The sequence below is a fragment of the Streptomyces sp. NPDC048111 genome (assembly GCF_043202815.1).
In the GTDB taxonomy this organism is placed as follows: Bacteria; Actinomycetota; Actinomycetes; order Streptomycetales; family Streptomycetaceae; genus Streptomyces.
In genome coordinates this window covers 56,775-112,719 of record NZ_JBIDBD010000005.1, presented here as the reverse complement: position 1 = coordinate 112,719, position 55,945 = coordinate 56,775, and the positions used below count along the sequence as shown (strand labels likewise).

At 70.7% G+C, this 55,945-nt stretch carries 52 protein-coding genes and 2 tRNA genes (2 of these 54 only partly in view); 37 read left to right on the top strand and 17 right to left on the bottom strand.

The window, feature by feature from the left end; genetic code table 11:
* From ACGF3I_RS12135 to ACGF3I_RS12125, 3 genes are all read left to right on the top strand, one after another.
* Positions 1-980, top strand: partial view of a hypothetical protein gene (locus ACGF3I_RS12135; protein WP_393130822.1) — the 3' portion only. The gene continues 148 nt to the left of window position 1, outside the view; only the last 980 of its 1,128 coding nucleotides appear in the window; the start codon falls outside the window, past its left edge; the stop codon is at positions 978-980.
* An 18-nt stretch (positions 981-998) separates the two neighbouring features.
* Positions 999-2,639 (top strand): ATP-binding protein, encoded by a 1,641-nt coding sequence (locus tag ACGF3I_RS12130; RefSeq protein ID WP_393130820.1) that lies wholly within the window; start codon positions 999-1,001, stop codon positions 2,637-2,639.
* A gap of 104 nt (positions 2,640-2,743) precedes the next feature.
* Positions 2,744-4,147 carry a GTP pyrophosphokinase family protein gene (locus tag ACGF3I_RS12125; protein WP_393130818.1) on the top strand — a complete coding sequence of 468 codons (1,404 nt, stop codon included), beginning with the start codon at positions 2,744-2,746 and terminating at the stop codon, positions 4,145-4,147.
* Between the two features lie 368 nt (positions 4,148-4,515).
* Here the strand turns inward: ACGF3I_RS12125 and ACGF3I_RS12120 are convergent, their stop codons facing one another.
* Entirely contained in the window at positions 4,516-4,980 is a 465-nt protein-coding gene (locus tag ACGF3I_RS12120) for an NUDIX hydrolase (protein WP_393130816.1), read from the bottom strand.
* An 18-nt stretch (positions 4,981-4,998) separates the two neighbouring features.
* On the opposite strand from ACGF3I_RS12120, the gene ACGF3I_RS12115 reads away from it, so the two are divergent.
* From ACGF3I_RS12115 to ACGF3I_RS12060, 12 genes are all read left to right on the top strand, one after another.
* The gene (locus ACGF3I_RS12115) at positions 4,999-5,778 is read left to right on the top strand and encodes a GntR family transcriptional regulator (RefSeq protein ID WP_393130813.1); all 780 of its coding nucleotides are present in this window, start codon (positions 4,999-5,001) and stop codon (positions 5,776-5,778) included.
* Between the two features lie 139 nt (positions 5,779-5,917).
* Positions 5,918-6,277, top strand: coding sequence for a hypothetical protein (locus ACGF3I_RS12110; RefSeq protein ID WP_032781844.1), 360 nt, complete (start codon positions 5,918-5,920; stop codon positions 6,275-6,277).
* 2 nt (positions 6,278-6,279) lie between these two features.
* The gene (locus tag ACGF3I_RS12105) at positions 6,280-7,632 is read left to right on the top strand and encodes an FtsK/SpoIIIE domain-containing protein (protein ID WP_393130811.1); all 1,353 of its coding nucleotides are present in this window, start codon (positions 6,280-6,282) and stop codon (positions 7,630-7,632) included.
* 79 nt (positions 7,633-7,711) lie between these two features.
* Complete coding sequence (locus tag ACGF3I_RS12100; protein WP_098898778.1) at positions 7,712-7,897, top strand: hypothetical protein; 186 nt, start codon at positions 7,712-7,714, stop codon at positions 7,895-7,897.
* A complete protein-coding gene (locus ACGF3I_RS12095; RefSeq protein ID WP_393130807.1) occupies positions 7,897-8,562 on the top strand; it encodes a DUF2637 domain-containing protein in 666 nt (221 codons plus the stop codon). Before ACGF3I_RS12100 ends, ACGF3I_RS12095 begins: the two co-directional genes overlap by 1 nt.
* Before the next feature lie 18 nt (positions 8,563-8,580).
* The gene (locus ACGF3I_RS12090; protein WP_358872180.1) at positions 8,581-8,766 is read left to right on the top strand and encodes a hypothetical protein; all 186 of its coding nucleotides are present in this window, start codon (positions 8,581-8,583) and stop codon (positions 8,764-8,766) included.
* Between the two features lie 5 nt (positions 8,767-8,771).
* Positions 8,772-8,963, top strand: coding sequence for a mobile element transfer protein (locus tag ACGF3I_RS12085; RefSeq protein WP_003967784.1), 192 nt, complete (start codon positions 8,772-8,774; stop codon positions 8,961-8,963).
* A 12-nt stretch (positions 8,964-8,975) separates the two neighbouring features.
* The gene (locus tag ACGF3I_RS12080; protein WP_329308785.1) at positions 8,976-9,131 is read left to right on the top strand and encodes a hypothetical protein; all 156 of its coding nucleotides are present in this window, start codon (positions 8,976-8,978) and stop codon (positions 9,129-9,131) included.
* Between the two features lie 27 nt (positions 9,132-9,158).
* Positions 9,159-9,473 (top strand): SpdD-like protein, encoded by a 315-nt coding sequence (locus tag ACGF3I_RS12075; RefSeq protein ID WP_358872179.1) that lies wholly within the window; start codon positions 9,159-9,161, stop codon positions 9,471-9,473.
* Between the two features lie 91 nt (positions 9,474-9,564).
* On the top strand, positions 9,565-10,980 hold the full coding sequence (gene repSA / locus ACGF3I_RS12070; RefSeq protein WP_393130802.1) for a replication initiator protein RepSA: 1,416 nt from the start codon (positions 9,565-9,567) through the stop codon (positions 10,978-10,980).
* 2 nt (positions 10,981-10,982) lie between these two features.
* On the top strand, positions 10,983-11,204 hold the full coding sequence (locus tag ACGF3I_RS12065; RefSeq protein ID WP_014155129.1) for a helix-turn-helix domain-containing protein: 222 nt from the start codon (positions 10,983-10,985) through the stop codon (positions 11,202-11,204).
* A complete protein-coding gene (locus tag ACGF3I_RS12060) occupies positions 11,204-12,382 on the top strand; it encodes a tyrosine-type recombinase/integrase (RefSeq protein WP_393130799.1) in 1,179 nt (392 codons plus the stop codon). Before ACGF3I_RS12065 ends, ACGF3I_RS12060 begins: the two co-directional genes overlap by 1 nt.
* 170 nt (positions 12,383-12,552) lie before the next feature.
* On the opposite strand, the gene ACGF3I_RS12055 is transcribed toward ACGF3I_RS12060, so the two are convergent.
* Positions 12,553-13,221: a DnaB-like helicase N-terminal domain-containing protein gene (locus ACGF3I_RS12055; protein ID WP_393130797.1), complete on the bottom strand. Its 669-nt coding sequence runs from the start codon at positions 13,219-13,221 to the stop codon at positions 12,553-12,555.
* A 570-nt stretch (positions 13,222-13,791) separates the two neighbouring features.
* Positions 13,792-14,655, bottom strand: a complete 864-nt coding sequence (locus tag ACGF3I_RS12050) for a bifunctional DNA primase/polymerase (RefSeq protein WP_393130795.1) — start codon at positions 14,653-14,655, stop codon at positions 13,792-13,794.
* 500 nt (positions 14,656-15,155) lie between these two features.
* On the opposite strand from ACGF3I_RS12050, the gene ACGF3I_RS12045 reads away from it, so the two are divergent.
* From ACGF3I_RS12045 to ACGF3I_RS12005, 9 genes are all read left to right on the top strand, one after another.
* Positions 15,156-15,467: a hypothetical protein gene (locus ACGF3I_RS12045; protein WP_393130792.1), complete on the top strand. Its 312-nt coding sequence runs from the start codon at positions 15,156-15,158 to the stop codon at positions 15,465-15,467.
* Between the two features lie 262 nt (positions 15,468-15,729).
* Positions 15,730-16,893, top strand: a complete 1,164-nt coding sequence (locus ACGF3I_RS12040; protein WP_393131237.1) for an acyl-CoA dehydrogenase family protein — start codon at positions 15,730-15,732, stop codon at positions 16,891-16,893.
* Between the two features lie 32 nt (positions 16,894-16,925).
* Positions 16,926-17,963, top strand: a complete 1,038-nt coding sequence (locus ACGF3I_RS12035) for a bifunctional MaoC family dehydratase N-terminal/OB-fold nucleic acid binding domain-containing protein (protein ID WP_393131235.1) — start codon at positions 16,926-16,928, stop codon at positions 17,961-17,963.
* Entirely contained in the window at positions 17,963-19,045 is a 1,083-nt protein-coding gene (locus ACGF3I_RS12030) for an acyl-CoA dehydrogenase family protein (protein ID WP_393130790.1), read from the top strand. Before ACGF3I_RS12035 ends, ACGF3I_RS12030 begins: the two co-directional genes overlap by 1 nt.
* Positions 19,042-19,452 (top strand): MaoC family dehydratase, encoded by a 411-nt coding sequence (locus ACGF3I_RS12025; RefSeq protein WP_393130788.1) that lies wholly within the window; start codon positions 19,042-19,044, stop codon positions 19,450-19,452. The genes ACGF3I_RS12030 and ACGF3I_RS12025 overlap by 4 nt, the downstream gene beginning before the upstream one ends.
* Positions 19,453-19,486: 34 nt before the next feature.
* Positions 19,487-20,653 carry a lipid-transfer protein gene (locus tag ACGF3I_RS12020; RefSeq protein WP_393130785.1) on the top strand — a complete coding sequence of 389 codons (1,167 nt, stop codon included), beginning with the start codon at positions 19,487-19,489 and terminating at the stop codon, positions 20,651-20,653.
* 166 nt (positions 20,654-20,819) lie between these two features.
* Positions 20,820-21,713, top strand: a complete 894-nt coding sequence (locus ACGF3I_RS12015; RefSeq protein ID WP_393130783.1) for a DUF1906 domain-containing protein — start codon at positions 20,820-20,822, stop codon at positions 21,711-21,713.
* Positions 21,714-21,889: 176 nt separating this feature from the next.
* Positions 21,890-22,435, top strand: coding sequence for a SigE family RNA polymerase sigma factor (locus ACGF3I_RS12010; protein ID WP_393130781.1), 546 nt, complete (start codon positions 21,890-21,892; stop codon positions 22,433-22,435).
* Between the two features lie 173 nt (positions 22,436-22,608).
* On the top strand, positions 22,609-24,264 hold the full coding sequence (locus ACGF3I_RS12005; RefSeq protein WP_393130779.1) for a long-chain fatty acid--CoA ligase: 1,656 nt from the start codon (positions 22,609-22,611) through the stop codon (positions 24,262-24,264).
* 67 nt (positions 24,265-24,331) lie between these two features.
* Here ACGF3I_RS12005 and ACGF3I_RS12000 read toward each other — a convergent pair whose 3' ends face one another.
* Together ACGF3I_RS12000 and ACGF3I_RS11995 are read right to left on the bottom strand one after the other, a co-directional pair.
* Positions 24,332-28,651, bottom strand: a complete 4,320-nt coding sequence (locus ACGF3I_RS12000; protein WP_393130777.1) for a PAS domain-containing protein — start codon at positions 28,649-28,651, stop codon at positions 24,332-24,334.
* Between the two features lie 151 nt (positions 28,652-28,802).
* Positions 28,803-29,240 carry an SSI family serine proteinase inhibitor gene (locus ACGF3I_RS11995; protein ID WP_393130775.1) on the bottom strand — a complete coding sequence of 146 codons (438 nt, stop codon included), beginning with the start codon at positions 29,238-29,240 and terminating at the stop codon, positions 28,803-28,805.
* A 453-nt stretch (positions 29,241-29,693) separates the two neighbouring features.
* Here ACGF3I_RS11995 and ACGF3I_RS11990 point away from each other — a divergent pair.
* Positions 29,694-29,784: transfer RNA gene (locus ACGF3I_RS11990), tRNA-Ser, on the top strand.
* A gap of 365 nt (positions 29,785-30,149) precedes the next feature.
* Positions 30,150-30,222: transfer RNA gene (locus ACGF3I_RS11985), tRNA-Arg, on the top strand.
* A gap of 203 nt (positions 30,223-30,425) precedes the next feature.
* On the opposite strand, the gene ACGF3I_RS11980 is transcribed toward ACGF3I_RS11985, so the two are convergent.
* The 5 genes from ACGF3I_RS11980 to ACGF3I_RS11960 form a co-directional block, all read right to left on the bottom strand.
* Positions 30,426-31,286 (bottom strand): GNAT family N-acetyltransferase, encoded by an 861-nt coding sequence (locus ACGF3I_RS11980; RefSeq protein ID WP_393130773.1) that lies wholly within the window; start codon positions 31,284-31,286, stop codon positions 30,426-30,428.
* Positions 31,287-31,374: 88 nt separating this feature from the next.
* A complete protein-coding gene (locus tag ACGF3I_RS11975; RefSeq protein WP_393130770.1) occupies positions 31,375-31,539 on the bottom strand; it encodes a hypothetical protein in 165 nt (54 codons plus the stop codon).
* The gene (locus tag ACGF3I_RS11970) at positions 31,536-32,660 is read right to left on the bottom strand and encodes a radical SAM protein (RefSeq protein ID WP_393130767.1); all 1,125 of its coding nucleotides are present in this window, start codon (positions 32,658-32,660) and stop codon (positions 31,536-31,538) included. The genes ACGF3I_RS11975 and ACGF3I_RS11970 overlap by 4 nt, the downstream gene beginning before the upstream one ends.
* Before the next feature lie 193 nt (positions 32,661-32,853).
* Complete coding sequence (locus ACGF3I_RS11965; RefSeq protein ID WP_393130765.1) at positions 32,854-33,183, bottom strand: hypothetical protein; 330 nt, start codon at positions 33,181-33,183, stop codon at positions 32,854-32,856.
* Positions 33,183-33,383 (bottom strand): hypothetical protein, encoded by a 201-nt coding sequence (locus ACGF3I_RS11960; protein WP_393130763.1) that lies wholly within the window; start codon positions 33,381-33,383, stop codon positions 33,183-33,185. Before ACGF3I_RS11960 ends, ACGF3I_RS11965 begins: the two co-directional genes overlap by 1 nt.
* A 123-nt stretch (positions 33,384-33,506) precedes the next feature.
* On the opposite strand from ACGF3I_RS11960, the gene ACGF3I_RS11955 reads away from it, so the two are divergent.
* Positions 33,507-34,856, top strand: coding sequence for a hypothetical protein (locus tag ACGF3I_RS11955; RefSeq protein ID WP_393130761.1), 1,350 nt, complete (start codon positions 33,507-33,509; stop codon positions 34,854-34,856).
* Here the strand turns inward: ACGF3I_RS11955 and ACGF3I_RS11950 are convergent.
* Positions 34,834-35,367, bottom strand: coding sequence for an NUDIX hydrolase (locus tag ACGF3I_RS11950; protein ID WP_393130759.1), 534 nt, complete (start codon positions 35,365-35,367; stop codon positions 34,834-34,836). The two genes, ACGF3I_RS11955 and ACGF3I_RS11950, sit on opposite strands and share 23 nt — an antisense overlap.
* Before the next feature lie 643 nt (positions 35,368-36,010).
* Between ACGF3I_RS11950 and ACGF3I_RS11945 the strand changes: the two genes are divergently transcribed.
* The 7 genes from ACGF3I_RS11945 (at position 36,011) to ACGF3I_RS11915 (ending at position 45,551) form a co-directional block, all read left to right on the top strand.
* Positions 36,011-37,012 (top strand): hypothetical protein, encoded by a 1,002-nt coding sequence (locus ACGF3I_RS11945; RefSeq protein ID WP_393130757.1) that lies wholly within the window; start codon positions 36,011-36,013, stop codon positions 37,010-37,012.
* Between the two features lie 56 nt (positions 37,013-37,068).
* Positions 37,069-38,058, top strand: coding sequence for a DUF2797 domain-containing protein (locus ACGF3I_RS11940; protein ID WP_393130755.1), 990 nt, complete (start codon positions 37,069-37,071; stop codon positions 38,056-38,058).
* A gap of 150 nt (positions 38,059-38,208) precedes the next feature.
* The gene (locus ACGF3I_RS11935; RefSeq protein WP_393130752.1) at positions 38,209-39,165 is read left to right on the top strand and encodes an amidohydrolase family protein; all 957 of its coding nucleotides are present in this window, start codon (positions 38,209-38,211) and stop codon (positions 39,163-39,165) included.
* Positions 39,166-39,336: 171 nt separating this feature from the next.
* Positions 39,337-40,077 (top strand): response regulator transcription factor, encoded by a 741-nt coding sequence (locus tag ACGF3I_RS11930; protein ID WP_393130750.1) that lies wholly within the window; start codon positions 39,337-39,339, stop codon positions 40,075-40,077.
* A gap of 150 nt (positions 40,078-40,227) precedes the next feature.
* Entirely contained in the window at positions 40,228-41,841 is a 1,614-nt protein-coding gene (locus tag ACGF3I_RS11925) for a sensor histidine kinase (RefSeq protein ID WP_393130747.1), read from the top strand.
* A 96-nt stretch (positions 41,842-41,937) separates the two neighbouring features.
* On the top strand, positions 41,938-43,365 hold the full coding sequence (locus ACGF3I_RS11920; protein ID WP_393130745.1) for a glycosyltransferase: 1,428 nt from the start codon (positions 41,938-41,940) through the stop codon (positions 43,363-43,365).
* On the top strand, positions 43,362-45,551 hold the full coding sequence (locus tag ACGF3I_RS11915; RefSeq protein ID WP_393130742.1) for an ArnT family glycosyltransferase: 2,190 nt from the start codon (positions 43,362-43,364) through the stop codon (positions 45,549-45,551). The genes ACGF3I_RS11920 and ACGF3I_RS11915 overlap by 4 nt, the downstream gene beginning before the upstream one ends.
* Before the next feature lie 141 nt (positions 45,552-45,692).
* On the opposite strand, the gene ACGF3I_RS11910 is transcribed toward ACGF3I_RS11915, so the two are convergent.
* Complete coding sequence (locus ACGF3I_RS11910) at positions 45,693-46,550, bottom strand: endonuclease/exonuclease/phosphatase family protein (RefSeq protein WP_393130740.1); 858 nt, start codon at positions 46,548-46,550, stop codon at positions 45,693-45,695.
* A gap of 114 nt (positions 46,551-46,664) precedes the next feature.
* Here ACGF3I_RS11910 and ACGF3I_RS11905 point away from each other — a divergent pair, with 114 nt between their 5' ends.
* Both ACGF3I_RS11905 and ACGF3I_RS11900 read left to right on the top strand, forming a co-directional pair.
* The gene (locus tag ACGF3I_RS11905) at positions 46,665-48,194 is read left to right on the top strand and encodes an MFS transporter (RefSeq protein ID WP_393130737.1); all 1,530 of its coding nucleotides are present in this window, start codon (positions 46,665-46,667) and stop codon (positions 48,192-48,194) included.
* A gap of 72 nt (positions 48,195-48,266) precedes the next feature.
* Entirely contained in the window at positions 48,267-49,049 is a 783-nt protein-coding gene (locus ACGF3I_RS11900) for a TetR/AcrR family transcriptional regulator (RefSeq protein ID WP_393130735.1), read from the top strand.
* Between the two features lie 918 nt (positions 49,050-49,967).
* Here ACGF3I_RS11900 and ACGF3I_RS11895 read toward each other — a convergent pair.
* The 3 genes from ACGF3I_RS11895 to ACGF3I_RS11885 form a co-directional block, all read right to left on the bottom strand.
* Positions 49,968-50,786: a YceI family protein gene (locus ACGF3I_RS11895; protein WP_393130733.1), complete on the bottom strand. Its 819-nt coding sequence runs from the start codon at positions 50,784-50,786 to the stop codon at positions 49,968-49,970.
* Positions 50,787-50,944: 158 nt separating this feature from the next.
* Positions 50,945-53,419: an MFS transporter gene (locus tag ACGF3I_RS11890; RefSeq protein WP_393130731.1), complete on the bottom strand. Its 2,475-nt coding sequence runs from the start codon at positions 53,417-53,419 to the stop codon at positions 50,945-50,947.
* 136 nt (positions 53,420-53,555) lie between these two features.
* Positions 53,556-54,071 (bottom strand): MarR family winged helix-turn-helix transcriptional regulator, encoded by a 516-nt coding sequence (locus ACGF3I_RS11885; protein ID WP_393130728.1) that lies wholly within the window; start codon positions 54,069-54,071, stop codon positions 53,556-53,558.
* Positions 54,072-54,468: 397 nt separating this feature from the next.
* On the opposite strand from ACGF3I_RS11885, the gene ACGF3I_RS11880 reads away from it, so the two are divergent.
* Positions 54,469-54,687: a hypothetical protein gene (locus ACGF3I_RS11880; RefSeq protein ID WP_393130725.1), complete on the top strand. Its 219-nt coding sequence runs from the start codon at positions 54,469-54,471 to the stop codon at positions 54,685-54,687.
* Positions 54,688-54,733: 46 nt separating this feature from the next.
* Here ACGF3I_RS11880 and ACGF3I_RS11875 read toward each other — a convergent pair whose 3' ends face one another.
* Positions 54,734-55,033, bottom strand: coding sequence for a hypothetical protein (locus ACGF3I_RS11875; RefSeq protein WP_393130723.1), 300 nt, complete (start codon positions 55,031-55,033; stop codon positions 54,734-54,736).
* Positions 55,034-55,658: 625 nt separating this feature from the next.
* On the bottom strand, positions 55,659-55,945 hold the 3' end of the coding sequence (locus ACGF3I_RS11870) for an RNA polymerase sigma factor SigF (RefSeq protein WP_100575756.1). It continues 565 nt past the right edge of the window; the window shows 287 of its 852 coding nt (coding positions 566-852); its start codon lies off the right edge, out of view — the gene reads right to left on this strand; it ends in the stop codon at positions 55,659-55,661.

Sequence of the window (55,945 nt, the reverse complement as noted above, 5' to 3'; positions counted from 1 at the left end):
AGAATTACCACATCCAAGTCAAGCATCGATCCGAGAAGTTCTCTGCGTCGGCCGTCGCATCAGCTGTACAGCTAATGTTCCGTCAGTTTCAGCGCGATACCTCCGCGCAATTCATCCTGCACTGCCACTTCGTAGATCAACAACCGGGACTTGAGAGGGAGCTTACACAAGAAGAACTCGATAGGATCTTGGTGGACTTTCCAGATGGCTCGGATAAGTCGATGCGCAGCAAGTTTCTGAGTGCTTTTAAGATCAGTTTCCACGAGGATTACCAGGGCCAATTCAGGCAGGTACTTCAGCTGATCAGAGAGCGGCTAAACGCACGAGATGAAGCCGAGGCTACCTATTATCATGCGATTCTTCACGGGTATCTTAAGGATGTAATCCTCTCGAATCCAATCGGGAGTCGCAGGGTAGCATTCCACTCGCTACGTCAGGCGATTTCATCTGCGCGAACAGCGATTTTTCAATCTGCTTACGTGGAGCAGTGCGGATATGAAAAATACCTGAAGGCGGTACGGAGACGCTATACCCTGCGAAGAGTCAACGTCGCGGCCGAACGTGTCTTCTCTTTCGAGTGTGCCACTGACACGGATGTAGACACCCTGGCGGAAGTTGCCCTCCTCTTGATGGACAAGTACTGCGCCAGGCCGGGAGATCCGCCGCCTTACGTAACTTTCAGAGGCGACTTCGACGCTCTAGTGATCAAAAAGGCTTTGTGGGAAGCTGGCGCGCGTTTCAACGACGGAACCGGATACCACGGTGGCATATTCCGAATGGATGAATTGGTGAATCCGCCGGTGAACGATCTAAGGCTCAAAATTGTGGATCGGGAGAATATTTCTGCTCTGATGGACAGCGTACGCATCAAGGAATTTCATGACTTCTACCTATTTGAGAGTGTGACGACACCGCATCAGGCTTCTACCGCCTCTCACGTTTTTGTCCGATCTTTCGAAGACCTGTTGCAAGTTCTCTGAAGAAGGGTAAGTCGCGGAATGTCCAGTGCTGAGGTGGTAGCTGTCTACCCGAACCGTGTCAGGATCGCAGTCAACGACATCTCTAGGTTGGCTAATGGAGAACCAGTTGAGGTCGGCTCGTACTTGAAGGTGTATGACAACACTGAAAGCGCCATCATCGCCATCATCGAGAATTACTCAATCGAGTTGCGCCCCGCAAAGGAAGGTGACCTCGAACGGGTCTACATGATCGAGGCCGTTCCGTTGGGAATTATCGACAGAGATGGCCATTTTGAGCGAGGGGGTGGCGGTATCGCCATTCCCCCGAAGACGGTTTCGGTGGCCTTCAAGGACGAGGTGCAGAGAATTTACAATACCGTTGATCTGCAAAACAGATTTCATTTTGCGCAACTGGCCCAAGACGAAGAGGTTGATGTCCCCGTCGACGGCAACAAATTTTTCAGCCGTCATATTGCTGTGGTGGGATCCACTGGCTCAGGGAAGTCGCACGCCATGGCTCGGATCATCCAAAAGGCGACAGAAGTCCGCGATGGTCGAGAGAAAAGTGAGTACGCCCTCAACAATACCCACGTTATCGTTTTCGATCTGCACTCAGAGTATCGAACCGCATTCCCCAAGGCTAATCACCTAGGTGTCGATTCCCTCGTACTTCCCTACTGGCTGCTCAATTCTGAGGAGCTTCAGGATTTGTTTATCGAGAGCAATGAGGAGCAGTCGCACAATCAAATTGCAATCCTGAAGAAGAGCATCACGGATGAGAAGCGATCCAATTTTGACGGCTCTGAAGATCAGCGCGACCTGATCCACTACGACTCTCCTCTTTACTTCGATATTGATGATGTTCTTTTCGCGATTAAGGCCAAGAATGAAGAAAGAATCGACACGTCGACGGCTAGCAAAAAATCCGACAAGGCCGGACCACTGTTCGGAAAGCTGGACAACTTCATCACTCGTCTAGAGAATCGCCGAAATGATCGGCGCCTTGACTTTCTTTTGGGAGATAGGGCGAAGTCGGTTCAGTTGGAGGACGTGCTCCGGCAGTTCACTGGTTACGTCAGGGGCGCCCAAGCAAATGTGACGGTTATTGATCTCAGTGGTGTCCCCTTTGAGGTTCTAAGCCTGACAGTCTCCTTGGTTTCGCGACTTCTATTCGATTACGCCTACTATTTCAAAAAGGCGAGTCTGGGAGGCCGTAGCGAAACCCCACTGCTAGTCGTCTATGAAGAAGCTCATAAGTACGTCCCTAAGAGTGGCTTAGCGAAATATAGCTCTTCGCGCAACGCGATCGAGCGTATCGCTAAGGAGGGGCGTAAATACGGGATCACAGCCGCTATCGTCAGTCAGCGGCCAGCGGAAATTTCTGAGACTATCTTCTCGCAATGCAACAACTTCTTGGCCATGCGTCTTACGAATCCAGAGGATCAAAATTACGTTAAGCGACTCATTCCTGATTCCCTCGGGCCGCTCACTGAGTCCCTTCCTATGCTTTCGGCGGGGGAAGCCTTGCTCATCGGCGATGCGGCGGTTATGCCCTCGCGCGTAAGATTGGAGAGCGCGTATCCGGCCCCGTCATCTAGTGACGTCATGTACCTGCAGGAGTGGGCGCGACCGTGGCATGACGTGCTCTTCGAACCCATCGTGAACGATTGGGAAAAGTGACTGAGAAGGGTGTGTCGGCCGGCTATCCCAGTGACTGATCCTAGTGGTGAACCTGCACGGATCATATTACTCCGCAGCGTTATTGATTAGCAGAGAGGAAACCAATGGTAAGCCTTCCTTTTGCCTACGATGAATTTAGTGAGTGGTTTGAGGACTACTGTAGAAAGTATCTTGAACCGGCGCGAGAATCCGCAGCACGAGCGCTTACTGAGCATCTTGATGTAGAACTTCCAGAGATCGAAAGAGTCCGAGTTAAGGTCTCGCCCGGTAGAGTAAAGGGGAAAGAGAGAACCTGGAGGAAGCTAGAGTTGCCGAAATATGAGGGACGAATCAAATCCCTCGAAGACATCCCAACGGTCATTGATGACCTAGTTGGCTTGCGTGTGACGTGCAATAACAAGTCAGACGTTCAGCGGGTTGTCGACATCGTTGCGTCCCTTAAATCTTTCAAGACGGGGTCCGAGCCCGTATTGGAACAGGAGCAAGACTCCTTCCGGGACTACTTGAGTAATCCAAAGGAAAGTGGCTACCGTGCGATCCACTTCAACCTCTGCACCTCAGTTCCCGCTGGATTGAGGAGAAAAGTAGTCACATGTGAGTTGCAGGTTAGGACGCTTCTTCAGGACGGATGGGGTGAGCTTACTCACGAAGACACCTACAAGCCGGGAAGTGCTCCACCCGCTCTGGTGGAGACGCTGAGTCGCAGGATCGCGGACCTGCTTGCTGCGGTGGATGACATTGCGCAGGATCTGAGGCAGGAGTTGGACAGGCTAGCGACAGTTAATATCGAGGCCTCATCGGAGGGTGCTCTCTCGGCCACACTCCCCATGCCTCAGATGCAGGCCCAAGGAGCAGTTGCATCTGAATTGGGACTTCGCGCTGCAGCAACATATTATTTGCAAAACCGGGTAGCGAATCTCGGAAAACCTACTGACCTGGCCAGCCTCGCATGGGAGGTACGTAAGGAATTTGGGCAAGAGGTAAGTCAGGGATGGTTTGGTTACGGTAGCTTCAAAACGCTTCTTCGGGATGCCGTCCCTGAAGCTCGTGTGACGGACGAGCCGCCTTCGTATGTGCTCCCTGGAGATTATGACAACAGCGCTGCGAAAAAGGCATCTCCATACCCGGGAATTCCAGCCGCAGCGTTGGCTCTTAGAGAGGTTGATCGATCCTTCCCTCTGCTCACTTCAGATCGCCTGAATGCGGCCTATGAGCGGCTCGCGGAGGCATCCCAAAGAGTCGACTGGAGTGATGCGACCTCGAACGATATGAGTCGACTCAACGAAATGACTCGTAAAGCCCGCGAGTTGAACACTGAGGATCTCGCGATCTCCAGGACGAATCTCGACTATATTGCTAAGTCTCTCTTGCTTTCTGGTAACCTAAGTCATGCGTTGACTCCCGAGGAAATCAAGGCGATTTACCTTACCTGGACAGTCAATCGGATCCGTGGGGTTACGACTCTCAGTCGACGGCAACTTGATGCGGTAAAGAAGTGGCTTTCCTGAACAACGAGAGACCTGTACCACACTCGCCGTAGGTCGGTGGAGCGGCTTTGGGCTGGAGCTGCTTTGGCGCGAGTGATCATGGCCCCGTAAGCTTCCGGCGCGTCGGGCAGTCTGTGGACCTGCCCGGTAAAGCACGACGTTGGGGCCATGATCTTCGAGGCTCGCGCCAAAGTGGCTGCGTAAAGCCGCGGAGCCGACCGCCCCAGCCACGACGTACCCCTTCTCTGGCATCAGGCGGCTGATTGCTCTGAGCGCGGCACGGGCGCCGGCCGGGCTGGAGCGGGACGGAGACAGGAGCGCAGGCCCGGCCGGGGGCCGGGCCGCGCGCGGCGAGCGGAGCGAGCCGCCTTGATGAAGTAGGGAAAGTCCTATCCCGCTGTGATGAGCTGCTTGCCGTCGTGGCTCCGCACGTGGGGGCCGTTGCTGTCCAGGGCGTCCAGGAGGCGGACCGCGTAGACCTCGGCCATGCGTTCGCTGACCTCGTCGGGCGTGAGCCAGGAGACGGCTGTCGACTCGCTTGATGTGCGCTCGGTGCCGCCGGAGGGCTTGCAGCGGAAGACCAGCGCGACGATGCCGCGGGTGGTGTTCTTGTAGACGCCGGTGAGCTGGTCCACCTCGACGTGGATGCCTGTCTCTTCCCAGACCTCGCGGGCAACGCCGGCTTCCGGCGTCTCCTTGAGTTCGAGGATGCCGCCGGGGAGCTCCCAGGTGCCGTTGTCGGCTCGGCGGATTGCCAGGAGGCGGCCGTCCTCGCGTACCACTACTCCGGCTACGGACACGGAGTGCATGGGAGCGGGTGTCGCTTCCTGTGATTGACTCATGTAGAGGAGCATAGGAGGCAGGGAAGGACTATGGGAACTGCGGCGGGAGGGGCCGGTTCCGGTCCTCGGTATGTGCAGATCGCTGATGACCTCGTGCAGCAGATCCGGGCGGGGGTTCTCAAAGCCGGCGACATGGTGCCGAGCGAATCCGAGCTGGTGGACCGCTACGGCGTCTCCGGTGGAACAATCCGTAAGGCCATGGTCGAGGTTCGGGCGAGTGGGCTCGTCGAGACCAGGCACGGCAAGGGCTCAATTGTGAAGAACCGGCCCCCCGTACGGCACCGCTCCTCCGATCGGTTCCGGCGCTCGCTCCGGCAAGGTGGCCAGGCCGCCTACCTCGCGGAGTCCACGCAGTCCGGCGCCACCGCGAAAGTCAGCGTCCTCTACATCGGCCCCATGGACGTGCCCGAGGATGCGGCCGAGCGCCTGGGCGTGCCCGCCGGTACGCAGGTGTTGGGCCGTCGGCGCCTCTACTTCCGTAACGGCACCCCGGTGGAGACCGCCTCGTCGTACCTGCCCTGGGACGTGGTGAAGGAGATCCCCGAGCTGTTCGCAGAGAACCCCGGGGGCGGTGGCATCTACGCCCGACTCGAAGACCACGGCCATGAGTTCGCGGAGTTCGTCGAGACGCTGCAAGCGCGGCCGGCCTCGAAGTCGGAGGCGTCGGAACTGGCGCTCAGCCCTGGCGCGCCCGTGGTTCACCTGGTCCGGGAGGCCCGTACGACCGCGGGTCGGGTGGTCGAGGTGTGCGACACGCTCATGGCCGCTGACCAGTTCGTTTTCGAGTATCGGATCCCTGCCGTCGACTGACGTCCACTCAACTTTGCGCAGCCCGTCGCGAGTTCTTCTTCGCGGCGGGTTGACTCATGTACAGGAGTCAAGCACTCTTCTTCATGTCACTCATATACATGAGTGGCGGAGTTCAGCATCTATAGAGGAGTGATCTGCTGTGCGTCAGATTCCCGTCGACACCTCCAGCGCTGTCGTGATGGTCGCCAAGACTCCGCAGGTCAAGGTCCGTGACCGCCGCACCGGTGAGATCGCCACCGACATGGAGACCGGTGCTCAGCTCATGACCGTGGACGTGATGTTCGCGGCGAACGAGGAGGTGGAGATCCTGTCCGTCACCGTTCCGGAGCCCGGGATCACCGGTGAGCTGTCCATGGGTACGCCGGTCGCGCTCACCGGCCTGGTCGCCCGTCCGTGGGAGAACGACTTCAACGGTCAGCGACGGCACGGCATCGCGTTCCGCGCGGTTGCGGTCACCTCGCTCGCCGATGTCGCCGCCGCAGGATCGAAGGCGGCCTGATCGTGACCGCCTTCACGGTCGCTCTGGTGCTGGTCATCGCCGCCGCGGGTCTCCTGCGGTGGCGGCGGCCCGCCTGGTACTGGCTGGCCTTCGGGGTAACTCTGGCCGCGCTGCGGGTCTTGATCCGGTACCGGTCGGTCATGGGTGCGTGCGGGTTGACCGTTCCGCCGGCGCGGTGGCGGTTAGCCCTGGCCCGGACCACCAACCGGCCGATACCCGAGCCCCGCCCACCGCGTATCCGGCGACTGCGGCCGACTCGCACCGGCCTGGTCCTCCGACTCAAGCTCCGTCCCGGCCAGGACGTCTTCGACATCGCTGCGGCCTCGGACCGGCTTCGGCACTCGTTCTCGATGTTCGGCGTGACCTCGCGTGAGGTGCGGTCAGGTGTCGTCGAGGTGCGGATGACCGGATACGACGTGCTCAAGCGGGTGCAGATGCCTGCTGAGACGGAGACCCGGGCGATGCGGGTACCGGTCGCCCTTCGGGAGGACGGATCGGTGCACTACCGCGACTACCGAGCGATACCTCACGCCCTCACCCTCGGCGCCACGGAGTCCGGCAAGTCGGTCTACCAACGCAACCTGGTCGCCGGCCTTGCTCCTCTGGACGTCGCCCTCGTCGGCATCGACTGCAAACAAGGGGTCGAACTCTTCCCGCTGGCACGCCGGTTCTCAGCGCTGGCCGACAGCCCGGACACCGCCGCAGAACTCCTCGATGCACTCGTGGCGCGCATGGCGGACGTCTACCGCCTCATCCGTACCCAGCAGCGCATCACCGTCGACGTGCCGGACGCGGAGATCGCCGCCGACATCTGGGACCTGCCTGATGAGCTCCGCCCGACCCCGGTCGTCGTCCTGGTCGACGAGGTGGCCGAACTCGCCCTGTACGCAACGAAGGAGGAGGAGAAGCGGCGAGACCGCATCATCACCGCCCTGGTCCGTCTCGCGCAGCTCGGCCGCGCTGCCGGTATCTACCTCGAAATCTGCGGACAGCGCTTCGGCTCCGAACTCGGCAAGGGCATCACCATGCTCCGCGCCCAACTCACCGGCCGCACCGCCCACCGTCTCAACGACGAGACCTCCGCCAACATGGCCTTCGGCGACATCGCCCCGGACGCGGTCCTCGCCGCCATCCAGATCCCCGCCGAACTGCGAGGCCTCGCCATCGCGGGAGACGCGTCCGGCGGTTGGCACCGCATCCGCGCTCCGCACACCTCGCTCCGCCAGGCCGTGAACCTCTGCAACCGGTACGCCCACAGGACCCCGGACCTGCCCGAGCTGGCCCATTTCCGGCCCACCACCGGCACCGCCACCGAGCTTGTGCCATCGGCGAAGGCCGCTCCGGCCACCGCCTGATCTCTCCCCCACCCGGTAGGCGTGACCGTCTTCGCGCCGAGTCCCTACCGCTGCCATGCCCAGAGAAGGGAGAACCGCCATGTGCCCCGACTGCGAGGACTTCGCCCGGACCGTGCTTCTGCTCGGCCAACTCGCCCTGTACGCCGACATGGCCGGCGCCGACCTCGACTTCGTGGACGCCGTCAGCCCGTCCCTCGCCGTGTCGCTGCCGGAGCCGCCGCCGGGCACGTTCCCGGATGACTCCGACCCCGCTGAGGACTCCTGATGGGCGCCCGGCACGGTCTCCGGATCGACGCGGTGCTGATCCAGGCGGTTATCGCCGGAGCCCTGTCCTTCGCCCACCTGCACGACCTCGCCGCCGCGGCCGGACAGGACGGCTGGAAGGCATGGGCCTACCCGGTCAGCGTCGACCTGCTCCTTGTCGCCGCCTGGCGTCGGCTGCGCAGCGAGGGCCCGTCCCGGTTGGCCTGGTGCTGGTTCCTGATCGCCCTGTTCGCGTCGCTCGGCGCCAACGTCGCCACCGCCGGGTTCCTCGACCTGGCGGACCCGCCGGCCCCGCTCCGGCTCGGCATCGCCGGATGGCCCGCACTCGCCTTCCTCGGCGGCACTCTCCTCGCCCACTCGTCGGGGAGGCCGGAGCCAGCTCCGTCAGCCGCCGTCACGGAGACGAAGGACGCCGGGCCGGCGCGTGTGCCTGACGCCGCCCCGATCCCATCCCAGGCCGATGAGCCCCCTGCGACAACGGCCCTGTCCTCGCCACCGGCCCCGTCCCCTGAGCCGCCTGTTCCCGCCGTGCTGATCGACCACGCCCGCAAGGTCGCCGACGAGTACCGCACCCGCACCGGATCACCGATCGACACCGACACCCTCCGCTCCCGCCTCGGCGTTCCGCCCCACCTCGCCGACGCCATCGCCGCCCGCCTCAGCTGACCGCAAAGGAGAACTGAGATGACCCACGATCCCGCCGCCCTGACCGTGGCCGACTACCTCGACGGAGCGCGTGAGATGGCCGCAGCCGGACGTCCCTTCCTCGCCCACCTGCTCGCCGAGGAAGCCGCACGGCGCGTCGACGACCCGGCCGCCGCCCGCAGCATCCGCGCCCAGTACACCGACCCGACGACCGACAACGGCTGACCGGCATGCCCGCCCGCGACAGCTTCCACTCCGTGATGCGAATCGGCCCCGTGCAGATCGGCACCCACCGCGACCGCACCGGCCGCACCGCCCACGCCGCCGTCTGCACTGCCGACCGCTGCGGCTGGTCCGCCGACTACTCCAGCCGGACCGCTGCCCAACTCGCTGCCCGTACCCACCGCTGCACCGTCCGTTAGGAGACAGCGTCCATGGACGTCCCCCTCTGGATCGCCCTGCTGGGCGTCGGCTACCTCGGCATCAAGCTCTTCCGTCCGCCGGTGTGGCTGATCTGCGTGCTCCTCCTCGGCGGCTACCTCCTCGCCGACAGCCTGTTCGCGTCCGTCATCGACACCGCCGTCAAGTAACCCGCGCCCGGGAGAGGAGAACCACTCATGTTCCAGCCCAAGATCCCGACCATGCCGCAGCCCTCGGGCCTTGTCACCCCGCCCGCCGTCGTCCAGCCGACCACCATCACGCCGGGCACGCCTGCCCCGGCACCCGCCGCCGTCCCTGAGCCGTCCCGTCCGGTCGTACAGCTCGCCCCCGGCACTGCGGTCGCGCTCGTCGGTGCCGGTACTGCCGTCGTCCTGGTCGTCGGCACCGTCCTGGTCTCGCTGCTCCTGGCGGTCGCCGTCACCAGCGCATCGGTCGCCGTCTGCGCGGTCGTCCTGCGCTCCCTGATCGCGTCCGACGCCAAACGCCGCTGACCGGCCCCCGGGCGGCCTCGATACCGCCAAGCATCCGCCGCCCGGGAGCCGTGCCCACCGATCGATCTCGCAACCGGAAGGAACCTCCAGCATGGCCCACCGGCCCTCACCCTGGAAGCAGAAGGGGTCCATGCCCGCCCCACAGCTCGACCCGACCGTCCTCGGGGACGTCCTCCGCGTGGCCTCGGCCTCCGACTACACGCGCTGGGAGGACCAGATCCGCCGCACCGGCGGCTGTGCCGACCCCGTCCATCTGAGCGGCTGGGTAACCCACAAGGACAAGACCACCGGCGAGACCCTGCACCGCTACTCGACCGCGTACGAGCCGGGCGGGCGTCTCCGCATCGCCTGCGGCAACCGCCGTGCCTCCCGCTGCCCCTCCTGTGCCTGGACCTACGCGGGCGACACCTACCACCTGATCCGCGCCGGCCTCGCCGGAGACGACCGCCGCGACATCACCGCCGCCGTTCGCGACCACCCGCGCGTCTTCGCCACCCTCACCGCACCCTCGTTCGGCCCCGTCCACAACCGCCCCGACCGGGGCACCTGCCGGTGCGGCACGGCGCACGCCTCGGACTCCGGGGACCTGGGCTCCGCCCTTGATCCGGAGACCTACGACTACGCGGGCGCCGTGCTCTTCAACAACCACGCCGGGGAGCTCTGGCAGCGTTTCACCACCCGACTCCGCCGCGAACTCGCCATCCACGCGGGCATTCCACGCCGTGAGCTGGGCGACCACCTCCGCGTCTCCTTCGGCAAGGTCGCCGAATTCCAGAAGCGCGGAGCACTCCACTTCCACGCCGTCGTACGTCTCGACGGCCCGGAAGGGCCTTGTACTCCGCCGCCCTCTTGGGCCACGGTCGATCTCCTCACCGACGCTATACGCGCCGCAGCCACGCACTCGTACACGTCGGTCTCTGTCCCGGCTGCCGGTGAACAGTCGGCCCGGACCTTCCGGTGGGGCCGACAGCTCGACGTCCGCCCGGTCAAGGCCTTCGGCGACGGTTCAGATGTCACCGAACAGGCAGTCGCCTCGTACGTGGCCAAGTACGCCACCAAAGCTGCCGAGAACACCGGCACCCTGGACCGCCGTATCGGTGAACTCGCCGAACTCGACCGCCACCGCGTTCCCGATCACACTCGTCGGCTCATCACCGCATGCCGTGAGCTCGACAGCCTCTATCCGGACCGGCGCCTCTGGGCCTGGGCCCACATGCTCGGTTTCCGCGGCCACTTCTCGTCCAAGTCCCGCACCTACTCGACCACCCTCGGCGCCCTCCGCCAGGAACGCGCCGACTACCGCGCCGCCCAGGAAGCGTCTGCTCTCAGCCTCGCCGACCGCGAACCGGACACCGTCCTCGTACTGACGGACTGGCAGTACGTCGGCCACGGGCACACCCCCGGGGAAGGAGCCCTCGCCGCCACCATCGCCCGTGACCTCCAGACCAACCGCGAGACCGCCCGCGACGCGCTGAAGGAACGCACCGCCAACGAGGGGGAGTGGTGACCGTGGCAGACCGACTGCTCACCGTGAATCAGGTCGCCGAACGCCTCGGCACCGGTCTCCGCTTCCCTCGCCGGCTCATCGAGGAACGCCGCATCACGTTCGTCAAGGTCGGTCGACACGTCCGCATCCCCGAGAGTGCCGTGGAGGAGTACGTCAGTGCCCACACGGTGGCGCCGATCGTCCTGCGGCCTGCCTCGGCGTACTCGTACCGGAGGGCTGCCTGATGCCCGCCAAGCGCAAGTCCCGACGCGCCTTCGGCCGGATCCGGAAGCTGCCGTCCGGCCGGTTCCAGGCTCGGTATCCGGGGCCTGACGGCGTGCTGCGTGCCGCTGATCAGACGTTCGCGACAACGACGGACGCCGATCGCTGGCTGGCGCGGAAGCGCATCGAGATGGAGGAGGGCCGCTGGGTCGATCCCGCTGAGGGGAAGACCACCGTCCGCGACTGGTCCGCACGATGGCTCACCGCTGTCTCCCCGCAGCTCAAGCACAAAACACAGGCGTCGTACCGATCCCTGATCAACTCACTGATTGTTCCGGCGCTCGGTGATCGTGAGCTGTCCAGCCTTCGGCCGATCACCATCGTGGAATGGGTCGGCGCGATGAAGACCCGTGGTCTCAGCGCCTCGCGGATCAGGCAGGCCTACCGGGTGCTCTCGCAGATCATGCGGGCGGCCGTCGACAACGAGATGATCGGGCAGACCCCGTGCCGGGGTGTGAAGCTGCCTCGCATGCCGCAGACCGAGCCGCACATCCTCACCCCGCTGGAAGCCTCACGGATCGTGCGGAGCGCGACGAAACCGCATGACTTGCTGATCTCCTTGCTCGCCTACGCGGGTCTGCGGGTCGGGGAGGCGTTCGCGCTGCGGCGAGCGGACATCGATGTGTCGGGCGGCCTGGTCCTCGTCGATGAGAACCTGGCCGAAGCGAACGGCACCCTCGTCTTCGACACTCCCAAGTCCCATCAGAAGCGGGTCCTGCGGATCGGGCCGTCACTCGCGGCGCGGATCGGCCGGCACCTGGAGACGCTGCCCGGCGGGGATGACGCACTCCTCTTCGTCACGCCCGGCGGCAAGCCTCTGCGCTACAACCAGTGGCGCAAGGCGTACTTCGACCCCGCCGTGGTGGCGGCCGGGCTCACCGACGTCACGCCGCACGATCTCCGCGCCTCGCACGGGACGTGGGTCGCCGACCGGTACGGCGTAATGACCGCCGCGCACCGGCTCGGGCACTCGAACGCGAGCGTCACTACCCGGCACTACGCACGGCCCGTCGCCGGTCGTGACGATCAGGTCGCCGAAGCGGCGGACTCTTGGTTCAGCGGGATCGAGCCCGGGCCGAAGACAGGCGCTGGGCGTAACGACGGCGATGACGGCACCGCGGAGGCGATCGCGCCCCTTTGAAGTCGTTTGGTTGCGTTGGGTACCCCTCAGCCGAGGGGTACCCAACGTGCGTGTCCTGGCAGCTTCTCTGTGGCTACGTCGTGCTATTGATCAACGGATGTCCAGCCAAGGCGTACTAGGCGCGGGTGCCCAGGAGTGGCTATCGGATCCACGCGCCGATTGTGTCTGAATTACTCAGACTCCGACGAGGCAAGTTCCTCGCGTCTGCTCGCAGCGGCACGTACTTTGCGTGCGTTGAGGGCGGTGAACTCGGGGATGGTTAGGCCGGCCTCGAACGCACCCTTGATCGCGCGCTTCACACACTCGAAGAGGTAGTCCTCGCCGCCACACAGAGCGAGCTGTCCACGTCGCTCAAGCTCCGCAGCCACTTGTGGCACTCCCACCGGTTCTCCCGCCCTGTAAAGGTCGAGGATTGCCTGATAGATCAAGGCGTTCTGCCCGGTGAAGGCGCTTGGCCGGAGTGCTGGGGGGACTGCGCCAGGCGATGGTTGATGCGTGCTCGTGAACGTCTTCTGGCGCTCAGCTGACACTGGGGCAGCAAAGACTGATGCATGCACCTTGTCCCACAGACCCTTGAAGCGGTTGATCTCGTCCTCGGCCGAGAGGCGGGGCCTGGCTTGGCGTGCCAGCTGTTCTACCACTACTTCAACCACGCCCCAGGACGGGAGCGTGGGTTTTACGAAGGCGTGGTGGATCTTCGTGTGGCTGGCGGCCTTCCCTACGGCCAGGTAGAGATGCCGGGCTGACGGGTACCCCGCCTTGCCATGCAGCGCATGAAGTTCGCGATTGAGGTCCTTGAGAGGGCCTTCCGGAAGCCTTGGCCGAAGCCACTGTGGCATGCAATCCCCCCTGGCCTGAGCTCCGCAGAGCCCGCTCATGATGGCACCTGCCGTCATGTTCTGTCAGAGATTGTAAGAGATCGCCAGAGGTTGTCAGGAGCCGTCAACTGAGCCCACTCGAAGCTGACGCTGGTTCAAGGAACCTACTTGGAGGGCTCGATGGACCAAATCAGTACGCGCACTCTTCTGCTCATGCTTACTGGGGTTTTCACGGTGTACTTGGTCTTGCAGTATCCGGCACTGGGGACAGCCCTTGGTGTAGCTGTTGCGGTAGTGACCCTGCTGCACGAGCTTCTGCGGCGATAGCTCGTGGTCCAGGGCGGTTCGATGGGGCAAGACGACTGGCGGACACGTAGAGGGCACGGAGAGGGTTCGGATCGCTTCTCTGGAGCGCTTGCGTGGCGCTGACCTGCGACGTAGCGCTTCGTCCTTCAGGGTTAGAGAAAGGTCTTGAAAACCGTCGTGGCAGCGATGTCACCGTGGGTTCAAATCCCACACCCACCGCATGTGCCGGCCCATGTGGCCCGGCGGGGAAGGGCGTTCCGGATTCCGGGGCGCCCTTCGCGCATGTCAGCGGGACATGGTCATGCGGGCCGCTGAGGCGATCGTGGCGCGGGCCTCGTGTGCGGGGAGGCCGGTGCGGATCGCGGCGGCGGTGAGCGGGCCGGTCAGCTCCTCGCCGATGCCGTTCTCGTACGCCCGGCAGGCCGCCCAGAACAGCCGGGTGTTGCGCTGGCCCTCGTGGGCGGCCAGGACGAACTGCACGAGGCCCTGCCCCTGGTGGCCCGCGTGCTGCCGCGCCGCGAGGGGGCGGGCCGGAGGCGTCAGCAGGTCGAGCAGGGCGCGGGGGCACGGGGCCGGGCCCAGGTGGGCGGTGCCGGGAGCGAGCCGGTAGACGCCGTGGGCGCTGAGCGAGCCGGGCCCGACCAGGTAACCGCCCGCGCCCCGGATGTCGATGCCGGGGGCGAGCCGGCTCGCGGAGTTCGGCACCACGGCCCCGGGCGGGCCGGTCAGCCAGATGTGGCGGCCCCCGCTCGGAGTGATGACGACCACGGTCTCGGGGATCGTGAACAGGTGGCGCAGCGCGAGGAGTTGGAGCGCGGCCGTGGCATCGGTTCCCGGCGGCTTGGTGTCGAGGTCGATCCCTATGAGGTGGTGCGGCGGCCGGCCGCAGGCGATGCCGTAACCGGTCGCCCAGGGCGCCGCCGCGAACAGCGCGCGCACCGCCGACGGGTCGGTGGTGGCGTCGTGCACCCCGTGGCCCGGGAGCCCGCACTCGCCGCGGCAGAGGGCCGGGCGCGGCTCCGCCCGGTGGGGCGAGGGGAGCGCGGGGAGCTTGGTGCGGGAGAGGGGGATGACGGGCAGGCCGCGCTCGGCGGCGGACAGGGCGTGGGCGAGGGCCAGGGTGGCGGCCTGCCGGTCGATGGTGGCCATGGCTCCATGTTCGTACGAATGTTCGAGAAGAGGAATCCCTTTCCGGGGTGTCCCCTGCGACCCCACCGCCGCCGGGCGGCCGGCCGGTGACATGGCGGTGACCTGCGGGTGACGCCTGGGCGGCCACCCCATGGCCGGGCCGTGGGCCACCGGCGGGTCGGCCGCCCCGCGCGAGGTTGGCCGAATCCGAGCCGAAACGGTTCTCCTCGCTGGAGCGCCCGATTCCGCCCCGCACCCTCAGGCCTGGCCCCGGGTTTGGTGGCGCATTGAGGGTTTATCGACATGTCCTCACGCTTGCGGGCGAAAGGTGCCCCAATGACTGGTTCGCCGGGGATTCGGTGGGCAACTCTGATCTCGCGACGTCGTCACACAGCGTCCGGGGCGGTCGGCCAACTGCCTTGGAACGGGCCGTACTTGCCTGGTGCGAGAGCGGTCCGGATCGAGTCGAACGACCCGGTCTTGTCGAACTACCCGGTCTTCGGGTTCCTGGAGGAATTGACATGGCAAGCATCCGTACCGCCCGCGTCCTCGTCGCCGCTGCCGCGCTGCCGCTGGCCGCCGCCCTCTTCTCGGGCGTCGCCATCGCCGACAACGGCTCCCTCGCGGGTCACGGATCGAACGCGGCGGTGGCGACCGTCAGCGGCAGCGGAGTCGGACACGACAACCGCGGCAACTCGTCCACCACGCAGCAGCAGGCCGTCGGCTCCGGCGCGACCAACCAGAGCAACACCGCCCAGGTGAACGGGTCCGCCTTCACGTCGATCAACCAGGGCAACGGGAACGTCGCCGTGAACTTCACCCGCCTGTGGTGATCCCCACCCCCTGGGGCGGGGGCCGGAGCTTAGGGTGATCGTCGGCCCGGGAGCCAGCGCTACGGCGCGAGCCCCCGGGCCGTCGTCATGCGTGCCGCCCCCTGCGCGCCGCCGGTCACCGGGCCGCCCGTCCCCATTGACAGCGGGGCGGCATCTGACGGACAGTCAGAAACCTGATCGGCGAGCCCCCGTGCGCAAGAGCGAGCGAGCCCTGCGCGCGGGCAGGCCGCCGGTGTGTCCGTACGCACGGAAGGCCGTCGTCGTGCACCTCGCCCCGACCGGACGCCAGCAGCGGCTACGCGCCGAACTGCGCACGTACTTCGCCGACTTGATGCCGCAAGGACCGCCGCCCGCCACGGACGCGGCGGCCCAGCGCGCGCTGCTGCGCCGGATCGGCGCGGACGGTCTGCTGGGGCTCGGCTGGCCCGTCGAGTACGGCGGCCAAGGGCGCGGACCGGACGAGCAGTTCGTGTTCTTCGACGAGGCCTACCGCGCGGGCGCACCGGTCTCCATGGTCACCCTGAACACGGTCGGCCCGACGCTGATGAAGTACGGCACGGCCGAACAGAAGGCGTACTTCCTGCCCAGGATCCTCGGCGGCGACCTCGTCTTCGCGATCGGCTACAGCGAGCCGGAGGCCGGCACCGACCTCGCCGCGCTGCGCACCAGGGCCGTGCGCGACGGCGGCCATTGGGCCATCGACGGGCAGAAGGTGTTCACCTCCAACGCCCAGAACGCCGACTGGATCTGGCTGGCCTGCCGCACCGATCCCGACGCGCCCAAGCACCGCGGTATCTCGATCGTCCTGGTGCCCACCGACGCGCCCGGTTTCTCGTGGACGCCGATCGAGACCGTGGGCGGTCTGACCACCACGGCGACCTATTACGACGGCATCCGGGTGCCGCTGTCCCACCTGGTGGGTGAGGAGAACGCGGGCTGGGGTCTGATCACCAACCAGCTCAACCACGAGCGGGTCGCGCTCGCCGCGATCGGCATGCAGGCCGAGGACTTCTACGACGCCGCGCTCTCGTACGCGTGTACGCCCGATCCGGTGAGTTCGGAACGGCCCGTTGACCACGAATGGGTGAAGGTCAAGCTGGCCGCGGTGCACGCCAGGCTGGCGGTGAATCGCCTGCTCAGCTGGCGTTTGGTGGGTGATGTGGGGGCCGGGAACCTGGCCCCGGGAGACGCCAGCGGCGTGAAGTTCATGGGAACGGAGTCCGCGGTCGAAACGTATCGAATGTGTCAGGAGATCGTGGGGGACGCGGGCCTGATCAGGGGTGGTTCGCCCGGCGCCTTCGGGGGCGGGGAGCTGGAGCGGATGAACAGGGCGGCGCAGATCAACACGTTCGGGGGCGGGGTGAGCGAGGTGCAGCGGGAGATCGTCGCGACGATGCGGCTCGGCATGAAACGGGGGAAGCGGTGAGCGCGGAGGACGGGGTGAGCGGGGCGGGCGGGGTGAGCGCGGCGGCTGGGGCGAAGGAGGCGGCCGAGGCGGAGTTCCTCGCCCGGCTGAAGAAGTACGAGGGCCGCCCGGCGGCGACCGCCGGGGTGGGCAAGGACCTGGTCAACGAGCCGATGATCCGGCACTGGTGCGAGGCGATGGGCGACACCCATCCCGCCTATGGGGGGCCGGGCGCGGTGGCGCCGCCCACGATGCTCCAGGCCTGGACGATGGGGGGCCTGTCCGGGCACGGCGACGGCACGGGCCGCACGACCGCGTACGACGAGCTCTTCGAGCTGCTCGACGGGGCCGGGTTCACCTCGGTGGTGGCGACCGACTGCGAGCAGGAGTACGTCCGTGACCTGCGGCCGGGCGACCGGGTGACCTTCGACGCGGTGATAGAGACCGTGTCGGAGCGGAAGACCACCAAGCTGGGCACGGGCCACTTCGTCACCACCCGCATGGACATCAGCGCGGGCGGCTCGCTCGCCGGCACGCACCGCTTCCGCATCCTCAAGTACGCCCCGGTGCGGCGGAGTTCAGGCGGCAAGAGAGAGGACGAGGCTGCCCCGCGGCCGGATCGAGCCGCTGGCCGTGCCCCGGCGCCGGACCGAGCCGCTGACGCCCCCCGGCCGGATCGGTCCGCCGACCGCGCGCTGCGGCCCCGCCCCGTCGTCAACCGGGACAACGCCGGGTTCTGGGCGGGAGTCGCCGAGCACCGGCTCCTGATCCAGCGCTGCGAGGACTGTGCGGAACTGCGCTTCCCCTGGCTGCCGGGGTGCCCGGGCTGCGGTTCGGCGCGCTGGGACACGATCGACGCGGCCGGCAGCGGGACCGTCTACTCCTACGTCGTGATGCACCACCCGCCCTTCCCGGCCTTCGACCCGCCCTACGCGGTGGGCCTGGTAGAGCTCGCGGAGGGTGTGCGGATCATCAGCAACGTGATCGGCGTCCCGCCCGACGAGGTGCGGATCGGGATGCCGGTGCGCCTCGCGTTCCTGCGGGTGGACGAGGCGTTGGAGCTTCCGGTGTTCCGGGCGGAGGCGGCCTGATGGACTTCACGCCCACGGAGGAGCAGGCAGCGGTCCGTGACCTGGCAGGGCAGATCTTCGGCGACCTCTCGACACACGAGCGGCTCACCGCGGCCGGGCCGGGCAGCGACGCCGAGCTGTGGAAGGCGCTGTGCGGGGCCGGGCTGGTGGCCGCGGTCGAGGAGGTCGGTCTGCTCGGCCTGGTACTGGCCCTGGAAGAACAGGGTAGGACCACCGCCCAGGTCCCTTTCGCGTCCACCTGCGTCTACGGGGCCCTCGCGCTCGCCGCCCACGGCTCACCCGAGCAGCGCGAACGGTTGCTACCGGCCGTGCGGGCGGGTGGCGCGGTGGTGACCGGGGCGTTCCCGGTCCGGACCGGTGGCATACGCGGCAGCGAGCAACGGGCGGACGGCACGGGCGAGTTGAGCGGGGTCGTGCCGGTCGTCCCGTGGCTGCGGGACGCCACCCATGTCCTGGTGCCGGACGCGGAACGGGCCCTGTGGCTGGTGCGGGTGGCCGACTGCGCGGCCGAGCCGGTGGAGACGACGGCGCCCTGGTCGGCGGGCCGGCTCACCCTTCGCGGCGTCCCGGCCGAGCGGGTGGGCGGCGCGGGGGCTTACGAGGACGTGCTGGCCACGGCCCGTACGGCGTTCGCGGGGCTCCAGGCCGGGGTCTGCGCGGGCTCGCTGGCCCGGGCGGTGCGGCACACCACGGAGCGGGAGCAGTTCGGGCGCCCGCTCTCCACCAACCAGGGCGTGCTGCTGCGGGCCGCCGACGCGTACATGGACACCGAGGCGATACGGGTCACCGCCTATGAGGCGGCCTGGCGGCGGGACGAGGGGCTCGGGTACGGGACGCACGCGCTGACGGCGGCCTGGTGGGCCTCGGAGGCGGGCACCCGCGTCGTGCACGCGGGCCAGCACCTGCACGGCGGCCTCGGGGCGGACGTGGAGCACCCCGTGCACCGCCACTTCCTCTGGGGGCGGCAGCTGGACGCGTATTTGGGGTGCGGGTCCGAACTCCTCGTAGAACTCGGTGAGTTGATCGTCTCGGAACGGCCTTGCGCCGACGGCACCCGGGCACAGGAGGGGGTGGAGGCGTGAAGGTGGGGGACGAGCTGGCGCCGCTGGAGATCCCGGTCACGCGCACGCTGATCGTGTCCGGCGCGGTGGCCTCGCGGGACTACCAGGACGTGCACCACGATCCGGTACTGGCGCGCGAGAAGGGGTCGCCGGACATCTTCATGAACATCCTGACCACCAATGGCCTGGTCGGGCGGTACATCACGGACCACTTCGGCCCGGCGTCCCGATTGCGGTCGGTACGGATACGGCTCGGTGCGCCCAACTACCCGGGCGACACCATGACGTTGACCGGCACGGTGACGGCCGTGGAGGGCGAGGTGGCCGAGGTGCGGGTGACCGGCGCCAATGGGCTCGGCCACCATGTGACCGGCACGGTGCGGGTCGCCGTGTCCGGCGCGGCGGGCCCGATCGGGGAGGCGTCATGAGGGTGCGAGGGGCCGGCCGGCGCGGGGAGGCGTCATGAGCGTGCGCGGAGCCGACTCGCTGGGCGGCAGGGCGGCGGTGGTGGGGATCGGGGCGACGGAGTTCTCCAAGGACTCGGGGCGCAGCGAGCTGAAGCTGGCGGTCGAGGCGGTGCACGCGGCACTCGACGACGCGGGGCTCACCCCGGCGGACGTGGACGGCCTGGTCACCTTCACCATGGACACCAGCCCCGAGATCACGGTCGCGCAGGCGGCCGGCATGGGCGAGCTGTCCTTCTTCTCGCGCATCCACTACGGCGGCGGCGCGGCCTGCGCCACCGTGCAGCAGGCCGCCCTCGCGGTCGCGACCGGGGTGGCCGAAGTGGTGGTCTGCTACCGGGCGTTCAACGAACGGTCGGGGCGCCGTTTCGGTTCGGGTGTGCAACAGCGCGAGCCGTCGGCGGAGGGCGCGGCGCTCGGCTGGGCGCTCCCGTTCGGGCTGCTCACCCCCGCGTCCTGGGTCGCCATGGCCGCCCAGCGCTATCTGCACGCCTACCACCTGACGCCGGAGGCCTTCGGGCACGTGGCCGTCACCGACCGCCGCCACGCCGCGAACAATCCGGCGGCCTACTTCCACGGGAAGCCGATCACCCTGGCCGACCACGCGGCCTCGCGCTGGATCGTCGAGCCGCTGCGGCTCCTGGACTGCTGTCAGGAGACCGACGGCGGACAGGCGATCGTCGTCACCACCACCGAGCGGGCCAGGGACCTGCGGCAGCGCCCGGCCGTGATCACCGCCGCCGCGCAGGGGGCCGGGCGCCGACAGGAGGCGATGACGAGCTTCTACCGGGACGACCTGACCGGGCTGCCCGAGATGGGGGTGGTCGCCCGGCAGCTGTGGCGCACCTCGGGGCTCACCCCCGCCGAGATCGACGTGGCGATCCTCTACGACCACTTCACGCCGTTCGTCCTGATGCAGCTGGAGGAGTTCGGCTTCTGCGCGCCGGGCGAGGCGGCCGGCTTCGTGGCCTCGGACGGGGTTCCGCTCAACACCCATGGCGGTCAGCTGGGGGAGGCGTATCTGCACGGGATGAACGGCATAGCCGAGGCGGTGCGCCAGTTGCGGGGCACCTCGGTGAACCAGGTGGCGGACGCGTCCCACGTCCTGGTCACCGCCGGTACGGGGGTGCCCACATCGGGGCTGGTGCTGGGCCGGGACGGCTGATGTGCCGTCAGTCGGCCCGCTCCGTGACGTGACCGCACCTCAGGGACGGTTGGGCGCAGGCCGGGTTGGGGGCCGGGCTGGGGCGGACGGCTGATCCTGCACCCGTACGGCCGAGGGGCCGGGCGCAGCGGTGGCCGGAGGGGGCGGCCCACCGTTCACTCGGGCCATGCGCCGCTTGAAGCTGACCCTCGCCCGTTCCCTCACCGGCCTGCTCGCCGTCACCGGCCTGCTCGCCTCCTCCGCCGCCACGCCCGCCGTCGCCGCGTCCCCGCCCTCGTCCCCCGCCTCGTCCGCCGTCGCTCCGCCCGGTGCGCCAGGTGCACCCGGTGGGTCGGGATCCGCGCCCACCGTCTCGTTCAAGGGGGCCGCCTTCGACACCTGCAACGCGCCCTCGCTGGCCGACATGCGGGCCTGGCGCAGTTCGCCGTACCGGGCCATCGGCATCTACTACGCGGGGCGCGGCCGGCACTGCCCGGTGCAGCGCAACCTCAACAAGAACTGGGTGACCCAGGTGCACGCGATGGGCTGGCAGGTGCTGCCGGTCTTCCTCGGCTCGCAGGCGCCGTGCGTGGTCGCCCAGAACAAGAAGGGCGTGCCCATCGGCTCCCGGCCGGTGCAGCAGGGCAGGACCGAGGCGGGGCAGGCGGTGGAGCAGGCGCGGGCGCTCGGGATGCTGGCCGGCAGCGCGCTCTACCTCGACCTGGAGGCGTACGACGTGCACAACGCGTCCTGCGCCAGGACCACGCTGGACTTCGTGCGGGCCTGGAACAAGGAGGTGCGCGGGCGCGGTTATCTGCCCGGGTTCTACAGCAGCGCCGATTCCGGGGTGCGGCAGATCGAGCAGGCGCGGGTGGCCGGGAAGAGCGACATGCCGGCGGCGATCTGGTTCGCCCGCTGGCACACCGGCCCCGCGCTGTACCAGGAGGCGGCCCTGCACAAGGACGCCTGGCAGCACCGCCGCATCCACCAGTACGCCGGGGACGCGGCCGAGACGCACGGCGGCCGCCGCCTGGTCGTGGACCGCAACCAGGTGGACGCGCCGGTCGCCCGCATCGGCTGAGCGCATCCGCGGAGGGCCGGTGCGGATCGGGCCGTAAGTGGCTGAACCCTGACGGCCGGGGATGCGTCCTCCACCTTCAGGAGGTGCAGCCACCCCCACCCCTACAACCTGAGGCGGACATCGCTTCGCGACCTGGGGCCGATCCCCGGGGGTCTTCCCGCTCCTAGCGTGGAGACATGACAACGCCCGTCTGCACCAGCGCCTCCCGAGCGGCGACGCCCTACCACGCGTACTCGTCGTTCTCGTCGTACGTCCGCGCCAGGGGCCCCGTGCTGCTGCGCACCGCGCGCTCGCTGACCGCGAACGCGAGCGATGCGGAGGACCTGCTGCAGACGGCTCTCACCAAGACGTACGTCGCCTGGGACCGGATCGAGGACCACCGGGCGCTCGACGGCTATGTGCGCCGCGCGCTGCTCAACACCCGCACCTCGCAGTGGCGCAAGCGCAAGGTCGACGAGTTCGCCTGTGACGAGCTGCCCGAGCCGGAGGTCGTCCCCGGCCCCGACCCGGCCGACCAGCAGGTGCTGCACGACGCGATGTGGCGTGCGGTCATGAAACTCCCCGACCGTCAGCGCGCCATGGTCGTCCTCAGGTACTACGAGGACCTGAGCGAGGCGCAGACGGCCGAGGTGCTCGGCGTCTCGGTCGGCACGGTCAAGAGCGCGGTGTCCCGGGCGCTCGGCAAGCTCCGCGAGGACCCGGAGCTCGAACCCATACGGTGACGCGCGGTGACCCGGGGTGCGCCGCAGGGCGCCTCCGTGCCGGTTTCTGCAGGTAACTTCGCGCAACGACGGCCGAAACTACTCCCGGGTAGTGACATACCGCGCGGTACGTGAGCAGAATCGGCAGACCCTATCGCCATGGAGCGCGCCGTAGCGCTCACCGGGAGGACGCCGTGCTGAGCACCATGCAGGACGTACCGCTGCTGATCTCGCGGATCCTGACCCACGGGTCGACGATCCACGGCACGTCCCAGGTCACGACCTGGACCGGCGACGCGGAACCGCACCGCCGCAGCTTCGCCGAGATCGGTGCCCGCGCCGCCCAGCTGGCGCACGCCCTGCGCGAGCTCGGTGTCGAGGACGGCCAGGCCGCCGGCACCCTGATGTGGAACAACGCCGAGCACGTCGAGGCCTACCTCGCGATCCCGTCCATGGGCGCCGTGCTGCACACCCTCAATCTGCGGCTCCCCGCCGAGCAGCTGATCTGGATCGTCAACCACGCCGCCGACCGCGTGGTGATCGTCAACGGCTCGCTGCTGCCGCTGCTCGCCCCCCTGCTCCCCCATCTGCCCACCCTGGAGCACCTCGTGGTGTCCGGCCCCGGCGACCGGAGCCCGCTCGGCGGGATCGGCGGCGACGGCCCGCAGGTGCACGAGTACGAGGAGCTCATCGCCGGGCGCCCCACGACGTACGAGTGGCCCGAGCTGGACGAGCGCAGCGCCGCCGCCATGTGCTACACCTCCGGCACCACCGGGGACCCCAAGGGCGTGGTGTACTCCCACCGTTCGATCTACCTGCACTCCATGCAGGTCAACATGTCCGAGTCGATGGGGCTCACGGACCAGGACACGACGCTGGTCGTGGTGCCGCAGTTCCATGTGAACGCCTGGGGCCTGCCGCACGCCACGTTCATGTCCGGGGTGAGCATGCTCATGCCCGACCGCTTCCTCCAGCCCGCCCCGCTCGCCGAGATGATCGAGCGCGAGAAGCCGACGCACGCGGCGGCCGTGCCCACCATCTGGCAGGGGCTGCTCGCCGAGGTCACCGCCCGCCCGCGCGACCTCACGTCGATGCGGAACGTCACGATCGGCGGTGCGGCCTGTCCGCCCTCGCTGATGGAGGCGTACGACAAGCTCGGCGTCCGGCTCTGCCACGCCTGGGGCATGACGGAGACCTCGCCGCTCGGCACCATGTCCAACCCGCCCGCCGGTCTCACCGCCGAGCAGGAGTGGCCCTACCGCATCACCCAGGGCCGCTTCCCGGCCGGCGTCGAGGCGCGGCTCGCCGGGCCCGACGGCGCGTTCCTGCCCTGGGACGGCGAGTCGGCGGGCGAGCTGGAGGTGCGGGGCCCGTGGATCGCGGGGGCCTACTTCGGCGGCACGGGCGGTGAGGACTTCCGGCCGGAGGACAAGTTCAGCCCGGACGGCTGGCTGCGCACCGGCGACGTCGGCGTGATCAGCCCGGACGGCTATCTGACCCTGACCGACCGCGCGAAGGACGTCATCAAGTCCGGCGGCGAGTGGATCTCCAGCCAGGAGCTGGAGAACGCGCTGATGGCGCACCCCGAGGTCGCCGAGGCCGCGGTCGTCGCCGTGCCGGACGACAAGTGGGGCGAACGCCCGCTCGCCACCGTCGTGTTGAAGCCGGGCGCCACCGCCGATTACGCGACGCTCAAGGCCTTCCTCGCCGAGACGATCGCCAAGTGGCAGCTCCCCGAGCGCTGGGCACTGATCGAGGCGGTGCCGAAGACGAGCGTGGGCAAGTTCGACAAGAAGGTCATCCGCAGGCGGTACGCGGACGGCGAGCTGGACGTGACCGAGCTCCGCTAGCCAGGCCGTGGCCCGGGGCCCGTGAAAGGGTCCCGAGCCGGTCGCCGCAACTGGCCCACGGCGTCGGCTAGTTGGTGCCGATCTTGGCCAGCAGGTCCACGATGCGGCCCTGCACCTCGGCGCTGGTGGAGCGCTCGGCCAGGAACAGCACCGTCTCGCCGGCCGACAGCTTCGGGAGCTCCGCCTGGTTGATGCCGGCCGAGGTGTAGACGACCAGCGGGGTGTGGTTCAACTGCCCGTTGGCACGCAGCCAGTCGACGATCCCGGCCCGGCGGCGGCGGACCTGCATGAGGTCCATCACGACGAGATTCGGCCGCATCTGGGCGGCCAGGGTGACCGCCTCTGAGTCGGTCCCGGCCCGAGCGACCTGCATGCCGCGCCGCTCCAGGGTCGCGGTGAGCGCGAGCGCGATCTCCTCGTGCTCCTCGATCAGCAGCACCCGCGAGGGGTGCTGCTCGCTGTCGCGCGGCGCGAGCGCCTTCAGCAGCACGGCGGGGTCGGCGCCGTACGCCGCCTCGCGGGTGGCCTGCCCGAGGCCCGCCGTCACGAGGACGGGAACCTCGGCGGCCACCGCCGCCTGGCGCAGCGACTGGAGCGCGGTCCGGGTGATCGGGCCGGTGAGCGGGTCGACGAACAGTGCGGCGGGGAACGCGGCGATCTGCGCGTCGACCTCCTCGCGCGAGTGCACGACCACGGGCCGGTAGCCGCGTTCGCTCAGCGCCTGCTGGGTGGAGACGTCGGGCGCGGGCCACACGAGGAGCCGGCGCGGGTTGTCGAGCGGCTCGGGGGGCAACTCGTCGTCGACGGGCTGCGGTTGCGGCCGGTTGGCCACCTCGACGGCTCCACCGGGCCCGTCGAGCGGCTCGGGCCCCTCGGCGCCCTCGTCCGGTGCGCCGATCGCGTACGCGCGGCCCCGGCCCTCCGAGGGGGGCGAGGGGGGCGTGGGCAGCACCGGATGCGGCCGGGCGGCCGTTTCGGCGGGACGCTCGACGCCCTCCGGCGGGGTGCCCAGCTTGCGGCGTCGCCCGGAGCCGAGCGGGCCGCCGGTGGTCTGGGCCGCCTGTGCCTGAGCCTGGGCCTGGGCGAACGTCGCGTTCTGCCCGAGCGCCCGCACGCTGAACGCCCGGCCCTGGGTGTCCCCGGCGGCCGGGATGCCCCCGGGCGGGGTCTCGGCGGGCAGCGGCTGCCGGGCGGGCGGCGTCACGGGCCTGGGTGCGGCCTGGCCTTGCGGCGGGCCGGGGTTGGGGTTCGGCACCGGCGGCGGTACGGGACCGGGGGCGCCCGGCGCCCGCACGGCGCGGGCCGCCCACTCGGGCTGCTCGGCCGGGTGCGGCTGGGGCGGGGTGTGCTCGGCGGCGGGGTCGCCCGGGGCGGGGTTGCCCCGCGCCGGGACGCGTGGGTCCGGGCCGTCCTGGGCGACGGGGCTCTGTGCGGCGGGGTTCGGCGCTGCGGGGTGCGGCACCACGGGGTCGGCCGCGCCGGCCACGCCGGCCGCGGGAGGTTCGCCCGCGGTGCCGGGGCGGGGCTGGGCGGGGCTGGTGGGTTGGACGCCCATGGGTTGGGCGCCCGTGGCTTGGGCGGCACTGGTGGGCTGGGCATCCATGGCCTGGGCATCCATGGCCTGGGCACCCGTGGGGCCCGGGCCCGCGCCCATGGGGCGAGCGCCGTTGGGCTCAACTCCCGTGCGCTGGGCGCCCATTGGCCGCGCCCCCATGGGTCCCGTCCCCATAGGCCCCGTCCCCATGGGTTCAGCACCCGTGGCTCCAGCGCCCATGGGCTCAACACCCATGGGCTCAGCGCCCATAGGCGTACCAGAACCCGTGGGCGTACCGGGGCCCACAGCCGTACCCGACCCCATAGGCGTACGGGACCCCATAGGCGTACCGGAACCCATGACCTGCCCGGCCCCGCCCTGACCCTGCCCGGCCCCACCCTGACCGGTGTTGACCGGACGGCGGACGGGTCGGGCGGATGCGTCGGGATGGACGGGTCGGGCGGATGCGTCGGGGTGGACGGGTGCGGGCGGTGCGCCGGGGCCCGCGGTGGGCGGAGCGGGGTGGGGGGCGCGGTCGGCGTCGGCGGGCGGCAGTGCGAACGCCGTCCGCACCGAGCCCTCCTGGCCGTTGGCGGCGCCGGCCCCGCCCGGAGCGGCTCCCAGCGCACGGCGGGCCCTGCGCCCGGTCGGCTCGGCGGTGTTTGCGGTGCTGTTCCCGGTGGGGGCAGGTGTGCCCGGTTCATCGGCGGACGAGGGCGCGGGCAGGGCGCGGCGGGCCCGGCGTCCGGTGGCCTCGGTGGGCACGCCCTGCGGCGGCACGGTCTCGCCCAGCGCGGCCCGGCCCATGCCGGACGACTCACGGGCGCTCTCCGCACCGGTCACCACGGAACCCACCGACCCTGCGGAACCCACCGACCCTGCGGAACCCACGGCTCCCAGGGGTCCTTGGGCGTCCTGCTCGGCGGGGCTGGGCCGGCCACGGCGCCGCCCGGAGCCGGACGGCCCGGAGCCGCCGGGAACCGTACCCCCGGACCCCGGCCCGTCCGCGGTGCCGGCGCCACCCTCGGGGGTCCCGGCACCGCTCAAGCCCTGTTGCTGGGCAGGGATGCGGGCTCGGTCACCGTCCGGGCCGCCCTCGGCCTCACCGGCCGCGGACTCGGCCCTGGCCGCCCGGCGCCGCCCGGTCGGGGACGACGCCTGCGGGGACGAAGGGGCCGCCGCCGGGGACAGCCCGTCGCCGACCGGGCTCTCCAGGAACGCGTCCATGGAGGCGCGCCGGCCGCGCCTGCGCCCGCCGCCGTCCTGCTGCGCGGGCAGCAGGGATTCGTCGGGCTGCGGGACGGCAGGCGGTTCGACGGTTCCGGCGCCCGCGCCGAGCGGCACTTCGAGCACATAGGCGGAGCCGCTCATGCCCGGCACGTCCACGGTCTGCAGCACACCGCCGTGCGCCTTCACGATGCCGCGCACGATGGGCCCGTGGACGGGGTCGCCGCCCGCGTAGGGCCCGCGCACCTCGATGCGTACGACCTCGCCGCGGACCGCGGCGGCCACCACCACGGTGGAGTCCATGTAGCCGCCGGCGGCGACGGGAGCCTTGCCCGTGGCGTCGACGCCGGCCACGTCCGCGATGAGGTGCGCGAGCGCGGTGGCCAGGCGCGGGGCGTCGACCTCGGCCTCGATGGGCGGGGTGTGCACGGCGAACTGGGCGCGCCCAGGACCGATCAGCTCGACCGCGCCGTCGACACCGGCGCCGACGACCGAATCGACCAGCACCTTGGCCTTCTTGAGCTCCTCGCTGCCCGCGTCGAGCCGCTGGTAGCCGAGGACGTTGTCGACGAGCGTGGTGATCCGCGAGTATCCGGCGGCGAGGTGGTGCAGGACCTGATTGGCCTCGGGCCACAGCTGTCCCGCGTCGTCGGCGGCGAGCGCGGAGAGTTCGCGGCGCAGCTCGTCGATCGGCCCGCGCAGCGAACCGGCGAGCACCGAGAGGAGCTGCTGGTGCCGGGCGGCGAGCGCGTCGTAGCGCGCGGTCTCGCGCTCCAGGACCTCGGCGTGCTTGGCGGCCTGCTCCTCGAAGGGGCGGCGGTCGGTGAACGTCATGACGGCGCCGACGAGCAGATCGCCGTCGCGCACCGGCGCGGTCGTCAGGTCGACCGGCACCTTGGCGCCGGACTTCGTCCAGATGACCTGCCCGCGCACCCGGTGCTTGCGCCCGGACTTGAGGGTGTCGGCGAGCGGGCTGCCCTCGTACGGGAACGGTTCGCCGTCCTCGCGGGAGTGCAGCACCAGCGGGTGGAGCTCCTGGCCGCCGAGGTCGCTGGCCCGGTAGCCGAGGATCTGCGCCGCCGCCGGGTTGACCAGGACGACCCGGCCGTCGGTGTCGGTGCCGACCACGCCTTCGGCCGCCGCGCGCAGGATCATCTCGGTCTGGCGCTGCGAACGGGCCAGCTCCGCCTCGGTGTCGACGGTGCCCGAAAGGTCCCGTACGACCAGCATGAGGAGTTCGTCGCCCGAGTAGGAGCCGGGGCCGCCGCCGCTTCCGTAGGAGGCGTAGGCGTCCCGACCGTCCTCCAGGTTGGCGCTCGTCACCTCGACCGGGAACTCGGTGCCGTCGGTGCGGCGCGCGACCATCCGGGTCGGCTTGGTGCGGCCCTGCTCGTCCTCGCTCTCGGGCCGGCGCATGGAACCGGGGATGAGCTTGGAGTCGAACGAGGGCAGGAGGTCGAGCACTCCCCGCCCCACCAGCCCCGTACCGGGCGCCTCCAGCATCTCCAGGGCGACGGTGTTGGCGTTGACCACCGTGCCGTTGCAGTTGACGAGCAGGAGCCCGTCCGGAAGGGCGTCAAGTATGGCTGCGAGGCGAGCAGCGCCTCGGGATGGCCTGCTGCTCACGACGACGCTTCCTCCCTGAACCACTGCACCTTGCGGCCTGTCACTGGGAGGGAGTCTAAAGGCTGGGGATGCGCGAGCGACGGCGGATGAGGGGGAGCTCTCACCAAGGTTGTGTGACTACGACGTACGCGCGCACCCCCCAAGGGGTGCCCTACCTGGCACTCGGCAGCACCGGCACCAGGTTGTCCCACCGCGAGATCTCACACCCGTTGCCCCGGCCGTACGTCGCGTCCACGGGCCGTCCGGCCCAGGTGCCGGTGACGTGCGCGGTGGCCGGGCCGCCGTAGAGCGCGGTGCACATCGCGTCCTTGGGCACGGCCGCGAAGGGGTCCTTGCCCCAGGTGGTGACCGAGTCGAGTTTGTCGCAGGCCTGCTGGGCCCGCGGATGGCTGCCGGCCGCCGGGTGGCATTCGAGCGTGTACGTGCCTTCCACGCCCGGCAGACCGGTGACGGTGACGGTGAGCCGGTCCTCGGTGTGCCCGCCGCCGAGCAGCGGCAGCGGTACGGGCAGGGGCCCGGCGAGGGCGGCGGGCGCGGCGGCGAGCGCGGTGAGCGAGGCGGCGGCGGTGACGGCGAAGCGGCGCAGCATGGGGGTCTCGTCTCCAGGGGGTGCGGTTCGGCCCGCCCCGGGGCCCGGGGCCCGCGCGATGGCGGGGCCCGGGCTTCCGGGGGGAGCCGGCGGTTCGGGGGCCTGCGTTCCTGTCCTTGTGGGGCCCTGCACTTCTGGGCCGGTGCTGGTGGGCCCGGTGCTTGTGGGTTCCGTGCTTTCGGGCCCTGTGCTCCGGTTTCCTGTGCTTTGGGTCCCTGTGCTCCGGGTTCTGTGCGGATCCCTGAGCTGTTGGGAGGGCGGTCGGATCGGCGTACGGGCGTCCCGGACCTCGGGACTCCCGCGAGGTCTAACGCGCGTCAACGCGCGGCGTTGCGCCGCACGAACGGCTTTGCTCTCGCGCCCTCCTGCCTAGTACCGTGGGGTGCGATTGGTGACGGCCCGCAAGGCTGTGTCATCATCTGCACGCACCACTCGCTTACGCGGCGGTGTGCTGGAGGCGTCGCCTAGTCCGGTCTATGGCGCCGCACTGCTAATGCGGTTTGGGTCTTAAAGCCCATCGAGGGTTCAAATCCCTCCGCCTCCGCGCAGCAACACCCGAAGCCCCGGCCCCACGGCCGGGGCTTCGGCCGTTCTACGCCCCGCCGGCCCCGGCCGCTCCGACCCTGCCGCCCCGGCCCGACTGCTCGGGCCCGGTCGGCGTCTCCCGGACTGGCCCGCCGCACCTGACCCGCCGAACCCGGCCCCGGGCCTCCCGAGAGGACCTCCCCGGCCGGATTTCGGGCCCACCTGGCCCCGCACCCCCACCCGCCCGAGTGAACCGGTGCCGCTCACGCAGAGGCATTTCCGCAGGTCAGGGGCGGTGGGGCTAATGGATTTCGCGTCACGGCGCAGGTCATGTAATGTTGTTCTCGCAACGCCGACGGGGCAGAAAAAACCCCGGAAGCACAAGCACTCGTAGCTTAACGGATAGAGCATCTGACTACGGATCAGAAGGTTGCAGGTTCGAATCCTGCCGAGTGCACACAGGTGAGAGGCCCCCGGAGATGATCCGGGGGCCTCTTGCGTTGGGCCTTACAGCAGCGAAGTACAGCAACCAGGTCAGCCGCTACCGTCCATCGCGCCGGACGACGCGGGGCGCTTGCCAAGTCCGCGCCAGCCACCGCAAATTGCCGGTCAACCAGTCGTGATGGGTCAGCTGACAAGAGAAGGTGACGTGGTCCGGAGCTATGCGGGTGTGGCGTGGCTGAAGCCGAGGGAGGTGAGTCCTTCAGCCCGGCACAGTCGGTCGGAGGGGCCGTCGACCTCGGTCTGGAGGAGTTGGTAGGCGGCGCCGTGGGACTGGCCCCAGCGCATCGCGGCCCGCCACAGGGCGCGTCCCAGGCCCCGGCCTCGGGCTGCGGGGAGGACGGCGAAGTACTGGGGCATGAGCTGAGGGCGTCCAATGGCGTCGGGCTGGATCTCCATGGGGCCGATCGCGCCCACGATGCGGTCCTCGACGGCTGCGGCGAGAACCGGGCCGCAGCCGCCCGCCTGCATCTGGGCATGGAGGAAGGCCAGGCCATCGTCTGCCATGGCCTCGGCGAACGGGGCGAAGGTCTCCTGCACGGCGGCCGACCAGGCGGTAACGGGCCGGACCGGGCCGTCCGGGGCGAGGCAGGGGTGGGCGGCGAAGTCCTTCAGCTGGATGCGGGTGCCGCGCGGATGTGCGGCCTCGGGACCGAGAGGGCGTACGACCCGGGCGTCCGTTACGTCGTGTGTGGAGGCGAGCTTGGCGGCCAGCTCGGCGGCCTCATCCACGATGGTGCCGCGGAGCCCGTACGCGAAGACCTTCACAGTGCCGCGTCCACCCAGAGTGGGGATGAGTGTGCGCTGGGGCTCGTGAACCACGTCCTCGCGAAGGACCTTCTCGCCCTTCTCGCCGCCCCAGCGCCGGTCCTTGTCGTAGAGCAGGAAGTCACCCGTGCCGGCTGCCCGCAGGATGTCCTCGAACACGCTGACAGTCAGGGCATCGGGGTGGACGGGACCGAGAGTCGGCACGATCGGCGCGGTCAGTACGGGCCGCAGCCAGTCCCAGCGGAAGAACATGAGCGGCACCCTAACGGTGAGCCGGACAGGGCTCAGGCCCCGACGCGAGTACGTCGGGGCCTGAACGGAGTTGACTGCACGGTGCCGGTCAGTGGGGGTTGTCGTCACCGGCGTCGCAGGAACACTCCGCGCTCTCCACGATCACGTCGAGGTCCTGGACGGCGGTGATCGACGCGGTCGCGACGGGCGGGGCGGCGCGGCGGGCCGAGGGCGGCGGGCCGGGGAGGATGGCCACCGGTACGGGCGGGGTCATGAGGCGTTCTCCTTGTCTCCGTGTTGGCAGTAGCTGTGCAGCGGCGCCTTTGCCTCCTGGTAGTGCTTGGCCAGGGGGCGGCAGACCCGGCAGGTGCCGGACAGGGCGCAGCCCCCGCACCCTCCGGTGCGAAGCATGAGGCGGTCGGCGATGGCGCCGAGCCGGGTGAGGCCGTCGATGCCCTCGGCGATGAGGTCGATCTGGTCGTCGCGGCCGACCTTGCAGATCGAGACCTTGGCGTGCGGGTCGGCGTGGAAGAAGGTGTGTCCCGCGTTGCAGCCGGCGAACGGCTTGCGCTGCCGCAGGTGGGCGGCGGACTGGGCGAGCAGCGGCTCTCCGCCGCCGTAGATCGTGGGCGTCATGTTCGTGTATGCGTGGTTCTCGACGTTCCACTCGTCGGCGAGGGCGGCCATCTCGTCGGCCTCGGAGGCGTTGTCCTCGGTCACCACGACGTTGATACGCAACGGCAGCCCCGCCTCACGGGCGGCGTCCATGCCGCGCCGGAACGCCTTCCACGCCCCACGGCGCTGGGTGAGCGTGTCGAAGGACTCCTCGCTCGCCCCGTACATGCTGACCACCAAGCGGTACGGCGGGCAGTCCCGGAAGAGCTTCAGGAGGTCCGGCCGCCAGGGCAGCGAGCCGTTGGTGGAGATGGTGAGCATCATCCCGGCCTGCCAGGCGTACCGGTAGGCGCCCTGGAAGTGGGGGTCCATGGTGGGCTCGCCGCCGGTGATCTGGAGCCAGAGGACGCCGGCCTCGCGCATGATGTCGAGCAGTCGCACCTTGTCCTCCCAGCCGAGGCCGGAGAAGGGCCGCTCGCCGAGGTAGCAGTGCTTGCAGCCGAAGTTGCAGCCGAGGTTGATCTCCCAGGAGGCCCGGCAGTAGCCGTACGGGGACGGCTCGCGGACCAGCACGGTGCTCTGCGCGGTCTGGCCACCCAGGTCCAGGCCCCACACGTCGGCGGCGGTCTGCACCGTCCAGGCGGGGAGCGACCCACCGTCGGTGGCGGCTTGGCGCAGGCCCTCGAAGTGGTCGGCGGAGACGCGGGCGCCGGCTCGTGCTCCCGGCTTGAGGAGAAGGTGTCCGTCGAGGAACGGGGAGGCGATTAGAGCGTGGGCCATCGGTGGCCCTCCTTCCGGATCACGGAGCGGGACAGCGAACGGGAGTCCTGCCGGCTGGCGCGGCAGTGGATCTCTCCCAAGCCGTTGCAGGTGCCGCAGGTCTTGCCGGACGAGTTGGCGCCGCTGCCACCGCAGTCCCCGCACAGTTCGTTGCGAGGCGAGCGAGGGCGCCGGGTCTTGTGCGGGCTCGCGATCAGCTGGTGCACGAGATCTCCTCCAGGGCGTCTTCCCAGGTGTGCTCCTTGGCGTGGTCGGCGAACAGACAGCAGCCCTCACCGTCGGCTCCTGGGGCGGCCACCGGGCAGTCAGGGAGTACAACGAGTTGTGCCTCGTCCGTCCCGTGCCAGCGGAGCCACAGAGCGGTCCCGTATGGGTAGGCGTCGGTGAGGAGACCGAAGTGCTCACCTTCGTCGTGCGCGGACAGCTGGCACTGCACCGCCCTGTCGATGTACGGGGTGGTCGACTTTTCCCGCGCTTCCCTTGCCAGGTCGAGGGGCACCCGGCGCCAGTGCGTGCAACGCATCACGACACCATCCGGAAGGACGCGACGGCGTTCCGGGCCTGCTGCGAGCACCGGGGGCAGACGCACGGCGGGTAGCGGCCCGGGTTCTCCGGGACCACCGTGTCGTCGCCCACGCGTACCGCTGTGCTAGGCCCCCACGTCTGGCCGGAGTCGCGGGAGACCCGCAACGTCATCCGTACGTCGTCCTGTCCGTTCGCCATGGCCAGGAGCATCGCGATCCGCGGGCCCGGACAGAAAGGCCAAGCGGATTACCCAACTTGGGTAATATCGCCCTCGGTTGACCAAGTGCAGCGATCCGTAGTCCTCATGCCGGAGCGTGCCCGATGCCCGAGCCATCCCGCTCGAAGGAACTCCCGGTCAGCCTGATCACGGACCTAGTCATGATCGAGGCATGCCAGGCCAGGGACTTCGGCCGCATCTTTCAGCTGGTCAAGGCACGAGCAGGCATCTATCCGTCGATGGTCGCGCGTCGCTGCGACCTGACCCCGAGCCGCGTGGGCGAGGTGATCGCCGGCCGGCGGCAGTTGCTGCACATGGACGTGATCGAACGGATCTCGGACGGACTACGCATCCCCGGGCACATGCTCGGCCTTGCCCGTCGTTCCTGGGAGACGCCGCCCAGCCTGACGGTCACGCCCAGCGAACCAGCCGAGGTGCCAGTCCCCAAAGCCGTCGAACCACTGGCCGCCGGACTACCGGGGGCGGACGTCGACAGCATCCTCGCCCTGGCGGCCGAGCGGGATCTCAGCGCCTCGACGCTGGACGCGCTGCATTCGTCGATTGCGGACTACTGGCGCCGGGACGACGAGCACGGCGGCGAGACCTTACGGCCGGCGGTCGTCGGCCAGCTCCGCTACGTCGTCGACCTCCTCAAGGAACAGCGGCCGGCTCCTTTACGGGACGGCCTGCACAGCATCGCGGCCGAGCTGGCCCGGCTCACCGGGTGGACCTACTTCGACGCCCGCCAGTACAACCAGGCACGTGCCTACTTCACCGAATCCCTCGGTCTGGCGAAGGCCATCGACGACCGCCAGTTCATGGCCAACGTCCTCGCCTGCATGAGTCTCCAGGCCACCTATGAGGACAAGCCTGGCGACGCCCTCGCACTCGTCACGGCAGCCCAGGACCAGGCTCGAACGGCCGAGGGGACGACACCGCGCGTGCTGACCATGCTCGCGATGCGCGAAGCCTTCGCCCACGCCACCCTCGGCAACCACGGCGCGACCCACACCGCGATCTCGGAAGCCCACACCCAGTTCGGCAGGATCAGCACTGGTGATCCTGACCCGGCCTGGGTCGCCTATTTCGACGAACCGAAGTTGATCGCGGACACCGGCATCGCGCACGGTCGCCTGGGCGAGGCCGCCCTCGCCGAACCGCTCATCGCGGACGCCCTCCGCCGCGAACACGCATCGAACCACCGAGCCCGCGCCTTCCACGCCTTCTGGCTGGCCCGCACTCAGCTCCAGCGCGGCAAACTCGACGAGGCGTGCCACACGGCCATGGACGCCCTGGCCCCGGCGGCGGCCATCAGCTCGCAACGAGTCGCTGGGCACCTTCGGGAGTTCTACGAGCAATTGGAGCCCTTCCGCCGGGAACCGGCCGCGGTGGCGTTCGAGTCCCGGCTCCGGGAAGTGCTGCCCCGTCAGGTCAGCGGATTGCCGCGTCCATGAGTACGTAGAGCAGCCCGACCAGAGAGCCGCTGCTGACGATCTCGCGACGGTCGATCATGCCCCGCACGTCGGCCAGAGGGATCCACTCGATCCGGTCCGACTCGTTCTTCTCGGTCGGCGGACCCTCGTACGTTGCCCCGTCGGCCCGGAAGACGTGGTGCTGGGAGTCGGTGATGCCGTTGGCCGGCTCGGCGTAGATCAGCGGCTTGATCGGGCCGGGCCGCCAACCGGTCTCCTCCAGCACCTCACGCGCGGCCGCTTCGGCGGGCGTCTCGCCCTCCTCGACCAGGCCCATGGGCAGCTCCCACGCCCAGGTGTCGGTGATGAAGCGGTGCCGCCACATCATCAGGACTTCGCGCTGCTCATTGACCACGGCCGCCACTGCCAGGTGCCGGAGCTTGACGACGTGATGCTCCCAGCGGTTTCCGTCTGGGGTCTCGATGTCCGTGAGCCACACGTTGACCCAGGTGTTTTCGTAGATCGGACGTTCCCCGTGGATCTTCCACTGCATCGCTGCGGCCCCTCTCGATCAGCCTCCAGCATCGCAGAACGAGCCTTGAGGACATCAGAGAGGGGATAGGCAACCGTGGCACGGACCGAGTACTACGACGACCCGGCGGCGCCGGCGGGACAACGGCCTCTGGGCTCTGCCTGGCGGTGGCATGGAGATGTCCGACTCGCTCTGGGATCGCCTTCAGGGTTGGCCGGGCCCGCGCGGGGCGTCCCCTAGGGTGCCCTGAGGGTGCTGGCACCTGGGAGGCTCGGGGGGCTGCACCATGGGCGTGGGGCGCGGCAACTCCCAGCATGGGGGCATGAGTTCACAGCAGAGCGCACTTCGTATCGTGGTTGCCGCCGCCCTTCTCGGCGCCGTGGCCGCCCCGGCCGCCGCAGCCCAGGACCGTACTGCCCCGGGCGCCTTGGCCCAGGACCGAACCCCGCATGGCGACCCGTCGGCCCAGGACCGCACCCCGCAGGGTGGTTCGCAGGCGCAGGCGCAGGCGCAGGCGCAGGCGCAGGACCGGTCCGTGCAGGGCGGGCCGGCCCGTGCCCCTCGCGGGCAGATCGTTTCCGTTGGGGAGGTTGCGCGGTTCAGTGCTGGTCAGGTCGTCGGGGAGCTTCGGGGGAAGGTCGCGGCGGGGCAGGTGCGGTTCGGGGTGAGTGCGTACCGGGTGGTCTACCGGACCACCGGCAGCACGGGCGCCCCCACCACCGCCAGCCAGCTCGTCGTGCTGCCGCGCAGTGCGGCGCGCCGGCTGCCCGTCGTCTCCTGGCTGCACGGCACCACCGTCTACCGCAAGGACGTCGCCTCCGAGAACCCCGCGTCCGGCGACCGGCTCGCCGCGCTGCTCCTCGCCTCGACCGGCCGCGCCGTCTCCGCCCCCGACTACATCGGGCTCGGTTCCGGCCCCGGCCTCCACCCCTACGGCGACCCGGCGGCCACCGTCTCGGCGTCCGTGGACGGGCTGCGGGCCGCCCGTGCGCTGGTCCGCCTCGACGGCCGGGAGCTGGAGCCGCGGGTGCAGGTCAGCGGGTTCTCGCAGGGCGGGCCCGCGACCATGATGGTGGGCCGGGCGCTTCAGGAGGGGGCCGCCGACGGCTACTTCCGGCTGGGCGCGCTCGCCCCGGTGAGCGGGCCGTTCCACCTGTCCGCCTTCGAGGCCGCCGCGGCCGACGACGAGATCGACAAGTCCGGCCTCTACCTCGCCTACTTCGCCACCGCCTGGAACCGGATGTACGGGCTGTACCGCTCGCCCTCCGAGGCGTTCAAGCCCCCCTACGACCAGGAGGTGGAGAGCCTCTTCGACGGGAACCACACCACCGAGGAGATCGCCGACGCCCTGCCCCCGGCCTCCAAGGACCTCTTCACGGCCGACTTCCTCGACAAGGTCCGCGAGCCCAGCGGCGTCCTGAAGCGCAGGCTCCGGCCGCTGGACACCACCTGTGACTGGAAGCCCGATGTTCCGGTCGGGATCTTCTACGCCCGGGGCGACAAGGATGTCGACCCCGTCAACTCCGCTTACTGTGCAGCCCAGTTGAGGCATCAGGGGGTAGCAGCGCGGGTGCGTGACGTCGGCGACGTCGACCACAGCGCGTCCGTGGGGCTCGCCCTGCCCGAGGTCATCCGGTTCTTCGACGCGGCGACGAAGGCCGGATGACGGGCCGCTCCGCCCGGCCCGGGCCCGTTGTCAGTGGCGAGGGGTAGCTTCGAGACGTGGCTGGGTTGTGGCGGTGTGTGGGGGTTCGCTGGGGCGAGGGCGGGGCGCGGCTTCGGTGGGAGGAGGGGCGCAGCAGTGCGTTGGAGTACGGGAAGGTCGTGGCGTTCCGGGCCGTCGGGACGCGAAGCTGTGTGGGCGCGCGGGGCAACGCCTGCCCGCGGCGGGCGGCCGTGCCCGGGCGCAGTACGCAGGCGCGGTGTGCCGAGTGCGCCCGCCTCGACCGGGCCCACTCCGTGGCCGCCGATACGTATCTCGACGACCCGCGCACCTACCGGGTCTACCTCGCCTGGTTCGGCGTCGGCATGCTCAAGGTCGGCATCACCGCCGAGGAGCGCGGGCCCGCCCGGCTGCTGGAACAGGGGGCCGTGGCGTTCTGCTGGCTCGGACGCGGGCCCCTGATGGCGGCCCGGCGCTGCGAGGAGCTGCTCCGCGCGGCCCTGCGGGTGCCGGACCGGATTCCGTACGCCGACAAGCGCGCGGTACGCGCCGGGCTGCCCGGGGCGGACGAGCGGGCCGCCGAAGTGGCCGCCCTGTACGCGCGGGCCGTCGCGCTGCCGGGCTGGCCCGAGTCGCTGGAGCGGGTGGAGGGGCAAGTCTTCGACCACGGCGAGGAGTTCGGGCTCGGCGGGCTGCCTCCCGCCACCGGGGTGGTCGTCGAGCTCGTGGACCAGGGGGTCGTCAGCGGACGCCTGCTCGCCGCGGCCGGGCCCGATCTGCATCTGGAGGCGGAGGGCGGGCGGGACGTGATCGTCCTGGACACGCGGCTCATGAGCGGGTGGAGCCTCGCCGCTCCGGGGGAGGGCGGGTCCGGGCCTGGCGGCTCCGGGGCGGGTGCTTCCGGTACGGGCGGCCGCGGTACGGCCGGGGCCGCGGCGGGTGAGTCCGTGTCGGCCGGGGCCGCGCCGGGCGGGTTCGGTCGCTTCACCGTTCCGGTGCGGGAGGTTCCCAGGGAGGGGGAGGGCGGGGTGCAGGACGCGCTGTTCTGAGTGGGGGGTGGGATGAGAGAGGGGCGGGACGAGAGGGGCAGGGGGAGAGGGGCGGGACGAGAGGGGCGCCGGGGCTGGACAGGGCGGGGGAAGGGATGCGAGGGGGGCCGGGGCTGGACAGGGCGGGTCGCGGCGGCCGAGGGTGAGGGCATGAGCGATCAAGCGCGGGGGCGGGGCGCCGGGACCGGCGGGGACGAGGTCCGGGCGTTCTGGGGACGCCTCGGGGTGCCCGGGCTCGTCGACGTGCACACCCACTTCATGCCCCGCAGCGTGCTCGACAAGGTCTGGGCGTACTTCGACTCGGCGGGAGAGCTGGTGGGCGGTGTGGAGTGGCCCATCACCTACCGCGAGGAGGAGGCCGAGCGGGTGCGGCTGCTGCGGGAGGAGTTCGGGGTGCGCGCGTTCACCTCGATGCTCTACCCGCACAAACCCGCGATGGCCGAGTGGCTCAACGGGTGGAGCGCCGGGTTCGCCGCTCGGACGGACGGATGCCTGCACACCGCGACGCTCTTTCCCGAACCGGGCGTCGGCCGCTATGTGCGGGCCGCGCTCGACGCGGGGGCCCGGGTCTTCAAGTCTCATGTGCAGGTGGGCAGTTACGATCCCGGGGACCCGCTGCTCGATCCCGTATGGGGGATGATCGCCGAGGCCGGAGTGCCCGTCGTCATGCACTGCGGGTCCGGGCCGGCGGCCGGCAAGTACACCGGGCCCGGGCCGATCGGTCGCGTGCTCGCGCGCCATCCCCGACTGCGGCTGGTCGTCGCGCACCTGGGGATGCCGGAGTACGCCGACTTCCTCGACCTCGCCGAGACGTACGGGGAGGTCAGGCTCGACACGACGATGGCGTTCACCGACTTCAGCGAGCGCACCGCGCCCTTCCCCGTGGCGGAACTCGGCCGCCTGCGGGATCTGGGCGACCGGGTGCTCCTCGGCTCCGACTTCCCCAACATCCCGTATCCCTACATTCACCAACTCCAGGCGCTGGAGCGGCTCGGGCTGGGGGACGGGTGGCTGCGGGCGGTCTGTCATGACAACGGGGCCCGTCTCTTCGGCCTGCCCGGCTCCGGTCGACCGGACAGTTGGGGCCGACCGGCCGGGCCCGCGTAGACCGGCCGTCCCCGCTCAGACGCCCCGCGCCCGGCTCGGCCCGGGGGCCCGCCTCAGCCCGGCCCAAGCAGGTAACGGCCGGCCCCCCCCGGCTCCCGTCACCACACTTTTCTCAGGTAAATCACAGGATCGGGCAAGGATGTTCTCACGGCCCCCTCACAGGGTGGGCCCATGACCGTTACCTCCTCGCCCCAGGGGCGGACCGAAATGCTGCGGCCGGACGGCAGCCCCGTCCGTGTGCTCGTCGTGGACGACGAGGCGCCGCTCAGCGAGCTGCTCTCCATGGCGCTGCGCTACGAGGGCTGGGACGTGCGCAGCGCCGGTGACGGAGCCGCGGCGGTGCGCGACGCCCGCGCGTTCCGGCCCGACGCCGTGGTGCTCGACATCATGCTTCCGGACATGGACGGCCTCGCCGTCCTCGGCCGGCTGCGCCGTGAACTCCCGGACGTGCCGGTCCTGTTCCTCACCGCTAAGGATTCCGTGGAGGACCGGATCGCCGGGCTCACGGCGGGCGGCGACGACTACGTCACCAAGCCGTTCAGCCTGGAGGAGGTCGTGGCCCGGCTGCGCGGCCTGATCCGCCGCTCGGGCACGGCGGCCCTGCGGAGCGAGTCCGTGCTGGCCGTCGGCGACCTCACGCTCGACGAGGACAGCCACGACGTGACCCGGGGCGGGGTCAACATCCACCTCACCGCCACCGAGTTCGAGCTGCTCCGCTTCCTGATGCGCAATCCGCGCCGGGTGCTGAGCAAGGCGCAGATCCTCGACCGGGTCTGGTCGTACGACTTCGGGGGCCAGGCCAATGTGGTCGAGCTCTACATCTCCTACCTGCGCCGCAAGATCGACGCCGGGCGCTCCCCGATGATCCACACCCGGCGGGGCGCGGGGTACCTGATCAAGCCCGGCGAGTAGGACGGGGTGCCCGCACTCCGGCGGTCTCGACCGCTGCCCGCCCGGCCCCGGCCCTCTCCCGCACCGTCCCGGCCACCCCGCACCCGGCTCCGCACGTGGCGGCGCGCGCTGCCCGGCGCGCGCCCCTGGTCGCTCCGTACGCGGCTCGTGGTGTCGGCCGTGCTGCTGCTCGCCGTCGTGGGCGCCGTCATCGGCACGGTCACCGTGCTCGCGATGGGCGCCAACCTCCAGGGGCAGCTGGACGACCAGCTGCGGGCCGGTACCGCCGGGCACATGATCGGCCGCGACGCCCCGCCGGGGCTCGGCACCCTGGACGCGACGGGCCTCGACATGGTCGTGCGCAAGCCGGGCAACCCGCTGCACACCGTCGGCGCCGCCGTGCTGCCCACGGACGGGCTCACCGGCAAGCAGACCGCCGAGGCGCCGGGCGGCCGGGGCGGCACCACCAAGGCGCTGTCGGCCGAGCAGACCGGAGTGCTCGCCGCCGTCCCCAAGGACGGCGCGGTGCACTCCGTGACGATCCCCGGCCTCGGCGACTACCGGGCCGTGTGGGACCGCGAGCACGCCGTCGTGCTCGGCTTCCCCACCGCCACGGTCGACGCGACCGTCAACACCCTGGTCGTCGTGGTCGTCTGCGTGACCGCCGCCGGTCTCGTCGCCGCCGCCATCGCGGGCGCGGCCATCGTCACCGTGGCGCTGCGGCCCCTGCGCCGGGTCGCCGCGACCGCCACCCGCGTCTCCGAACTCCCCCTGCACAGCGGCGAGGTGGCGCTGCACGAGCGGGTCCCGGGGGCCGAGGCCGATGCCAGGACCGAGGTCGGCCAGGTGGGGGCCGCGCTCAACCGGATGCTGGACCACGTCCACGAGGCGCTCAGCGCACGGCAGGAGAGCGAGACGCGGGTGCGGCAGTTCGTGGCCGACGCCAGCCACGAGCTCAGGACACCGCTCGCCTCCATCCGGGGCTACGCCGAGCTGACCCGGCGCGGGCGCGAGGACGTCGGGCCCGACACCCGGCACTCGCTGGGCCGCATCGAGTCCGAGGCGGCCCGCATGACCGGCCTGGTCGAGGACCTGTTGCTGCTGGCCCGACTCGACGCCGGACGCCCGCTCTCGTACGAGAGCACCGATCTCTCCGCGCTGCTGGTGGACGTCGTCGGGGACGCACAGGCCGCCGGGCGGGGCAGTCACGTCTGGCGGCTCGAACTGCCCGGGGAGCCCGTGGTCGTGCGCGGGGACCGCGAGCGGCTCCAGCAGGTGCTGGTGAACCTCCTCGCCAACGCCCGTACGCACACCCCGCCCGGCACGATCGTCACGGCCCGGATCGCGGTGCGCGGGCCCGAGGTCGCCGTCGGGATCGAGGACAGCGGACCCGGCATCCCGCCCGAGCTGCTGCCGCACGTCTTCGAGCGGTTCGCGCGCGGGGACGCCTCCCGGTCCCGCAACGCCGGCTCCACGGGGCTCGGCCTCGCCATCGTGCAGGCCGTCGTCACCGCGCACGGCGGACGGGTGACGGTGCGAAGCGAGCCCGGGCGCACGGAGTTCGAGGTCCACCTGCCCGCCGAGCACCGGCCCGCCGAGCACCGGTCGGTCGACTGTCTACCCGCCGAGCACCGGCCCGCTGACCGTCTGCCGGCCGAGCACTGGTCCGTCGACCATCTGCCCGCCGACCGCCTGCCCATCAACCATCTCCCCGCCGACCGGCAGCCCGGCACCGTCCCCGCCGCGCCGGAGGCGCACCCGGACCCCGCCACCCCGCGCCCCTGACCCCGCACCCCCGACTCCGCACCCCCGCCCCCCACTCACAGGCAGGGCACAGGCCGACCACACAGCCGTGACAGCACCGCTCGCGAGGGTCGCGGTATGCGAACCGAACCCTCAGCCACGAGCGCCGCGCCCGCGCCGTGCGGGCCGTCCACGGCGAACCCGGCGCATGCGACCCGCCCGGACACTCCCGGCAGGCACCCGGGCGACCCGGGCGGCCCGAACGGCCCGGACAGCGCGGGCGACCCGGGCGCCCTGCCGGCCCGCCGGCCCCTGCCCGAGCAGCCCGCCGGAGTCCCCGTGCTCGATGTGACGGTGCCCGTCCACAACGAGGAGCGGGACCTGGAGCGCTGCGTGCGGCGGCTGCACGACCACCTCGCGCGGACCTTCCCGTACGGCTTCCGGATCACGATCGCGGACAACGCGAGCACCGACACGACTCCCGCCGTCTCCCACCGGCTCGCGCGGGAGATGCCGGAGGTGCGGGCCTTCCGCCTGGAGGAGAAGGGGCGGGGCCGCGCGCTGCGGGCGGTGTGGTCGGCCTCGGACGCGCCGGTGCTCGCGTACATGGACGTGGACCTGTCCACCGACCTCAACGCCCTGCTCCCGCTGGTCGCCCCGCTCATCTCCGGGCATTCGGACCTCGCCATCGGCTCGCGGCTCGCCCGCTCCTCGCGGGTGGTGCGCGGCGCGAAGCGGGAGTTCATCTCGCGCACGTACAACCTGATCCTGCGCGGCTCGCTCGCGGCCCGGTTCTCCGACGCCCAGTGCGGGTTCAAGGCGATCCGGCGGGACGTGGCGCGGCGGCTGCTGCCCATGGTCGAGGACACCGGCTGGTTCTTCGACACCGAGATGCTGGTGCTCGCCGAGCGGGCCGGGCTCAGGATCCACGAGGTGCCGGTGGACTGGGTCGACGACCCGGCCAGCACCGTGCACATCGTCAGCACGGCGCGGGACGACCTGCTGGGCGTGTGGCGGATCGGGCGGGCGCTGGCCGTCGGGGCGCTGCCGCTCGACCGGCTGGCGCGCCCGTTCGGGGACGATCCCCGGGACCGGCAGCTCAGCGGTGTGCCGGGCGGGCTCGCGCGCCAGCTCGTCGGGTTCTGCGTGGTGGGCGCGCTTTCCACCCTGTTCTACCTCGCCCTGTTCACGCTGGCGCGCACCGGGCTCGGTCCTCAACTCGCCAACGCGGCGGCTCTGTTGGTGTCGGCGGTGGCCAACACCGCCGCGAACCGCAGGCTCACGTTCGGGGTGCGCGGCCGGGACCGGGCGGTCCGCCACCAGGCGCAGGGCCTCGCCGTGTTCGCGATCGGGCTCGCCCTGACCAGCGGCTCACTCGTCGCCCTGGACGCGGCGAACGCGCACGCCGCCCACTCCACCGAGGTGGCCGTCCTGGTCGCGGCCAACCTCGCCGCGACCGTCCTGCGCTTCCTGCTGTTCCGCGCGTGGGTGTTCCCCGACCGCGTCACGGCGACCTCGCGGAACAGCACCCCGCACCACCCCGCACCGAAGGGCGACGCGCGATGACCACGACCACCCCCCGGACCGGCCCCTGCGAGGGGACCGCCCGGGCCGCCCGGACCGGGCGCGGAGCCTCCGTCCGGGACCGGCTGTGGCGCGGGCGGCCCGACGACCCCGCCTGGGCCCGCCCCGCCCTGCTCGCCCTGCTCGCGGTGACCTGCGCGGCCTATCTCTGGAACCTGAGTGCCTCGGGATACGCCAACTCCTTCTACTCCGCGGCCGTCCAGGCGGGCAGCGAGAGCTGGAAGGCGTTCTTCTTCGGCTCCCTCGACGCCGCCAACGCGATCACGGTGGACAAGCCCCCGGCCGCGCTGTGGCCGATGGCCCTGTCGGTACGCCTCTTCGGCCTCGGCTCCTGGCAGATCCTGCTGCCCGAGGTGCTGATGGGGGTGGGCACCGTCGCCGTCCTGTACGCGGCGGTGCGGCGCAGGTTCAGCCCGGCGGCGGGGCTCATCGCGGGCGCGGTGCTCGCCCTGACGCCGGTCGCCGCGCTGATGTTCCGGTTCAACAACCCGGACGCGCTGCTCGCCCTCCTGATGACGGTCACCGTCTTCTGCGTGCTGCGCGCGCTGGAGGGCGCCCGTACCAAGTGGCTGGTGTGGGCCGGTGTCGCGATCGGCTTCGCCTTCCTGACCAAGACGCTGCAGGCGTTCCTCGTCCTGCCGCCCCTCACGGTGCTCTACGCGGTGTGCGCGCCGACGCCGGTACGCCGACGGCTCGGTCAACTCGCGCTCGCGACAGCGGTGTTGACCGTCTCGGGCGGCTGGTGGGTGGCGGCCGTGGAGCTCTGGCCCAAGTCCTCACGGCCGTACATCGGCGGGTCGCAGCACAACTCGTTCCTTGAACTCACCTTCGGCTACAACGGGCTCGGCCGCCTCAGCGGCGAGGAGACGGGCAGTGTCGGGGGCGGGGGCGCGCGGCCCGGCGGTCTCGACCTGCCGGCCGGGCTGCGGCCGGGCGGGCTGCGGCCGGGCGGGGGCGGTGGTGGCTGGGGCGAGACCGGCATCGGCCGGATGTTCAACTCCGAGATCGGCGGCCAGATCTCCTGGCTCCTGCCGGCGGCCCTGCTCCTGCTGGTCGCGGGGCTCGTGGTCACCTGGAAGGCCCGCCGCACCGACACGGCGCGCGCCGCGTTCCTCGCCTGGGGCGGCGCGCTCCTGATGACCGGGCTGATCTTCAGTTTCATGGCCGGGATCTTCCACCAGTACTACACGGTGGCCCTGTCGCCCTACATCGCGGCGCTCGTCGGCATGGGGGCCACGGTCCTGTGGGAGGAGCGCTCGCGCCTCTGGGCGTCGCTGACGCTCGGGCTGACGGTGGCGGCCACGGCCGGCTGGGCGTACGTGCTGCTGGGGCGCACCCCGGACCAGCTGCCGTGGCTGCGCTGGGCCGTCCTGATCGGCGGCCTCGCGGCTTCGCTCGGCCTGGCCCTCGCGGCCCGGCTGCCGCGCCGGATCGCGCTCGGCGTCGCGGGGCTCGGTCTCGCGGCGGCGCTCGCCGGGCCCGCCGCGTACACGGCGAGCACGCTCGACACCGGGCACACCGGTTCGATCGTCACGGCGGGACCGGCCGGGGCGAGCAGGGGCGGCGGTCCCGGCGGGGGCGGCCGTACGCGGTTCGGCGGGGCGCCCGGCGCGGGGCGCGGCGGCGCCCTGCCGGGCAACGGCCAGGGCCTGCCCGGCGGCGGGGCGGGCCTGCCGCCGGGCGCGTCCGGTACGACCGGTCAGGCGGGTCAGGGCGGCCCACCCGGTCTGAACGGACAGGGCCCGGGCGTCGGCGCCGGGGAGCGCGGCGGCGTGGGCGGGGCCACGGGGGGTGGCATGGGCGGTCTGCTCGACGGCGCCCGGGTGAGCGAGGAGGCCACGGCCCTCCTGAAGGAGAACGCGGGTGACTACACCTGGGCGGCGGCCGCGATCGGCTCGCAGAACGCCGCGAGCTACCAACTGGCCAGCCGGCAGCCCGTGATGGCGATCGGCGGCTTCAACGGGAGCGACCCGTCGCCGACGCTCGCCCAGTTCAAGCGGTACGTGGCCGAGGGGAGGATCCACTACTTCGTGGCCGGCGGCGGGATGCCGGGCGGCGGCGGTCAGGGCACCGGAAGTGCCCTCACCAGCTGGGTGGAGGCCGGGTTCAAGAAGGTGACGGTCGGCACCGCCACCTTCTACGACCTGACCGCCCCCGTGACGAACTGATCTCTCGGGCCCGGGGTCTCCGGCGAGGTCGCGCGGGGCCTCCCGGGGTCTCCCGTGGGGGGCCTCCCGTGTCTCCCGGGGTGTCCTGTGCCTCCCGGGGGCCCGCGAGGTATCGCAGGGCTCCTGGGGTGGAGGGTGGTGTCACCGGCGGATCAGCAGATCCGCGACGACCGGGCGGTGGTCCGAGGCGAGGGTCTCGGCCACCGCCGCGTCGCGTACCCGGACCACGCCCCGCTCGACCGCCACGAAGTCGATCCGGCGGTCCGGGACATCGGCGGGGAAGGTGCCCGCACCCGGCTCGGCGTCGGTCAACTCACGCCACAGCGGGGCCAGTTCAGGTGCCGACGGCACGGCGTTGAAGTCGCCGAGCAGGACCTTGCGGGCGTGCCGGTCGGCGTTCATGATGCGGCGGGTGTCGGCCACCTGCGCCACCCGTACCGAGGGATCGCCCCGGTAGTCGAGGTGGGTGACGTACACATGGACCGGCACGCCCCGCACCCGCACCCGCACCTCGCCGAAGCCCGGCGCGGGCTCCGGCACGGGATGGGGGTCCTGGGTGGAGAGCCGGGTGATCTCATGGTTCTCGGCGCCCAGCACGGGATACCGGGACAGCACCGCCACCCCGAACTCCCGTCGCGGGCCGCCCGGTTGGACGGGGTCGAGGCTGTAGATCGGCGCGAACGAGACCCGCATGCCGAGCCGCGCGGCAAGCTCCGCTGCCACGTCGCGGTCCTGGCTGCGGGCGCCCCAGTGCACATCGACCTCTTCGAGCCCGATCACGTCCGCGTGCAGCGCGCGCAGCGCGGCGGCCTGCCGATCGAGGTCGAAGACGCCGTCCAGGCCGGCCCCGGCGTGGACGTTGTACGTGGCCACGCGCAGCGGCACCTGGGCGCCCCCGCTCGGGTCCGCCTGCGCGCCGGGCGCGGTGAGGGTGGTCAACAAGGCTGTCGTCAGGGCGAGTTGAGCGCCGCGTCGGTGGAACGGGCCGGTCCGTGTCATGGGGTCTTCCTGCCCGTTCGGTGGGCGCGCGAAATAACTTTACGGCGTAGAAGAACTGCTCTACGGTGTATATCAGTCGCTCACATACACCGTATAAGGAGTCAGGGAGCCGCCATGACGGCAACGACAGCCGAGAACCCCACCACGCCCACCGGGCATCCGCAGCGCTGGCTGATCCTCGGCGTCATCTGCGTGGCCCAGCTCACGGTGCTGCTCGACAACACCGTCCTGAACGTCGCCATCCCCTCACTCACCACCTCGCTCGGCGCGTCCACCGCCGACATCCAGTGGATGATCAACGCGTACTCCCTCGTCCAGTCCGGGCTGCTGCTCACCGCGGGCAGCGCGTCCGACCGCTACGGGCGCAAGAAGATGCTCGCGGCGGGACTCGCGCTCTTCGGGATCGGCTCGCTGGCGGCCGGCTGCGCGCAGAACGCGGGCCAGCTCATCGCCGCCCGCGCCGGGATGGGCGTCGGCGGGGCGCTGCTCATGACCACCACGCTCGCCGTGGTGGTGCAGATCTTCGACGACGAGGCCCGGGTCAAGGCCATCGGCATCTGGGCCACCGTGAACTCGCTCGGCTTCGCGGCCGGGCCCCTGATCGGCGGCGTCATGCTCGACCACTTCTGGTGGGGCGCGATCTTCCTGGTCAACATCCCGGTGGCGGTGCTGGGTCTGATCGCCGTGGTCACGCTCGTACCGGAGTCGAAGAGCCCGCACGGCGACCGGCCCGACCTGCTGGGCGCGCTGCTCTCCACGATCGGCATGACGGGGGTCGTGTACGCGATCATCTCCGGGCCGGGGCACGGCTGGCTCTCGGGCCACGTGCTGGTCCCGGCGGCCGTCGGCGCGGTGTTCCTCGCGGCGTTCGCCCGCTGGGAGCTGGCCATCGAGCATCCGATGCTGGACATGCACTTCTTCCGCAACCAGAAGTTCATCGGCGCCGTCGCCGGGTCGATCCTGGTCGCCTTCGGCATGGGCGGCTCGCTGTTCCTGCTCACCCAGCACCTCCAATTCGTCCTGGGATACGGGCCGTTGGAGGCGGGGCTGCGCACCGCGCCGCTGGCGCTCAGCGTGGTCGCGCTGAACATGACGGGGGTCGGCGCCAAGCTGGTCGTCTCGGTGGGCACCCCGCGCGCCATCGCCATCGGCATGACCGCGAACGCGGCGGGGCTCGCCTCCATCGCGCTGCTCGGTGCGCACAGTTACGGGGGCACGCTGCTCGGACTGGTCGTGATGGGCGCCGGCATCGCGCTGTCCATGCCGGCGATGGCCAACGCCATCATGAGCGCCATCCCGCCGGAGAAGGCGGGTGTCGGCGCGGGAGTCAACGGCACGCTGGGCGAGTTCGGCAACGGGCTCGGTGTGGCGGTCCTCGGCGCGGTGCTCAACTCGCGGTTCGCGGCGCTGGTTCCGGTGGCCGCGGCCTCGCTGCCCGCGGCGCTCGCGGCGGCCGGCGACGACGCCGAGCGGGGCCGGATCGCCGACGCGTTCGCCTCGGGCCTGGAGACCAGCCAGCTGGTCGGCGCGGTCGCGGTGCTCGCGGGCGGCCTCCTCGCGGCGGTGCTGTTGCACCGCGCGGAACGCTCCGAACCCGCGCCGCAACCCGCGCCCGGGCCCGCCGGGCCGCCTCCGGCCACATAGCATCGTCGGGGGTATACGGCCCCTGACGGGCCGACGGGGATTCGGCGGGGACCAGGACCGAGGAGAGCAGCGATGGTGTCGGCGGCGGACCGGGCGAAGGACGCGGCGCGGACCAGCGTGTGGCTCGGCAGCAAGGCGGACCGCCGGGTGCGCCGCAGCGAGCCCTCCGAGGGCGGTCCTGCGCTCGACCGGGACCGCATCATCGCCGAGGCGGTACGGCTGCTCGACGCCGAGGGGGCCGTCAAGTTCTCCATGCGGCGCCTCGCGGGGGAGCTCGGGGTCACCGCGATGTCCCTGTACTGGTACGTGGACAACAAGGACGACCTCCTCGAATTCGCGCTCGACGCGGTGTTCGCGGAGGTCGCCCTGCCCGACATGACGGACGAGTCGGCCGACTGGCGCGACCAGCTCCGCGCGGTGGCCGTCGGCTACCGCGCGGCCTTCGTCCACCATCCCTGGGCCTCCGCCCTGGTCGGGCGCTACCTCAACATCGGGCCGCACTCCATGGCCTTCTCGCGCACAGCCCAGCGCATCATGGGCCGCACCGGGCTGCCGTCGCACGGGCAGATGGGCGGGCTCGCGGCGGTCTTCCAGTTCGTGTACGGGTTCGGCACGATCGAGGGGACGTTCGTGCAGCGGTGCGCGGATGCGGGGCTCACGCAGGACGAGTACTTCGCGCGGGCGATGGGGGCGTTGATGGAGCAGCCGCGGTATCGGGAGGACTTTGCGGGGGCGGCGCAGATCATGGCGGAGCGGGGTGGGGAGACCGTGCAGGACATGCGCCAGCGCGACTTCGACTTCGCGCTGTCCCTCCTGATCGCGGGGATCGAATCCCTGAGCGCGGGGTCCGCATAGCCCTGCCGGGGCTGGCCGGGCTCCTGGGGGCTTGGCCCGGGGGGCCGGCTCCCTGGGGCTCCGCCCCAGACCCCGGGGGGTCTGCCCACCCGCCCGCCCGTGACGGGGGTTGGCTGGGCCGGCTCCCTGGGGCTCCGCCCCAGACCCAGAGGGGTTTGCCCACCCACCCGCCCGTGCAGCGGGTTGCATCGGCGGAGCCCTGGGGCTGCGCCCCAGACCCCCTGAGGGGCTCCGCCCCTCGAACCCCAGGGGGTTTGCCCACCCGCCCGCCCGTGCAGCGGGTTGCATCGGCGGAGCCCTGGGGCTGCGCCCCAGACCCCCTGAGGGGCTCCGCCCCTCGGACCCCGGGGGGTTTGCCCACCCGCCCGCCCGTGCGGGGGGTTGGAGGGTGCCGGGCCCTGGGGCTGCGCCCCAGACCCGCTGAGGGGCTCCGCCCCTCGAACCCCGGCGGGGGCTGCGCCCCCTGCACCCCCCTTCGCGCCTGAACGGCGCTCGTCCTCAATCGCCGGACGGGCTGAGGTTGCCCGATGCGGGCCAGCACCGGTGCTGTTAGGGGCGCGGGGAACTGCGCGAAAAGCGACCACGGTCCGCACACGACCGGGGGGTGAAGGGGCGCGGGGAACTGCGCAAGGCAGGCTGTGCCACACGTGCGGGCCAGCACCGGTCCTGCCAGGGGCGCGGGGAACTGCGCGAGCCAGGCTGTGCCACACATGCGGGCCGGTACCAATCCCGCCAGGGGCGCGGGGAACTGCGCGAGAAGCGAGCACGGTCCGCACACGACAGGGGGTTAAGGGGCGCGGGGAACTGCGCAAACCCCGGGCACCCCCAGCACCCCCAGGGACCCGGGCACCCCCAGCACCCCCCCGGGGCCGGGCACCCCCAGCACCCCCAGGGCCGGGCGGCCCGAAGCGGGCCAGGTTAGAGGGTTGGCAGGGTGGGGCCCTGGACGGTTTGGATGTCCAGGGTGATCTGCAGGGTCGTCCCGATCGCGGAGATCCCGGCCTGCACCACCTGGTTGTACCGCATGGCGAAATCCTCCCGCCGCAACTCCCCCGTCGCCCGGTACGCCGCCCGCACCCCGCCCCACGGATCGGGCCCCGTACCCAGGTACGACAGGTCGAGGTCCACCTCGCGGACCACCCCGTGCAGGGACAGCTCGCCCCGTACCGTCCAGCGGTCCGGCCCGGCCGGGGTCAGGGCCGTGCTGCGGTAGGTGATGTCGGGGAAGCGCTCGACGTCCAGGAAGTCGGGGGACTTCAGGTGCCCGTCGCGCATCGCGTTCCCCGTGTCGATGGACGCCGCCTTGATGACCGCCTCCACCCGCGACTCCTCGACGTCCTCGGCGATCTCGACGCGCCCGCCGAACTCGGCGAACCGTCCGTGCACACTGGAGATGCCCAGGTGCTGGGCGACCGCGCCGACCGACGAGTGCACCGGGTCGATCGTCCAGGGCCCCGGCGGCGGCAGCTCGACACCGCCCTGGCGCGCCAGCACCACCGTGCCGACCGAGGCCCGTCCGCTCGCCGTCACCAGCGCCGTGGAGGCGGCCGGCGCGTAGCCGACGGCGGTCACGATCACCGTGTACGCACCGGGCGCGAGGGCCGTGTCGGCCGCGACCGAACCGTCCTCGGCCGCCGAGGCGCGCAGCACCTGCGCCCCCGTCATGTCGGTCATCGTCACCACGGCGTGCGAGACGGCCCAGCCGTCGCGCGTGCGTACCTGTGCCCGCAGTCCCATCCCGTTTTCTCTCCTCGCGTTCAAAAAGGTCGGGCCCCGGGGCGGGGACGGCCGGCCGTCCCCTGCCCGCCGCCCCCGCACCCGGGGCCCATTTCCACGCCGGTCACGGCCGCCTCCGCTCGAAGCGGGCCGTTCCCGGGGGTCTCGGTCGGTCCGAACTACTCGCCGGGGTGGGCGAGTTCGATGTCGTGGCCGTCGACACCGCGGCCGGCCACGGTCAGCGAGCCGGCCACCGGCGGGTAGCCGGTCGCGATGACCGTGTACTCACCGGAGTTCAGGTCGGCGAAGGCGTACGCGCCGTCGTCGCCCGTCGTCGCGTTGGCGACCACGTTGCCCGCCGCGTCCAGCAGCGTGACCCGGGCATCGGCCAGCGGACGCCGGTCGACGCCGCCCCGGATCGTGCCCTGGACCAGCGCGCCCGCCTGGAGCGCGGCCTCGACGCGGGTCACGCCGTAGCCCGCGATCTCCACCGGCAGCGCCAGCGGCCGGAAGCCGTCCGCGTTGACCGCGACGGTGACCTGGCCGGGCACGAGCTCCCCGAAGGTGAACTCACCCGTCGCGCCGGACTTGCCGGTCGCGAGCAGGTCGCCGCGCACATCGGTCACGATCACCATCGCGCCCTCGACCGGCGCGCCGCTCTCGGCCGCCTTCACCGAGCCGACCAGGCCGCTGGTGCCGGACAGGAGGATGTCGTACGCGAGTGCCTCGGCGCCCACCACGATGGTGGAGGCCTGCGGCTGGAAGCCGTCGGCCGCCGCGATCAGCACGTAGCTGCCGGCGCCCGGGGCGGCGAGCAGGTACCCGCCGTCGGGCCCCGCCACCGCGCGGCCGAGCTGGCTGCCGCCGAGCGAGATCAGCGTGACGGCGGCGGAGGCGACGGGCGCCCCTTCGGCGGCGCGGACCGTGCCGCGCACCGGGATGCCGTCGAGCACGGGAGCGGTCACGGTCTCGGCCACCGGGGCCTGGACCGCCGCCGGGGCGGAGACCTGCGAGGGAACCGGGGCGGCGGCCGGGGCGGCGGCGGGCGCCTCCTCGGACTCGGCGCCGCCCACCGCACGGGTACGCAGCGGGATCTCCTTGATGAAGAGGGTGATCAGGAAGGCGAGCAGCGCGCACGGCGCCGCGTACAGGAACACGTCGCCGACACCGTGTCCGTACGCGCTCTCGATGACGGTACGGATCGGAGCGGGCAGCACGGACAGGTCCGGGATGGTGCCGGAGCCGCCGGCGCTCTTGGCCGCCGCGGCGCCCTGCGGGCCGAGCGCGGTGAGGCCTTCCGTGACGTAGTGGCCGACCCGGTTGGCCATGACCGCGCCGAGCGCCGAGACGCCGACCGCACCACCGAGGGAGCGGAAGAAGACGACGACGGACGAGGCCGAGCCGAGGTTCGCGGGTGAGACCTGGTTCTGGGTGCACAGGACCAGGTTCTGCATCATCATGCCGATGCCGAGGCCCATGAGCGCCATGTAGATCGCGAGGTGCCAGTACGGGGTGTCGTAGCGCATCGTGCCGAGCAGACCGAGGCCCGCCGTCACCAGCACACCGCCGCTGACCAGCCACGCCTTCCACTTGCCCGTCTTGGTGATGACCTGACCGGAGACGGTGGACGCGACGAAGAGTCCGCCGATCATCGGGATCGTCATGACACCGGACATGGTCGGCGTCTTGCCGCGCGCCAGCTGGAAGTACTGCGAGAAGAACACCGTGCCCGCGAACATCGCGACACCCACGAAGAGCGAGGCGAGCGAGGCGAGGGTGATGGTGCGGTTGCGGAACAGGCGCAGCGGGATGATCGGCTCGCTGGCCTTCGACTCGACGAGCACGAACAGCGCGCCGAGCACGATCGAGCCGCCGACCATCGCGTAGGTCTGGCCCGAGATCCAGTCGTACTTGTCGCCCGCGAAGGTCACCCAGACCAGGAGCAGCGAGACCGCGGCGCTGATCAGGACGGCGCCGCTCCAGTCGACCTTGACGTCCCGCTTCACGACGGGGAGCTTCAGGGTCTTCTGCAGCACGATCAGGGCGATGACCGCGAAGGGCACGCCGACGTAGAAGCACCAGCGCCAGCCGAGCCAGTCGGTGTCCGTGATCAGACCGCCGAGGAGCGGGCCGCCGACCGTCGCGACCGCGAACGTGGCACCGAGGTAACCGCTGTAACGGCCGCGCTCACGCGGCGAGATCATGGCGGCCATGATGATCTGGGCGAGCGCGGAGAGGCCGCCCACGCCGATGCCCTGGAACACGCGGCAGGCGATCAGCATGCCCGAGCTCTGGGACAGACCGGCCACGATCGAGCCGGACACATAGATGACCAGGGCTATCTGGACCAGCAGCTTCTTGCTGAACAGGTCCGAGAGCTTGCCCCACAGCGGGGTGGTCGCGGTCATGGCGAGCAGCGACGCCGTCACGACCCAGGTGTACGCGGACTGACCGCCGCCCAGGTCGCTGATGATGTGGGGCAGGGCGTTGGAGACGATCGTCGAGGACAGGATCGCGACGAACATGCCGAGCAGCAGCCCGGACAGCGCCTCCATGATCTGCCGGTGAGTCATCGGCGCGCCACTGTCGGAGGGCGCGTGCCCTCCGTGCTTGGCGTGGCCGCCCCGCACACCGGCTGGTGTGGTCGTAGCCATGAAGTTCCTTGTCTTGTCTGTCGGTTGGTTCGGTGTACGGGTCGTGCGAGTCGTGCGGGTCATACGAGTCGTGCGGGTCGTGCGGGTCACGCGGGTCGTACGGGTCTGGGTGCCGGGTCCCGCCGGGCGGGGTCCGCTAGGCGGGGGTCCGCTCGGCGGGGGTGCGGTCGGGCGGGGTGGGCGCGGGCGGGGTGCGGGTCTCGGGGGGCCGCACATGGGGTGCCCGGCAGTCCCCGAAGGAGTCGCGCAGACGGGCCAGCATCGTGTTGAGCTGCCCGACCTCGTCGTCGGACCAGTCCTTGAGGGTGTGCGCGAACATCTCCGTGGTGCGCGTCCCCAGGGCGTCGATCATGACCTGGCCCGCGGGGGTGAGCCGCAGGATCCGCGAGCGCTTGTCGGCGGGGTCGGCGGACCTCTCGATCCAGCCCCGCTGCGCGACGTGCGCCACATGACGGCTCGTCACCGACATGTCCACCGCGAGGAGTTCGGCGAGTCTGCTGATCCGCATCTCACCGTGACGCTCCAGGAGGGTCAGCACGGCGGCCGAGCCGGCCGGGCACTCGGGCGGCAGGATCCGCGCGAGCCCGCGCTTGACCGCGCCGATCGCGCTGAGCTGCCGGGCCAGCTCCTCGTAGAGGCTCTGCGCGGCCATGGACACCTCCGAAATCTTGTTGCTTCGGGCAACCATAAGATTGTTGGTTGCCGAAGGCAAACTAAATCCGGCCCTGTGCAGCAAAGGAATAGCAAAGCCTTTCCGGGGGGCTTTCCCGAAGGGCGGGGCCTGCCTGGCGCGGCCAGGCTTCCACCCCGCCACCCGCGCAGTTCCCCGCGCCCCTAGGGGGTCGGACTTGCCGGCGCCGTCAGCCACCGGCCCCCAGGGGCGCGAGGAACTGCGCGAGGAGCGAGCACGGTCCGCAGGCGAAGGCGTGGTCAGGGGCGCGGGGAACGGCGCAGAAAAGGGGGGCCCACCGCCGAGGGGAGGCGAGGGCACGGGCCCGCAAGGGGCCCGGGGTTGGGTCAACCCCCCATCTTCGCTAGGGTCCTGCCCCATGGCACACAACCCCCCCGCCCCCCAGGGCCCCGAGGGCAATTACGACCCCGCGGGCTCCACGCAGATGTTCCGCGCCTTCGTAGACGAGGGCGCCCCCCAGACCCGCCAGCAGGCCACCCCCGCCGCGACGGCCGCCGGCCCGCGCGTGGGCCTGATCGTCGGCATCGTCGCCGTGATCGTGGTCCTCGCGGCGGTGGCCTGGCTGGCACTGGGCTGACCGAGGGCGCGAGGGGTGGCCCCGGGCAGTCCGGAGGCCGCCCCGGTCACCCCCAACTGGCCGTGACGGCCCGCGTCTCCACATGCATCCCCATCGGCACCCGCCACGCCTCCACACACACCCCGTACGTCCGTGAGACGGACGCCCCCGGGGCAATCGGCAGGGGCAGCGGCTGGGTGGACTTGATGGTGGCCCAGTCCACCCCGAGCAGCCCGATGATGTGCGTGGCGAACATGACGCTGCCCGACGTCACCGCCGTACCGCCCGTATTGCTGAACCGCACCGTGACGTTCTCGCACCACCGGTGCTCCCCGGCCGACCGGCCCGGCGCCCCGACCGTGAGCACCGCGGGCCCGGCGGGCGTACCAGGGGCGGGGGCCGAGGGCGTACCGGAGGGCGGATGAGAGGCTCCGGACGACCCGGACGATCCCGAAGTCCCGGACGATCCCGAAGATCCAGGCGCCCCCGAAGGCCCAGGCGTCCCTGAAGCGCCACCCCCGCTCCCGCCACCCGGCACCGAACCCCCCGAGCCCGCACCGGAGTTGGCGGCATTCGGGCCCGCCGGTGCCCCGCCCGCAGGCACCCGCCCCGTGGCTCCACCGGCCCCGGGCGAAACCCCGGGCACACCAGAGGAACCAGCCGCACCAGAAGACCCGGCCGCACCGGCCCCACCAGCCGCACCGGACGGTGACGGCACCCCCGCCCCGTCCAGCGGCACCAGCTCCACCTTGCCCAGCGGCGGCACCGCACGGCCCGGCACCGAGGGCCCGGCCCCCACCGCCACGTACCCGGGCCGGTGGCCGTCCCCGGCACAGGCGGCGAGCGCACCGCCGAGGCCCAGTACCACCGCCGCCGGAACACCGATCAGCGCAGCACGTCGTCGCATCGCGCCAGTGTGTCTGACGGGGCGTCAATAAGCCACAGGGGCGGCCGAGTTACTGGCGGGCGCGAGCCGGTCCGTCCGGGCTCGCTCAGTCGGAGATCAGGCCCTCGCGCAACTGGGCCAGGGTGCGGGTGAGGAGCCGGGAGACGTGCATCTGGGAGATGCCGACCTCCTCGCCGATCTGCGACTGCGTCATGTTCGCGAAGAAGCGCAGCATGATGATCTGCCGCTCTCTGGGCGGGAGTTTGGCGAGCAGCGGCTTCAAGGACTCGCGGTACTCGACGCCTTCGAGCGCCGTGTCCTCGTACCCGAGCCGGTCCGCGAGCGAGCCCTCGCCGCCGTCGTCCTCGGTGGCCGGCGAGTCGAGCGAGGAGG

What these genes read in the sequence shown, in the direction of transcription:
- ACGF3I_RS11890 (WP_393130731.1), bottom strand. Translation starts at nt 53,419, where the DNA reads ATGGCTACGACCACACCAGCCGGTGTGCGGGGCGGCCACGCCAAGCAC.
- ACGF3I_RS12080 (WP_329308785.1), top strand. Translation starts at nt 8,976, where the DNA reads ATGGACGTCCCCCTCTGGATCGCCCTGCTGGGCGTCGGCTACCTCGGC.
- ACGF3I_RS11885 (WP_393130728.1), bottom strand. Translation starts at nt 54,071, where the DNA reads ATGGCCGCGCAGAGCCTCTACGAGGAGCTGGCCCGGCAGCTCAGCGCG.
- ACGF3I_RS11975 (WP_393130770.1), bottom strand. Translation starts at nt 31,539, where the DNA reads ATGACCCCGCCCGTACCGGTGGCCATCCTCCCCGGCCCGCCGCCCTCG.
- ACGF3I_RS11895 (WP_393130733.1), bottom strand. Translation starts at nt 50,786, where the DNA reads ATGGGACTGCGGGCACAGGTACGCACGCGCGACGGCTGGGCCGTCTCG.
- ACGF3I_RS11910 (WP_393130740.1), bottom strand. Translation starts at nt 46,550, where the DNA reads ATGACACGGACCGGCCCGTTCCACCGACGCGGCGCTCAACTCGCCCTG.
- ACGF3I_RS11930 (WP_393130750.1), top strand. Translation starts at nt 39,337, where the DNA reads ATGACCGTTACCTCCTCGCCCCAGGGGCGGACCGAAATGCTGCGGCCG.
- ACGF3I_RS11965 (WP_393130765.1), bottom strand. Translation starts at nt 33,183, where the DNA reads ATGCGTTGCACGCACTGGCGCCGGGTGCCCCTCGACCTGGCAAGGGAA.
- ACGF3I_RS12120 (WP_393130816.1), bottom strand. Translation starts at nt 4,980, where the DNA reads ATGCTCCTCTACATGAGTCAATCACAGGAAGCGACACCCGCTCCCATG.
- ACGF3I_RS11920 (WP_393130745.1), top strand. Translation starts at nt 41,938, where the DNA reads ATGCGAACCGAACCCTCAGCCACGAGCGCCGCGCCCGCGCCGTGCGGG.
- ACGF3I_RS12115 (WP_393130813.1), top strand. Translation starts at nt 4,999, where the DNA reads ATGGGAACTGCGGCGGGAGGGGCCGGTTCCGGTCCTCGGTATGTGCAG.
- ACGF3I_RS11980 (WP_393130773.1), bottom strand. Translation starts at nt 31,286, where the DNA reads ATGTTCTTCCGCTGGGACTGGCTGCGGCCCGTACTGACCGCGCCGATC.
- ACGF3I_RS12050 (WP_393130795.1), bottom strand. Translation starts at nt 14,655, where the DNA reads ATGGCCACCATCGACCGGCAGGCCGCCACCCTGGCCCTCGCCCACGCC.
- ACGF3I_RS12055 (WP_393130797.1), bottom strand. Translation starts at nt 13,221, where the DNA reads ATGCCACAGTGGCTTCGGCCAAGGCTTCCGGAAGGCCCTCTCAAGGAC.
- ACGF3I_RS11995 (WP_393130775.1), bottom strand. Translation starts at nt 29,240, where the DNA reads ATGCTGCGCCGCTTCGCCGTCACCGCCGCCGCCTCGCTCACCGCGCTC.
- ACGF3I_RS11955 (WP_393130761.1), top strand. Translation starts at nt 33,507, where the DNA reads ATGCCCGAGCCATCCCGCTCGAAGGAACTCCCGGTCAGCCTGATCACG.
- ACGF3I_RS11900 (WP_393130735.1), top strand. Translation starts at nt 48,267, where the DNA reads ATGGTGTCGGCGGCGGACCGGGCGAAGGACGCGGCGCGGACCAGCGTG.
- ACGF3I_RS12085 (WP_003967784.1), top strand. Translation starts at nt 8,772, where the DNA reads ATGCCCGCCCGCGACAGCTTCCACTCCGTGATGCGAATCGGCCCCGTG.
- ACGF3I_RS12095 (WP_393130807.1), top strand. Translation starts at nt 7,897, where the DNA reads ATGGGCGCCCGGCACGGTCTCCGGATCGACGCGGTGCTGATCCAGGCG.
- ACGF3I_RS12045 (WP_393130792.1), top strand. Translation starts at nt 15,156, where the DNA reads ATGGCAAGCATCCGTACCGCCCGCGTCCTCGTCGCCGCTGCCGCGCTG.
- ACGF3I_RS12090 (WP_358872180.1), top strand. Translation starts at nt 8,581, where the DNA reads ATGACCCACGATCCCGCCGCCCTGACCGTGGCCGACTACCTCGACGGA.
- ACGF3I_RS12060 (WP_393130799.1), top strand. Translation starts at nt 11,204, where the DNA reads ATGCCCGCCAAGCGCAAGTCCCGACGCGCCTTCGGCCGGATCCGGAAG.
- ACGF3I_RS12075 (WP_358872179.1), top strand. Translation starts at nt 9,159, where the DNA reads ATGTTCCAGCCCAAGATCCCGACCATGCCGCAGCCCTCGGGCCTTGTC.
- ACGF3I_RS12100 (WP_098898778.1), top strand. Translation starts at nt 7,712, where the DNA reads ATGTGCCCCGACTGCGAGGACTTCGCCCGGACCGTGCTTCTGCTCGGC.
- ACGF3I_RS12130 (WP_393130820.1), top strand. Translation starts at nt 999, where the DNA reads ATGTCCAGTGCTGAGGTGGTAGCTGTCTACCCGAACCGTGTCAGGATC.
- ACGF3I_RS12010 (WP_393130781.1), top strand. Translation starts at nt 21,890, where the DNA reads ATGACAACGCCCGTCTGCACCAGCGCCTCCCGAGCGGCGACGCCCTAC.
- ACGF3I_RS11935 (WP_393130752.1), top strand. Translation starts at nt 38,209, where the DNA reads ATGAGCGATCAAGCGCGGGGGCGGGGCGCCGGGACCGGCGGGGACGAG.
- ACGF3I_RS12020 (WP_393130785.1), top strand. Translation starts at nt 19,487, where the DNA reads ATGAGCGTGCGCGGAGCCGACTCGCTGGGCGGCAGGGCGGCGGTGGTG.
- ACGF3I_RS11905 (WP_393130737.1), top strand. Translation starts at nt 46,665, where the DNA reads ATGACGGCAACGACAGCCGAGAACCCCACCACGCCCACCGGGCATCCG.
- ACGF3I_RS11950 (WP_393130759.1), bottom strand. Translation starts at nt 35,367, where the DNA reads ATGCAGTGGAAGATCCACGGGGAACGTCCGATCTACGAAAACACCTGG.
- repSA (WP_393130802.1), top strand. Translation starts at nt 9,565, where the DNA reads ATGGCCCACCGGCCCTCACCCTGGAAGCAGAAGGGGTCCATGCCCGCC.
- ACGF3I_RS11960 (WP_393130763.1), bottom strand. Translation starts at nt 33,383, where the DNA reads ATGGCGAACGGACAGGACGACGTACGGATGACGTTGCGGGTCTCCCGC.
- ACGF3I_RS12030 (WP_393130790.1), top strand. Translation starts at nt 17,963, where the DNA reads ATGGACTTCACGCCCACGGAGGAGCAGGCAGCGGTCCGTGACCTGGCA.
- ACGF3I_RS12015 (WP_393130783.1), top strand. Translation starts at nt 20,820, where the DNA reads ATGCGCCGCTTGAAGCTGACCCTCGCCCGTTCCCTCACCGGCCTGCTC.
- ACGF3I_RS11970 (WP_393130767.1), bottom strand. Translation starts at nt 32,660, where the DNA reads ATGGCCCACGCTCTAATCGCCTCCCCGTTCCTCGACGGACACCTTCTC.
- ACGF3I_RS12125 (WP_393130818.1), top strand. Translation starts at nt 2,744, where the DNA reads ATGGTAAGCCTTCCTTTTGCCTACGATGAATTTAGTGAGTGGTTTGAG.
- ACGF3I_RS11915 (WP_393130742.1), top strand. Translation starts at nt 43,362, where the DNA reads ATGACCACGACCACCCCCCGGACCGGCCCCTGCGAGGGGACCGCCCGG.
- ACGF3I_RS11880 (WP_393130725.1), top strand. Translation starts at nt 54,469, where the DNA reads ATGGCACACAACCCCCCCGCCCCCCAGGGCCCCGAGGGCAATTACGAC.